43 protein-coding genes, 3 pseudogenes and 1 other annotated feature (2 of these 47 running past the window's edge) are annotated in these 57,671 nt (G+C 60.7%); of the genes and pseudogenes, 31 read left to right on the top strand and 15 right to left on the bottom strand.

Going from position 1 to position 57,671, the window contains the following annotated elements; translation table 11 throughout:
• The 3 genes from purU to BM235_RS14040 all read left to right on the top strand — a co-directional run.
• On the top strand, positions 1-711 hold the 3' portion of the coding sequence (gene purU, locus BM235_RS14050) for a formyltetrahydrofolate deformylase (RefSeq protein ID WP_090114165.1). It extends 192 nt beyond the left edge of the window; only the last 711 of its 903 coding nucleotides appear in the window; the start codon falls outside the window, past its left edge; its stop codon occupies positions 709-711.
• Positions 712-957: 246 nt separating this feature from the next.
• On the top strand, positions 958-2,970 hold the full coding sequence (gene tkt, locus BM235_RS14045) for a transketolase (protein WP_090114164.1): 2,013 nt from the start codon (positions 958-960) through the stop codon (positions 2,968-2,970).
• A 205-nt stretch (positions 2,971-3,175) separates the two neighbouring features.
• Entirely contained in the window at positions 3,176-3,493 is a 318-nt protein-coding gene (locus BM235_RS14040; RefSeq protein ID WP_090114161.1) for a pyrimidine/purine nucleoside phosphorylase, read from the top strand.
• 87 nt (positions 3,494-3,580) lie between these two features.
• Here BM235_RS14040 and BM235_RS32555 read toward each other — a convergent pair.
• A pseudogene (locus BM235_RS32555) lies at positions 3,581-3,901 on the bottom strand (PilZ domain-containing protein); the annotation flags it as partial.
• Positions 3,902-3,991: 90 nt separating this feature from the next.
• Positions 3,992-4,873, bottom strand: a pseudogene (locus BM235_RS14035) (NAD(P)-dependent oxidoreductase); the annotation flags it as partial.
• A 210-nt stretch (positions 4,874-5,083) separates the two neighbouring features.
• Here BM235_RS14035 and BM235_RS14030 point away from each other — a divergent pair.
• On the top strand, positions 5,084-7,273 hold the full coding sequence (locus tag BM235_RS14030; protein ID WP_090114156.1) for an alpha-galactosidase: 2,190 nt from the start codon (positions 5,084-5,086) through the stop codon (positions 7,271-7,273).
• Between the two features lie 81 nt (positions 7,274-7,354).
• Here the strand turns inward: BM235_RS14030 and BM235_RS14025 are convergent, their stop codons facing one another.
• Positions 7,355-9,130, bottom strand: coding sequence for a cache domain-containing sensor histidine kinase (locus BM235_RS14025; RefSeq protein WP_090114154.1), 1,776 nt, complete (start codon positions 9,128-9,130; stop codon positions 7,355-7,357).
• A gap of 12 nt (positions 9,131-9,142) precedes the next feature.
• Positions 9,143-10,702, bottom strand: a complete 1,560-nt coding sequence (locus BM235_RS14020) for a response regulator (protein ID WP_090114151.1) — start codon at positions 10,700-10,702, stop codon at positions 9,143-9,145.
• A 206-nt stretch (positions 10,703-10,908) separates the two neighbouring features.
• Here BM235_RS14020 and BM235_RS14015 point away from each other — a divergent pair, with 206 nt between their 5' ends.
• The 8 genes from BM235_RS14015 to BM235_RS13980 all read left to right on the top strand — a co-directional run bounded on the left by BM235_RS14015 (position 10,909) and on the right by BM235_RS13980 (position 24,736).
• Positions 10,909-15,516, top strand: coding sequence for an S-layer homology domain-containing protein (locus BM235_RS14015; protein ID WP_158543856.1), 4,608 nt, complete (start codon positions 10,909-10,911; stop codon positions 15,514-15,516).
• A gap of 557 nt (positions 15,517-16,073) precedes the next feature.
• On the top strand, positions 16,074-17,048 hold the full coding sequence (locus BM235_RS14010) for an ABC transporter permease (RefSeq protein ID WP_090114147.1): 975 nt from the start codon (positions 16,074-16,076) through the stop codon (positions 17,046-17,048).
• A 62-nt stretch (positions 17,049-17,110) separates the two neighbouring features.
• Entirely contained in the window at positions 17,111-17,968 is an 858-nt protein-coding gene (locus BM235_RS14005; protein WP_090114639.1) for a carbohydrate ABC transporter permease, read from the top strand.
• A 114-nt stretch (positions 17,969-18,082) separates the two neighbouring features.
• Positions 18,083-19,738, top strand: a complete 1,656-nt coding sequence (locus BM235_RS14000; RefSeq protein ID WP_090114145.1) for an ABC transporter substrate-binding protein — start codon at positions 18,083-18,085, stop codon at positions 19,736-19,738.
• Between the two features lie 65 nt (positions 19,739-19,803).
• Positions 19,804-21,888, top strand: a complete 2,085-nt coding sequence (locus tag BM235_RS13995) for an alpha-amylase family protein (RefSeq protein ID WP_090114143.1) — start codon at positions 19,804-19,806, stop codon at positions 21,886-21,888.
• 83 nt (positions 21,889-21,971) lie between these two features.
• Complete coding sequence (locus BM235_RS13990; protein ID WP_090114141.1) at positions 21,972-22,466, top strand: DinB family protein; 495 nt, start codon at positions 21,972-21,974, stop codon at positions 22,464-22,466.
• A 145-nt stretch (positions 22,467-22,611) separates the two neighbouring features.
• Complete coding sequence (locus BM235_RS13985) at positions 22,612-23,961, top strand: glucose-6-phosphate isomerase (protein ID WP_090114139.1); 1,350 nt, start codon at positions 22,612-22,614, stop codon at positions 23,959-23,961.
• 139 nt (positions 23,962-24,100) lie between these two features.
• Positions 24,101-24,736 (top strand): YigZ family protein, encoded by a 636-nt coding sequence (locus BM235_RS13980; RefSeq protein WP_090114129.1) that lies wholly within the window; start codon positions 24,101-24,103, stop codon positions 24,734-24,736.
• Positions 24,737-24,805: 69 nt separating this feature from the next.
• Here the strand turns inward: BM235_RS13980 and BM235_RS13975 are convergent, their stop codons facing one another.
• Positions 24,806-25,207 (bottom strand): secondary thiamine-phosphate synthase enzyme YjbQ, encoded by a 402-nt coding sequence (locus BM235_RS13975; RefSeq protein WP_090114116.1) that lies wholly within the window; start codon positions 25,205-25,207, stop codon positions 24,806-24,808.
• A 169-nt stretch (positions 25,208-25,376) separates the two neighbouring features.
• On the opposite strand from BM235_RS13975, the gene cysT reads away from it, so the two are divergent.
• From cysT to BM235_RS13950, 5 genes are all read left to right on the top strand, one after another.
• Positions 25,377-26,189, top strand: a complete 813-nt coding sequence (gene cysT / locus BM235_RS13970; RefSeq protein ID WP_090114114.1) for a sulfate ABC transporter permease subunit CysT — start codon at positions 25,377-25,379, stop codon at positions 26,187-26,189.
• 2 nt (positions 26,190-26,191) lie between these two features.
• A complete protein-coding gene (locus BM235_RS13965; RefSeq protein WP_090114637.1) occupies positions 26,192-26,989 on the top strand; it encodes a sulfate ABC transporter permease subunit in 798 nt (265 codons plus the stop codon).
• 2 nt (positions 26,990-26,991) lie between these two features.
• Positions 26,992-28,059: a sulfate/molybdate ABC transporter ATP-binding protein gene (locus BM235_RS13960; RefSeq protein ID WP_090114112.1), complete on the top strand. Its 1,068-nt coding sequence runs from the start codon at positions 26,992-26,994 to the stop codon at positions 28,057-28,059.
• 87 nt (positions 28,060-28,146) lie between these two features.
• The gene (locus tag BM235_RS13955; RefSeq protein ID WP_255374372.1) at positions 28,147-29,241 is read left to right on the top strand and encodes a sulfate ABC transporter substrate-binding protein; all 1,095 of its coding nucleotides are present in this window, start codon (positions 28,147-28,149) and stop codon (positions 29,239-29,241) included.
• Positions 29,242-29,618: 377 nt separating this feature from the next.
• Positions 29,619-29,978 carry a helix-turn-helix domain-containing protein gene (locus BM235_RS13950; protein WP_090114108.1) on the top strand — a complete coding sequence of 120 codons (360 nt, stop codon included), beginning with the start codon at positions 29,619-29,621 and terminating at the stop codon, positions 29,976-29,978.
• Between the two features lie 98 nt (positions 29,979-30,076).
• On the opposite strand, the gene BM235_RS13945 is transcribed toward BM235_RS13950, so the two are convergent.
• Positions 30,077-30,880 carry a Cof-type HAD-IIB family hydrolase gene (locus tag BM235_RS13945; protein WP_090114106.1) on the bottom strand — a complete coding sequence of 268 codons (804 nt, stop codon included), beginning with the start codon at positions 30,878-30,880 and terminating at the stop codon, positions 30,077-30,079.
• A gap of 213 nt (positions 30,881-31,093) precedes the next feature.
• On the opposite strand from BM235_RS13945, the gene BM235_RS13940 reads away from it, so the two are divergent.
• The 4 genes and pseudogenes from BM235_RS13940 to BM235_RS31670 all read left to right on the top strand — a co-directional run.
• Positions 31,094-32,191, top strand: a complete 1,098-nt coding sequence (locus BM235_RS13940) for a hypothetical protein (protein ID WP_090114104.1) — start codon at positions 31,094-31,096, stop codon at positions 32,189-32,191.
• 119 nt (positions 32,192-32,310) lie between these two features.
• Positions 32,311-33,657 carry a GH1 family beta-glucosidase gene (locus BM235_RS13935; RefSeq protein ID WP_090114102.1) on the top strand — a complete coding sequence of 449 codons (1,347 nt, stop codon included), beginning with the start codon at positions 32,311-32,313 and terminating at the stop codon, positions 33,655-33,657.
• 318 nt (positions 33,658-33,975) lie between these two features.
• On the top strand, positions 33,976-35,718 hold the full coding sequence (locus BM235_RS13930) for a B12-binding domain-containing radical SAM protein (RefSeq protein WP_090114100.1): 1,743 nt from the start codon (positions 33,976-33,978) through the stop codon (positions 35,716-35,718).
• Positions 35,714-35,815 (top strand): annotated as a pseudogene (locus tag BM235_RS31670) (L-glyceraldehyde 3-phosphate reductase); the annotation flags it as partial. The gene BM235_RS13930 and the pseudogene BM235_RS31670, both read left to right, overlap by 5 nt.
• Positions 35,816-35,968: 153 nt before the next feature.
• Here the strand turns inward: BM235_RS31670 and BM235_RS13925 are convergent.
• A complete protein-coding gene (locus tag BM235_RS13925; RefSeq protein WP_158543857.1) occupies positions 35,969-36,541 on the bottom strand; it encodes a TetR/AcrR family transcriptional regulator in 573 nt (190 codons plus the stop codon).
• 151 nt (positions 36,542-36,692) lie between these two features.
• Between BM235_RS13925 and BM235_RS13920 the strand changes: the two genes are divergently transcribed.
• Positions 36,693-38,165: an MDR family MFS transporter gene (locus tag BM235_RS13920; RefSeq protein ID WP_090114096.1), complete on the top strand. Its 1,473-nt coding sequence runs from the start codon at positions 36,693-36,695 to the stop codon at positions 38,163-38,165.
• Between the two features lie 106 nt (positions 38,166-38,271).
• On the opposite strand, the gene BM235_RS13915 is transcribed toward BM235_RS13920, so the two are convergent.
• From BM235_RS13915 to BM235_RS13890, 6 genes are all read right to left on the bottom strand, one after another.
• A complete protein-coding gene (locus tag BM235_RS13915; protein WP_090114094.1) occupies positions 38,272-38,802 on the bottom strand; it encodes a MogA/MoaB family molybdenum cofactor biosynthesis protein in 531 nt (176 codons plus the stop codon).
• A gap of 154 nt (positions 38,803-38,956) precedes the next feature.
• Positions 38,957-39,439 carry a hypothetical protein gene (locus BM235_RS13910; protein WP_090114092.1) on the bottom strand — a complete coding sequence of 161 codons (483 nt, stop codon included), beginning with the start codon at positions 39,437-39,439 and terminating at the stop codon, positions 38,957-38,959.
• Positions 39,440-39,550: 111 nt separating this feature from the next.
• Positions 39,551-40,528, bottom strand: a complete 978-nt coding sequence (locus BM235_RS13905) for a type I phosphomannose isomerase catalytic subunit (protein WP_090114090.1) — start codon at positions 40,526-40,528, stop codon at positions 39,551-39,553.
• Entirely contained in the window at positions 40,525-40,929 is a 405-nt protein-coding gene (locus tag BM235_RS13900) for a VOC family protein (RefSeq protein WP_090114088.1), read from the bottom strand. The genes BM235_RS13905 and BM235_RS13900 overlap by 4 nt, the downstream gene beginning before the upstream one ends.
• A 15-nt stretch (positions 40,930-40,944) precedes the next feature.
• Positions 40,945-41,562 carry a tRNA 5-(aminomethyl)-2-thiouridylate-methyltransferase MnmM gene (locus tag BM235_RS13895; protein WP_090114086.1) on the bottom strand — a complete coding sequence of 206 codons (618 nt, stop codon included), beginning with the start codon at positions 41,560-41,562 and terminating at the stop codon, positions 40,945-40,947.
• A gap of 4 nt (positions 41,563-41,566) precedes the next feature.
• Positions 41,567-42,535 carry a tRNA modification radical SAM protein MnmL/YtqA gene (locus BM235_RS13890; RefSeq protein WP_090114084.1) on the bottom strand — a complete coding sequence of 323 codons (969 nt, stop codon included), beginning with the start codon at positions 42,533-42,535 and terminating at the stop codon, positions 41,567-41,569.
• Positions 42,536-42,855: 320 nt separating this feature from the next.
• On the opposite strand from BM235_RS13890, the gene BM235_RS13885 reads away from it, so the two are divergent.
• From BM235_RS13885 to trmB, 3 genes are all read left to right on the top strand, one after another.
• Entirely contained in the window at positions 42,856-43,044 is a 189-nt protein-coding gene (locus tag BM235_RS13885; protein WP_090114083.1) for a hypothetical protein, read from the top strand.
• 155 nt (positions 43,045-43,199) lie between these two features.
• Positions 43,200-44,030: an MBL fold metallo-hydrolase gene (locus BM235_RS13880; protein WP_090114082.1), complete on the top strand. Its 831-nt coding sequence runs from the start codon at positions 43,200-43,202 to the stop codon at positions 44,028-44,030.
• An 87-nt stretch (positions 44,031-44,117) separates the two neighbouring features.
• Positions 44,118-44,918 carry a tRNA (guanosine(46)-N7)-methyltransferase TrmB gene (gene trmB, locus BM235_RS13875; protein ID WP_090114081.1) on the top strand — a complete coding sequence of 267 codons (801 nt, stop codon included), beginning with the start codon at positions 44,118-44,120 and terminating at the stop codon, positions 44,916-44,918.
• Between the two features lie 134 nt (positions 44,919-45,052).
• Here trmB and BM235_RS13870 read toward each other — a convergent pair whose 3' ends face one another.
• Entirely contained in the window at positions 45,053-46,804 is a 1,752-nt protein-coding gene (locus BM235_RS13870; protein ID WP_158543858.1) for a methyl-accepting chemotaxis protein, read from the bottom strand.
• 635 nt (positions 46,805-47,439) lie between these two features.
• Here BM235_RS13870 and BM235_RS13865 point away from each other — a divergent pair.
• The 6 genes from BM235_RS13865 (at position 47,440) to BM235_RS13840 (ending at position 54,109) form a co-directional block, all read left to right on the top strand.
• Positions 47,440-48,678, top strand: coding sequence for a glycosyltransferase family 2 protein (locus tag BM235_RS13865; protein WP_090114077.1), 1,239 nt, complete (start codon positions 47,440-47,442; stop codon positions 48,676-48,678).
• Positions 48,679-48,805: 127 nt separating this feature from the next.
• Positions 48,806-48,966, top strand: a sequence feature (ribosomal protein L20 leader region).
• Positions 48,967-49,048: 82 nt separating this feature from the next.
• Positions 49,049-49,552 (top strand): translation initiation factor IF-3, encoded by a 504-nt coding sequence (gene infC / locus BM235_RS13860; protein WP_110468919.1) that lies wholly within the window; start codon positions 49,049-49,051, stop codon positions 49,550-49,552.
• A gap of 18 nt (positions 49,553-49,570) precedes the next feature.
• Positions 49,571-49,771, top strand: coding sequence for a 50S ribosomal protein L35 (gene rpmI, locus BM235_RS13855; RefSeq protein WP_090114073.1), 201 nt, complete (start codon positions 49,571-49,573; stop codon positions 49,769-49,771).
• 59 nt (positions 49,772-49,830) lie between these two features.
• Entirely contained in the window at positions 49,831-50,190 is a 360-nt protein-coding gene (gene rplT, locus BM235_RS13850) for a 50S ribosomal protein L20 (RefSeq protein WP_090114071.1), read from the top strand.
• A gap of 178 nt (positions 50,191-50,368) precedes the next feature.
• Positions 50,369-50,641, top strand: coding sequence for a 50S ribosomal protein L33 (locus BM235_RS13845; RefSeq protein WP_090114069.1), 273 nt, complete (start codon positions 50,369-50,371; stop codon positions 50,639-50,641).
• Positions 50,642-50,866: 225 nt separating this feature from the next.
• The gene (locus BM235_RS13840; RefSeq protein WP_090114066.1) at positions 50,867-54,109 is read left to right on the top strand and encodes a polysaccharide lyase family 8 super-sandwich domain-containing protein; all 3,243 of its coding nucleotides are present in this window, start codon (positions 50,867-50,869) and stop codon (positions 54,107-54,109) included.
• A 552-nt stretch (positions 54,110-54,661) separates the two neighbouring features.
• Here BM235_RS13840 and BM235_RS13835 read toward each other — a convergent pair.
• A protein-coding gene (locus tag BM235_RS13835) for a glycoside hydrolase family 9 protein (RefSeq protein ID WP_158543859.1) crosses the window boundary here: on the bottom strand, positions 54,662-57,671 show its 3' portion. Its footprint extends 1,211 nt past the window's final position; only the last 3,010 of its 4,221 coding nucleotides appear in the window; the start codon falls outside the window, past its right edge; it ends in the stop codon at positions 54,662-54,664.

Below are 57,671 nucleotides of genomic sequence, written 5' to 3'. Positions count from 1 at the left end.
ATGCGGATCGCCTTCGATCTCGGCGGTCTAGAGCAGAACCTGCCCTCGCTGCAGGAGGACTTCGCGCGGATCGCCGACCGGTTCGAGATGCGTTGGAGCGTTTATCGCGCGGTCCGTCGCAAACGCCTCGCCATCTTCGTCTCGCGCGAGGACCATTGCCTGCTCGAGCTGCTCTGGCAATGGCAGGCCGGCGATCTTGACGCCGAGATCAGCATGGTCGTCAGCAACCATGACGACATGCGCGGGCTAGTCGAGTCGTTCGGTATTCCGTTCCATCATATTCCGGTCACGCCGGAGACCAAAGCCGAAGCCGAACGGCGCCAGCTGGAGCTGACTGCGGGCAAGGTCGATCTGGTTATTCTTGCCAGGTACATGCAAATTATTACGCCGAAGTTCATCGAGCACTTCACCAACCGGATCATCAATATCCACCACTCCTTCCTGCCGGCTTTCGTCGGCGGCAAACCGTATCACCAGGCTTACGACCGCGGGGTCAAACTGATCGGCGCGACGGCGCACTACGTGACCGCCGAGCTTGACGCGGGTCCGATCATCGAGCAGGACGTACAGCGCGTCAGCCACCGCAACAACGTAGACGAGCTGAAGCGCATGGGCCGCCACATCGAGCGGATCGTGCTGGCCAGAGCGGTGAAGTGGCACATCGAAGACCGCCTGGTCGTGTACCAGAACAAGACGGTCGCCTTCATCTAAAACGGCGGCGAGCAGCTTGGTCATGAAGCACGTACGGATAAAGCCGCGAGGCGAAGAAAACGATAATCGTAAGTCCGCGTCGCGCGAGATGCGGACTTCCTTATGAGGAAAATTTTCCACTTGTCCGTACAAGTGCTGTGGAAAACGGGCAACCCCCATGTTACAATAGGCAAGGCTGAACTGCGGCGATTTAACGAATTAACGCATAATAACTACGCAATGCAGATAGAGGAGGTCATTACCAAAATGACAGCAAACGCAAATACGATCGAACAACTCTCCGTTACGACGATCCGCACGCTCGCGATCGACGCGATCGAAAAGGCGAAGTCCGGACATCCCGGCATGCCGATGGGCGCTGCTCCGATGGGTTACCAGCTGTTCGCCAAATCGATGAAGCACAATCCATCCCGGCCGAGCTGGATCGACCGCGACCGCTTCGTGCTGTCCGCGGGCCACGGTTCGATGCTGCTGTACTCGCTTCTTCACCTTTCGGGCTACGATCTGCCGATCGAAGAGCTCAAGAACTTCCGCCAATGGGGATCCAAGACGCCAGGGCACCCCGAATTCGGCCACACGGCCGGCGTCGACGCGACGACCGGACCGCTGGGCCAAGGGATCGCGATGGCCGTCGGCATGGCGATGGCGGAAGCGCAATTGTCCGCTACATACAATCGCGACGGGTTCGATCTGATTAATCACTTCACGTATTCGATCTGCGGCGACGGCGACCTTTCCGAAGGCATCTCCTCCGAATCCGCATCGCTCGCCGGCCACTTGCAGCTCGGCAAGCTGGTCGTCCTGTACGATTCGAACGATATCTCGCTGGACGGCGAGCTTTCCCTGTCCTTCTCCGAGTCGGTAGCCAAGCGCTTCGACGGATACGGCTGGCAGGTGCTGCGCGTTGAGGACGGCAACGATCTGGCCGCGCTGGCCAAGGCGATCGCCGAAGCCCAAGCCGAGACGAGCAAGCCTACGCTGATCGAAGTGAAGACCGTGATCGGCTACGGCTCGCCGAACAAGGGCGGCAAGGGCGGCCACGCAGGTCCGCACGGCTCGCCGCTCGGCACCGAGGAAGCGAAGCTGACGAAAGCGTTCTACGAGTGGGATCACCCGGAATTTTTCGTTCCCGAAGAAGTTCGCGCGCATTTCGCCGAAGTCAAGAGCCGCGGCGAACAAGCTTATGCCGCTTGGGAAGAATTGTTCGGCAAGTACAAGTCCGCTCATCCGGAACTGGCTCAGCAGTTCGAGGACGCGCTCGCGCGCAAGCTGCCGCAGGGCTGGGACGCCGAGCTGCCGAAGTACTCGACCGAGGACAAGCCGCTCTCCACGCGCGTCGCTTCGGGCAACGCCCTGAACGGCTTGGCTAAGAACGTGCCGAACCTCGTAGGCGGCTCCGCCGACCTCGAGAGCTCCACGATGACGCATCTGAAGGGCTTGCCGGTCTACAGCGCGAAGGACTACAGCGGCCGCAACATTTACTTCGGCGTCCGCGAGTTCGGCATGGCGGCCGCGATGAACGGCATCTCGCTGCACGGCGGTCTTCGCGTATATGGCGGCACGTTCTTCGTCTTCACGGATTATCTGCGTCCGGCCGTTCGCTTGGCGTCGATTATGGGGCAGCCGGTCGTGTACGTCCTGACGCACGACTCCATCGCCGTCGGCGAAGACGGACCGACGCACGAGCCGATCGAGCAGCTTGCATCGATCCGCGTCATCCCGGGCCTGACTGTCCTCCGTCCCGGCGACGGCAACGAGACTTCCGCGGCTTGGGCTTACGCACTCGAGAACACCGGCAATCCGGTCGCGCTCGTCCTGACCCGCCAAAATCTGCCGATCCTCGAAGGCACGGCGGAGCTGGCCCGCGAAGGCATCAAGAAGGGCGGCTACGTGCTGTCCGAAGCGGCCGGCGAGGCACAGGGCATCCTCATCGCGACGGGCTCGGAAGTCCAGCTCGCCGTCGCTTCCCAAAAAGCGCTGGCCGAACAGGGTATTCACGTGCGCGTCGTCAGCCTGCCGAGCTGGGACCTGTTCGAAGCCCAGTCCGCCGAATACCGCGAAAGCGTGCTGCCGAAAGGCGTCAAGGCGCGTCTGGCGATCGAGATGGCTTCGCCGTTCGGCTGGGAGCGCTACGTCGGAGACGGCGGCGCCGTGCTCGGCATTTCCACCTTCGGCGCCTCCGCGCCGGGCGACCGCGTCATCAAGGAATACGGCTTTACGGTCGAGAACGTCGTCGAGCAGTTCCGCAAACTGATCTAACCGCAGGCAGGAGCGCTTTCGGCAGTCGGACGAATGAGTCCGCTAATCCGGAGCGCTCCGATGCGGAGCCGGCCCCCCCAAGCGGGCGGCCGGCTTTTTGCGGCGAAGGCGCGTTAGCGCGTCGCATAGGCAAAGAAGGTGCTCGCGCCGCGACCCTTATTGCAACCGCTATGAACCAAACCACTTTTAGGAGGCTATTATTTCCATGTCCCAATTCGATCAAGTCAGCGTCGTCAAGCAAGCCAATATTTACTTCGACGGCAAGGTAACGAGCCGTACGGTCAAATTCGCCGACGGCACGCGCAAGACGCTGGGCATCATGCTGCCGGGCGAATACGAGTTCGGCACGGACCAAAAGGAAGTCATGGAGATTCTGGCCGGCGAGCTGACCGTTCAACTGCCGGGCAGCGAAGAATGGATCTCGATCTCCGGTACCGGCGAATTTACCGTGCCGGCGAACGCTAAGTTCAAGCTGAAGGTAACGCAAGTCGCGGACTACGTCTGCTCGTACCTGGACGCTTGATTCCCGATATTATTCAAGCATGAGAATAAGCCTTCGGCGCCGCATAGCGCCGAAGGCTTATTCGTTCTAATGGCGAACCGCGCGGCGTCAGCCGTTCGATTCGATGTATTCCTTGAGCTGCAGGCGCTGGTACAGGGCCAGCCCCGACAGCAGGCAGCCGTAGTGGAACAGCCCTTCCTTGCGCTCGATGCGGATGATGCGGGCCGTCATGGGCGGCAGGCTGGTCTCCTGCTGGAAGTGAATGACGACGAACATGTCCTTCTCCAGCGGGATGGATGTCGCTACCTGCAGGCCGTCCTCGGAAACGTCGTTCAGCACGGCGTCGACGCTCTGGCCGGCGAACGATCCGGCTTGTTCCCATTGATAGATGGAGATCATGAGCGGGATGTTCAAGGCGACGCGCTTCTTTTTGCGGCGATCCGACTCGGATTCCGACTCCTCGTCCGTTTCCTCGACAGCTGCGGCAGCGGATACTTCGTCGTCGGCCTGCTTGTCCCGCCCGATCCGTCCGCCGATCCATTGCTCGTACAGCTTGGCCAGCGCGGCAAGATCCTCTTCGCCGTAGCCCGCCGCGGCGCCGGCCTGGAACAGGCTTTTGGACGCTTCGAGCATCGGCGTCGGCACGCCGAGACCGTCGGTCAGCGCGGAGGAAAGCTTAAGGTCCTTGAGCATTAGGGCCAGCGAGAATTGAACGCTAAAATCGTGGTCGATGATCTTCGCGCCCTTCAGATCGGCCTGCTTGCTCGCAGCGCCGCCGCCCTGCACGACCCGCAGGAAGGAGGAGGCATCGATGCCGGCTTTGGCCGCGATGGCCATGCCTTCGACGAGGCCTGCGGCATTGATGCCGACGATCGTATTGTGGGCGAGCTTGGCCGCGGCCCCGCTGCCGCTCGGTCCCATGTACAGCACTTCGCGTCCCATGGCCAGCAGCAGCGGCTTCTGCGCTTCAACGACCTGCGCGTCGCCGCCGGCCATGAACAGGAGCGTGCCGTCAATGGCCGCGGGCTTGCTCCCCGTCACCGGGGCGTCGAGGAAATCGCAAAACGCGTCCGCGGCGTCCCGGGCAAGCCGGCGCGCGAGATCGGGCGATACGGTGCTGCTGTCGATGAGCACGGTGTTAGGCTTGAGCCCGGCGAACACGCCCTCGGTCCCGTAGTACACTTCCTCCACCGCCGCGTCGTTGCTGATCATCGTCAGAACGACATCGGCGACGCGCGCCGCCGCCAGCGGCGTGGCGGCTTCCTCGGCTCCGAGCTCGAGCAGCTGCTGGGCCTTGCCGGGCGTACGGTTGTAAACGATGACTTGGTAGGACTTGCGAAGCAGGTTTGCGGCCATAGGCAGACCCATCGTGCCCAGTCCGATAAATGCGATCGTTGGCATATTGATTTCCCTCCCAGGGTTCAATCCGATTCTTTCATTATAGGAGAACTACGAGCCCGTGAAAAGCATCGTGCGTTCGCCAGGTTTACAATCATTCCCACCCGCTGCGCGCAAGTCACATAAAAACATATTAAAACGTCTTTATTCCATGTATCCGCACATTCGATTCCGGTATGCTATCTGGATAGACTAACACTTGAGGAGGCCGACATGGCGATTTCATTCGACCGGGAGCGTCAGACGTTTCATCTGCAGACGCCGAATACAAGCTACATAATTACTGTTGTCGAAGGCCTTTATCCTGCACATGTTTATTGGGGACCCAAGCTTCGCAACGCCTCATGGCCGGGCGGCCTGACTCTGCGCGAGCGCGCGAGCTTCAGCCCGACGCCGAATCCGGACAAGCCGTCGCTGTCGCTCGACGCGCTGCTGCAGGAATATCCGGGCTACGGCTCGGGCGATTTCCGCAGTCCTGCTTACCAATTCGGCCTGTCCGACGGCACGACGGTGGCGGAGCTCGTCTACCGCGATCACCGCATCTTCGCAGGCAAACCGAAGCTAGAGGGCCTTCCCGCCACTTATGCGGAGTCCGACGAAGAAGCGGAAACGCTGGAGCTGACGCTGCACGATTCGCATTCCGGCCTTATCGCGATCCTCAGCTACACGACGTTCCGCGATTCGGACGCGATCGCCCGCTCGGTCCGCTACGTCAACGAGAGTGCCGATTCCGTCCGCATTCGCCGCGCGCTGAGCGCCAGCGTCGACTTTAACAACGACGATTACGAGCTGGTGCACCTGAACGGCGGATGGGCGAACGAGCGCAATCTCTCGCGCAGAGCGCTCGTCCAAGGGCAGCAGGGCATCGAGAGCCGTCGCGGCTCCAGTTCCCATCAGCATAACCCGTTCGTCGCGCTGGTGTCGCCGAATGCGGGAGAAGAGCAGGGAGACGCCTACGGCTTCAGCCTCGTCTACAGCGGCAGCTTCGCCGCCTCCGCCGAGGTGGATCAATTCCGCACGACGCGCGTATCGATCGGCATCAATCCGTTCGACTTCGAATGGCTGCTCGAGCCGGGCCAATCGTTCCAGGCGCCCGAAGCCGTGCTCGTTTACTCGAACGAAGGTCTCGGCGGCATGAGCCGGACGTATCACCGGCTGTATCGAAGCCGTCTCTCCCGCGGCGAGTTCCGCGACCGCACGCGTCCCGTGCTCGTCAACAACTGGGAGGCGACTTACTTCGACTTCGACGCGGACAAGATCGCGGCGATCGCGGAGGAAGGCAGCCGGCTCGGCATCGAGCTGTTCGTGCTCGACGACGGCTGGTTCGGCTACCGCAACGACGACACGACGTCGCTCGGCGACTGGAAGGTCGATCTTAAGAAGCTGCCGCAAGGGCTGGACGATCTGGCGAAAAGGGTAAACGCGCACGGTCTTCAGTTCGGTCTCTGGTTCGAGCCCGAGATGATCTCGCCGGACAGCGACCTGTACCGCGCGCATCCGGACTGGTGTCTTCACGTCGAAGGCCGCAGACGCACGCAGGGTCGCCGCCAGCTGATCCTGGATCTGTCGCGCGAGGACGTATGCGACTATATCATCGACACGGTGGGCGGCGTGCTGGCTTCGGCGCCGATCGCTTACGTCAAGTGGGACATGAACCGCAACATGACGGAGATCGGCTCCGCGCTGCTGCCGCCCGAGCGCCAGCGCGAGACGGCGCACCGTTACATGCTCGGCTTGTACCGCGTGCTCGAGACGATCACTTCCAGGTTCCCGCACATTCTGTTCGAGAGCTGCTCCGGCGGCGGCGGGCGGTTCGATCCGGGGATGCTTCACTACATGCCGCAGACGTGGACGAGCGACAACTCGGACGCCGTATGCCGGCTCAAGATCCAGTACGGGACGAGTCTCGTCTATCCGATCAGCTCGATGGGCGCGCACATATCGGCCGTGCCGAACCATCAAGTGCACCGCGTCACTTCGCTCAAGATGCGCGGCGACGTGGCCATGTCCGGCAACTTCGGCTACGAGCTCGACCTGACCAAGTTCACGCCTAAGGAAAAGGAAGAGGTCAAAGCGCAGGTTGCGGCCTATAAGGAGCTGCGCGAGCTCGTGCAATTCGGCGACCTGTACCGCCTCAAGAGTCCGTTCGAAGGCAACGATACGGCATGGGCGGTCGTCTCCGCCGACAAGTCCGAGGCGTTCGTCGCGTTCTTCCGCGTGCTCGCCCAGCCGAACGCGCCGATCGACTGGCTGCGCCTGGCCGGACTCGACCCGAACGCGGACTACGAGATCGTCGGCACCGGCGAGCGGTTCGGCGGCGATCAGCTGATGTATGCCGGCCTGCCGGTACCGCACCTGGAGGGCGACTTCCAGAGCGCCATCTGGCGCATCAAGCGCGTTTAATATTTTCACGACAAAAAGGCCGCATCGGCAAGGTTATCCTTGCCGATGCGGCTTTTTTGATCGAACGCCCGATTGCCGCGCTTAGACATCGGCGACGCCGCCGGACGGCAGCCGAACGACGACCTGCGTGCCGATGCCGGGGCGGCTGAAAATGGAGACGCCGTATTCCGCGCCGAACGCGAGCTTGATCCGCTGGTCGACGTTGGAAATGCCGTAGCCGAGCTCCTGCAGCGAGGCGCCGCCTGCGGGCTTGTCGCAAGGCATGCCCATGCCGTCGTCGATGACCTCGAGGAAGATGTCGCCGTCTTTCCGGTACGCCTTGATCACGATGCCGATGCCGTAGTCGTCGTCCCACAGCCCGTGGCGGATGCTGTTTTCGATAAAAGGCTGCAGCGTCAGCTTCACGGTCGGATAGCTGCGGACGTCGTCCTCGATGCGGTAATGGATGTGAATCAGATCCTGATAGCGGATTTGCTGGATGGCGATATAGTTGTGCGTCAGCTTAAGCTCCTCGTTCAGCGAGACGATGCTTTTTCCTTTGTTCAAGGAGATGCGGTAGAACTTGGCCAGATGGGAGACCATGTCCTGCGTGCGGCGGTCGTCGTTTTTCATGGCGAGCGCGGAGATCGAAGCCAGCGTGTTGTACAGGAAATGCGGATTGATCTGCGCCTGCAGCATGCCGAGCTCCGCCTCTTGCTTGGAAATTTCCTTTTTGTAAACCTCGTTGATCAAGTTTTTGAAACGGGCGGCCATCTTGTTCAGCGCGAACGACATCTGTCCGATCTCGTCGTGCCCCATCTTCATGGAGACGAGCTCGAAGTCCTCCCGCTCCAGGCGCCGTATATTTTTAAGAAGCGTCTCGATGCGCTTGGTCGAGAGCCGGGCGACCGCATAGATCAGCACCATGCAAAGCAGCAGGCAGACGGAGGCGATGACGAGAAGACGGTGCGTCGACCGATTAGCAGCCTCCATGAAGCCGCTGTAAGGAATGATGGAGATCGTTTTCCAGCCGCTGCGGATCGCGTTGTAAACGACCAGCACTTTTTCCCCTTCGTAAATGGTCTCGAACCGGCCCGAGCCTTCCGTATCCCGAGGCAGCGCGAGCCACTCCCCGATATTCGCGTTCAGACGGGTTTTGTCTTTACCGGACACGATCGTTCCCTGCTCGTCGACGATGTAGATATCCTTGTCTTTGTCCTCCTTGTCGATCAGCGCGTAAAGCTCGGATTCCTGAATGTCGATCGCCAGAATGCCGTACGGAAAGTTCAGGCTGTTGTAATTCAAATAGCGGACGAGCGTGAACATCGGCGGCGTCGCTTTGCGCGGCGGATCGGCCGGCTGCGCTGGCGTGATCGTGAAGATGACGTTGCCGTAAGTGTTCTGCACCTTGTGGAACCAAGGCTTCTGCTCGATGACGTCGGTCAGCGGCTTGATGAACGTGTCGTCGAGGTGCATGGACGCATTGGTCGTGTAAATCGCGATCCCGAATACCTCCGGATTGGTCGTGAGCACGTTGTTCATGACGTTGTCGATGTAGCGGTAGGCGTCAAGGAAGTCCGCATTGTCCCGGTACGACTTGACCAAATAATCTTGCAGCGTCTCGTCCAGATAGAGGGACGCGGATATTTTGTTGTAATTGTCCAGCTTGTTCTCCAGGTTGCTGTTGATCTGGGACGTCATGAGCGCGGCGCTCGCGAACGTCTGCCGGATCAGCTGGCTCTTGACCGTATGGTAGGAATAAAAGACGAACGACAGCAGCGGTATGAAGGCGACGAGCAGGAACAGCGAAAACAGCTTGCCCCGCATGCTCAGATTCAGAAAAGGCGACGTCAGGTTACGGGTGAGGAATCTGCGCATGGCGGTCCTTTCTTAAAGCAGTTTTTTGCGATAATCGTTGGGCGTGACGCCCCGGTGCTTATGGAACAGCGCGCAAAAATACGATACGTTCTCATAACCGACCGCTTTGGAGATCTCGTGCACTCTGAGCGACCTGTCCTTGAGCAGCTCGGAAGCGCGCTTGATTCTTACCTTTGTCAAGTATTCCAGTATCGTTTCCCCGGATTTCTCCTTGAACAGCGTGCGGATATAGTTAGGGGAAAGGTAAACTTCGGCAGCGAGCTGCTCGACGGTAAGCGGCTGGCTGTAGCGTGCGTCGATCGCTTCGATGACGCGCTGCACGATCGGCATGTGCTTGTCTTGCTCGCGCGCTTCGATCATGCCTGCGAGCGTCCGGCACCAAGCGGACACCTGCTCGCGCAGCTCCGCCAGAGACTCAGGCTCCATCATTTTTTTCCAATTCGCTTCCTGTCGGCCGCGGGCGCCTTCGGTCGCTTCGAGCAGCGGCGCGTACTGCCGATCGAGCTCGGACAATAGATGCGCGGTATCGGAAACGATGATCTCGCGCGGCGTTCGGTTCGCCGCGTAAGGCGCCAGAAAGTCGGCGACATGCCGGTCGATCTCGTTCAGCCTAGCATGGGAGATCGCCGATCCGATCGCTGCCGCGGCAGCCGCCGGATCGACAGTCGGCCTCTTCGGAGATTCGAATGGCCCGTAGGCTAGCACCGCGGCGCGGCCGATGTCGTAGAAGCGCGAAGCATGGGCAAGCTTGGCTTCTTCGAAGCGGTCGTGCAGGTCGATCAGGTGACGCCCCTCTCCGGAGAGTCCGACGGCGAGACCTGCGCCGCGGGACGCGAACTCGGCGCTTAGCGCCTTCCAGAACGCCGCATCTTCTTCTTGCTCAGGCGTTTCGGCGGACGATTCCGCATAGTAAATCGCGCAAAATCGCTCCTCGTCCAGGTACCAAGCGTAGTGGTGTTCTCCCCGATGGCCGAGCGCATGCTGAACGTCCGCGAACAGGTCGGCTGGCCGTGCGCCAGGCGACTTGGCGTGAAGGCTCGCATAAGCGACAACGTAGCGTCCCGCGAGGGGCAGCGGGCGGGGCAATCTCTGGATTTTCTGAATCCACTCCCTGCGGACCTCCGCGTCCGTCTCGAAGGCAAGCGAGCGGACGAGCCGCTCCTTCAGCCCTTCGGCGGACCCGAGCAATTGCTTATCCTCTTCGCATTTGCGGATGACCCGCTGCATGACCGCGGCCAGCTCCTCGTGATCGATCGGCTTCAGCAGGTAGCCGACCGCCTCGACGGCGAGCGCGGCTTTGATATATTGAAATTCGTCGTGCCCGCTCAGGAACACGATCTTGACGTGTTTGTCCAACTGCTTGGCCTTGCGCGCGAACTCGAGCCCGTCCATGACGGGCATTCGCACGTCCGTCAGGATGATGTCGGGCTTGCACAGGCTCATTTTCTGAAGCGCCTCCCGGCCGTTCTTGGCCGTATCCGCCACGGCTATACCCATGTCCGCCCAGCGGACATATTGCGCAACCGCTTCCAGTTCCAGCTTTTCGTCGTCCACAAGCAAGATTCGATACATGTCCGGCGCCTCCGCATTCAGACTCCCGTTGCAGGTTTTATTTTAAAAGGTATGCTCCGATTCAACAATGCCCGGGACCGCAAATGCGTTAAATAGCGTTGCGTTTCCGTAAATCGAGTTATGGAATCGGGCTCGGCGGCGTTCCTATAATGAATGAAACGCAGACCGCGTTGACGCTTTCACTACGGAAAACGAGGGGGAAGATGATGTTGATTCGCTTGTGGAAGAAAGGTTTGCTACTGTTTCTGCTGGTCTGTCTTGCGGCGGGCGGAGGCGGGAGCTTCGCGCCTCGCGCGCTGGCCGCCGTGGCGAACGTTTACGAGGCCGAGTCGCCTGTGAATACGCTGGCGGGTAACGCGGCGGTTGCCGATAGCGAAGCGGCGTCCGGCGGCAAGAAGGTAGGCGGCTTGTACCAGGGCAGCTCCGTCCGGTTCAACGGCGTCGCCGTCGACGCCGACGGCACTTACAAGATCACCGTGTACTACGTTTCCGGCGATCAGCGGTCGTTTAACATCAGTGCGAACGGCGGGCAAAAACAGTACGAGGATCCGCCCAAGACGGCGGATTGGGATACCGTCGGCAGCTATGAGCTGACGCTTCCGCTGACGGCGGGCGTCAATGCGATTCTGATCGACGACAACAACTGGTATGCGCCGGATATCGACCGGATCGTCGTCGGCGATCGTGTGGAGGGTCAAGATCCGGGGGCCGAGGAGCCGGACGACGATTGGCAAAAGGAGCTGACCGGCACGAGCTTCGAAGCGGAAGCGCCGGAGAATGTGCTGACGGGACACGCATCCGTCTCGGATAGCCCGGTCAGCTCGGGCGGCAAGAAGGTAGGCGATCTGTACCAGGGCAGCTCGCTGACGTTCAAGGACGTAGACGTGCCTGCGGCTGGCATCTACCTCGTCCGGCTCTATTACATTTCAGGCGATCAGCGTCCTGTGTATATGAAGGTCAACGACGGCGGGGACGAAATGCTGGACCTGCCGAAAACGGCCGACTGGAATACCGTCGGAACTTACGACGCTTCGGCGGAGCTGCGCAAAGGCGCCAACGAGATTGTCTTTTCCGATCACGATTGGTATTCGCCCGACATCGACCGGATCGAGGTCATTCCCTTCACGGTCGGCTATGAAGCGGAGGACGATGCCAATGTCCTGAGCGGAAACGCGAGCGTCTCCGACAGCCCGGCGGCCTCGGGCGGCAAAAAAGTGGGCGGCTTGTACCAGGGCAGCTCGATCGTATTCACCGGGATCGCGGCGCCGATGACCGGCGATTACAAGGTCAGCGTCTCCTATATCTCGGGCGATCCGCGCGGCTTCCGCATTCGCGCGAACGACGGCGCCGACCAGTATATCGAGCCGCCGAAGACGCCCGATTGGGGTACGGTCGGCACCGTCGACGTGAAGCTGTCTCTTCAGGCCGGCGTCAACACGATCGCCGTCTCTGACGGCGATTGGTACGCGCCGGACATCGACCGGATCGTCGTCGAGCCTGCCAAGGCGTCGGAGACGGACACGCCGGACGAAGAGCTCGGCACGCTCGGCGATCCGGGCGCGACGGCCGATTACGGCGCGATATCCGTGACGCAATATACGTACGGGCTGATGGTCTCGAACGGCGCGTATGACATAAGTTTGAATGCCAAGAACGGTTATGCGGGCTACGACTGGAAGCTCGGCCAGCGGATGTCGGGCGTATACGGCGCCTTGAAGCTAGGCGACGAGCTGGTGGAGACGAAGGCATACGCGCATCACGAGCTCGCGGGCGCGCCGACGCCGATCGAGGACGTGTTCGGCAAGGGCGTCGAGATCGCTTTCGTTCATACGTCACCGGGGAAGCCGACGCTCACGCAAATTTACAAAATCTATGAAAATAAAGCCTACTTCCTCGTCCGCCTGGACGCCGCGGGCGACACGGCGCTGACGTCGAATTACATGGCGCCGATCGCCCTGAAGCGCAAGAGCGGCGTCGACATCGGGGTCAGCGCAGACAACCGGGTTCTGAACGTACCCTTTGACAACGATGCTTGGGTTCGCTACAAAGCGCAGCCGATGAACCGGTCCGACACGAGCTACGAGGCGACGGCGATCTACAACGCTTCGACGCGCGCCGGACTCGTGCTCGGCTCCGTGACGCACGACGTCTGGAAGACGGGCATCGACTGGACGGGCGCGGCCGACCGGCTGAACGCGCTGACGGTATACGGCGGCGCGTCCACGCCGGCGACCCGCGACTCGCAGCCGCACGGCAGCATCGCTGGCAGCGAGCTCTCGTCGCCGACCGTAATGGTCGGCGCGTTCGCGGACTACCGGGACGGGCTGACGGCTTACGGCGACGCGAACGCGGTCGTCGCGCCGAAGCTCGAGCTCGGCCCGGACCTGCCGGATGGCGTGCCCGTCGGCTGGAACAGCTGGGGCGCCTACGGCAGCTCGCTTTCTTTGCAAAACGTGCTGGACGTCTCGGACTACTTTAAAAACACGCTGACCGCATTTAACAACGACGGCGACGTTTATATCAACATGGATTCTTATTGGGATAATCTGAACGACGAGCAGCTCGCCCAAGCGGTGGCAAAGATCAAGTCGAACGGCCAGCATGCGGGCATCTACTGGGCGCCTTTCGTCTACTGGGGCAACAATATGAGCCAGCCGGTCGAGGGCACGGACGGGGCATACACTTACGGCGATATCGTGCTGAAGGATGCCTCCGGGCAGCCGCTTCCGACGCTCGACGGCGCGTATCCGCTCGACGTGACGCATCCCGGCGCCAAGCTGCGCATGGACTACTACCTGAACAAGTTCAAGTCGTTCGGTTTCACGTACATCAAGCTCGATTTCCTCACGCACGGATCGCTCGAGGGACAGCATTACGATCCCGCCGTCACGACCGGCATCCAGGCATACAACCAAGGCATGGCATACGTGAATCGGGTGCTGGACGGTAAAATGTTCATCAGCGAATCGATCGCCCCGATCTTCCCGAGCCAGTACGCGCACGCCAGACGCATCTCATGCGACACGTACGGGAAGATCAACGAGACCGAGTACGAGCTGAATTCGCTCACGTACGGCTTCTGGCAAAACGGCACGATCTATGGTTACACGGACCCGGATCATCTGGCGCTGTCGCGCGCGGACAGCTTGGAGGAGGCCCGGAGCCGCGTCAATTCGGGCGTCATCTCGGGCACCGTGCTGCTGGACTCGGACGACGTGAACGATCCGAAGGCCAGGAGCTATATGGAGGCGCTCTACGGCAACTATGAAGTGATAGCCCTTGCGCTGAAAGGGAAGGCGTTCCGGCCGCTCGAGGGCAACACGGGCGCGAATGCGGCCGATGCCTTCGTCCTGAAGGACGGCGCAGATTATTATCTGGCCGTGTTCAACTTCAGCGCGAGCGCTACGGCGGACAAGACGATCGATCTCGGCCGCGCAGGCCTCGACGCTTCGCTGACGTATGCGGCGAAGGATTTGTGGACGGGCGAAGCGTCGGCGGCGACCGGCACGCTGCAGCTGTCGCTGGCGCCTGCTGCGTCCAAGCTGCTGCGATTGACGGCGCCGGCGGTGCCGGGCGAACAACCGGGCGAACAGCCAGGTCAGCAGCCCGGCAACCAGCCTGGCAACGGACCTGCCAATTCCGGCGTGCCCGGGACGGCGGCGGACGGGAAGGTCACACTGACCGAAGCCATGCTGGATAAGAGCGGGGCGCAGGGCGCCCCGTCCGTAGAACTAAAGGACGACGTGCGCGAGTTCGTGCTGCCCGGCAAGCTTGCCGCTTCGCTCGCCGAGCGGGGACTGACCGTCCATGCGGGCGCGATCTCGCTGGGGCTGCCGGCCGCTGCGTTGAAGGCGCTGCTTGACCGATTGCCGGCCGCGCAGCGGGACGGCGGCGAGATCGCCGTCGGCATGGGGCCGGTCGAGCGCACGCAGGCTGCCGGAATGGTCGGGCAGGCGGGCGCGGCCGCTAACGCACAGGCTGTCTTGAAGGGCGGGATGTACGCCTTGAAGCTGACCGTCATGCCGGCGGGCGGCAATGCCGAGACGGTGTCCGAATTTGGCGCGCCGCTGGCGCTGACGCTCCAGACGGCAGCGGGCTTCGACTTTGCGGGAGGCGGCATTTATCGCCTGAACGACGCGGGCAAGCCGGCCTATGTTCCCGGCAAGTTCGCAAGCGGCGGCGTGACGGCAGGCATCGCCGGTCCAGGCGTCTACGCCGTGCTGGAGCTGGACCGCGCGTTCGGCGACGTGCCGGCCGATCATTGGGCGGCCGGCGTCATTCGGGAGATGGCGGCGAAGCTGTACGTTGAAGGCGCGGGCAACGGCGCTTTCCGCCCCGGCGCATCGGTCACGCGTGCCGAATTCGCCGCGCTGCTGGTCCGCGGATTGGGCCTTGCGCCGCAGCAAGCGGCCGGTTCATTCGCGGACGTCGATCCGGCATCCTGGTACGCGCGTTACGTGACTGCCGCCGCGGAGCAGGGGCTTGTGACGGGCAGGGGGGCCGACGGGTTCGCCCCGAATGCGCCGATCTCGCGGGAGGAGCTCGCCGTGATGCTCATTCGCGCCTACGACTTGAAGGCCGCCCGGCAAGTACAAGATGGCGACTCCTCCGGCGCAACCGTTGAGGCTCATGCTGTTGCAACGGCCGGGACATTCGCGGATGCCGGCGACATCTCGCCCTGGGCGGCAGAAGCCGTGAGCGAGGCCGCGGGCCTCGGTCTGCTGCAGGGCAGAGAGGGCAGCCGCTTTGCGCCGCAGGCGCCTGCCACGCGCGCAGAGGCGACGCAGCTGCTGTACGCTTTGATTCGTCCATAGTTGCGCAGTCCGATCGAAGCGCGAATCTACGCGTCGGTTGTCGGCGCGGTTCACAAAGAGGCTCTATTTGGAGCCTCTTTGTGTTGATTGGTCCGGTTTTGCTAATCGTCTTGGGACGCCTCGGGAGCAGCAAATGGACTCAGAAGCCGCTATTTTTGAGGATTGAGCGCGGAAGGCGGATATTGCGGACCGAGGAGCCGTTATTTGTGATAAAGAGAGGCGTTGGCGTACTGTAAGCGGCGAATAGCGGCTCCTGAGTCCGCGGAGACGGGAAAACGTGCGGATTTAGAGAAATAGCGGTTCCTATGTCCGCAGCTTGCCTCAGCGACACCACCGTACGCAGCCCCTCCCAGTGACACCAACACCTCCAGCAACTCCGACTTTGACATCGCGAGCTAATGTCGACGTTTACGCGCATGCCCCAAAACAACGATCCGAAGCCCGCGAAAACTGTGTTATTTAGCGTTGCGTTTCCGAGGAACGAGTTATAGATACCGCTTCTTGCACGAAACTATAATAAACCTATCGACATGCCGCATCGCCAGAGGGAGGGACTTATGGAAGCCTACTTGGAGAAACCGCAACCGCCGGCGATCGCAACAAGCCGCAAGACGGGGAAATGGAAAAAAATCAAGCAGCAAAAGATTTTGTATCTCATGATTTTGCCGGCCTTCCTGTGCACGCTCATTTTCGCCTACGGGCCGATGTTCGGCCTTTATATGGCCTTCACGAATTATTCGCCGGGCGGGGGCTCGTTTTTCGGATCGTTTTTCCGCAGCGAGTTCGTCGGCATGCAATGGTTCCGCTACTTTTTCGAAAACGGCGATTTCTACAAGATCATGCGCAACACGCTTGCTCAAAGCCTGCTGTCGTTGCTCATCGGATTTCCGGCGCCGATCCTGCTCGCGCTTCTCATCAACGAGGTAGGCGGCGGACTGTTCAAGCGCTTCGTGCAGACGGTCAGCTACCTGCCGCACTTCATCTCCTGGGTCATCGCGGCCAATATTATCGTGACGCTGCTGTCTTCCCAGGGCACGATCAACGAGCTGCTGATGGCGCTTCATCTCATCGACAAGCCGGTTCAGTTCCTGCAAAACGGCCACGCCTTCTGGGGGATCATCGCGGTCTCCAATACGTGGAAGGACATGGGCTTCAACGCCATCATCTATCTGGCGGCGATCGCGGGCATCAATCCGGAGCTGTACGAGGCGGCGCGCGTCGACGGCGCGAGCCGCTGGCGCCAGATGTGGAATGTCACGCTCCCGTCGCTCAAGCCGACCATCGTCATCCTGTCGATCCTCGCCGTCGGCAACGTGCTGAACGCGGGCTTCGACCAGCAGTACCTGCTGCAGAACACGACCGTGCTCGAGTATTCGGACGTCATCGATACGTACACGTACCGGTATGGCCTGCAAAACGGCATGTTCTCCTACGGCGCCGCGGTCGGATTGTTCAAATCGGTCATCGCGTTCATCCTCGTCGTCGCCGTGAACGCCTGGTCTCGCAAGGTGAACCAGCAGTCGCTCTATTGATTCGTTCCGGAAAGGAGGCGCGCGCCGTGTCGCTCGTCAGAAGGTCGGAAGACCGCCTATTCATGGCTTTTGTGTATGCGTTCCTCATTCTCGTGTTCCTCGTCACGTTCTACCCGTTCTGGAATATTCTCGTGCTCTCGCTGAACAGCGCCGACGACGCGGTGAGAGGCGGGCTGTACCTGTGGCCGAGATCGTTCAGCCTCCAGAGCTATCAGGAGATTCTGAAGGATCAGGAGATATTGAGCGGCATCAAGGTGACGCTCCTGCGCACCGCGATCGGCGCGCCGCTGACCGTGTTCGTCATCAGCCTGCTGGCCTTCGCGCTGAGCAAAAAGGATCTGGTCGGCAACAAGCTGATCTCGCTGTTCTTCATCTTTACGATGTACTTCGGCGGCGGCCTGATTCCTTACTACATGATTCTGAAAAGCGTGCACCTGATCGACACGTTCGCCGTCTACATTTTCCCGAACCTGATGAACGTCTTCTTCGTCATCATCGTCCGTTCGTTCATGCAAGAGCTGCCCGCCGAGGTGGAGGAGTCGGCCAAGATCGACGGCGCCAACGATTTTCAGATCTACGCCCGCGTCGTGCTGCCGATCTGCGTCCCGGTGCTCGTAACGATCGGCCTGTTCTCCGCCATCAATCAATGGAACGCCTGGTTCGACTCATACGTGTTCACCTACAAGTCCGAGCTGAAGACGCTGCAGGCGGTGCTGGTCAAAATCCTGAACCAGTACCAGACGCAGGAATTCACCTCTTCGTCCGGACAGCTCGCGGATTCCTCTAAGCGGATGGCGGTCTCCTCGGAGACGATCCGCATGGCGGCGACGATGGTCGCGACGCTGCCGATCGTCCTGGTCTATCCGTTTCTTCAGCGTTACTTCGTCAAAGGCATGACGCTCGGCGCGGTCAAAAGCTGATCGGCCATCCGGCCATGAGGGGAGGTGGGGCGGCCGCGAGGAGAAGGCCGGCGTGCCATTCGATTCAAACGGTGTTATGCTTGATCATCCAACTATCATTCGGGGGGAAATACCATGACCAGCCTGAAAAAATCGGTCGTATACGCTGCGGGGGTCACTATGCTCGCGACCTTGCTGGGCGCCTGCGGCAATAACAATAACAACGGCGATTCGTCTGCCAGTCCGGCCGCAAGCGGAAGCGCTTCGGCGTCGGCCGGCGCTTCCCAGAGCCCGTCCGCCAGCGTGGACGAAAAGCCGATCACGCTCACTTTTTTCGACAAGAACACGGGCGACGCCTTTAACAATGAAGTAGCGCAGGAGATCACGAAGCGGACCGGCGTCACCGTCGAGATCCAGCAGCCGACGGGCAACCCGGCGGAGAAGCTGAACCTGATGCTGGCGAGCAGCGATCTGCCGGACATCGTGCTGATGGACCGCGGCGGCGACATCGTGAACAAATACATCGCGGCAGGCGCGCTGATCCCGCTGGACGATCTGATCGAAAAGTACGGCCCGGACGTCAAAAGCATGTACGGCGACATGCTCAACAAAACCCGCTACAAGGACGGCAAAAACTATTATTTGTCCAACTGGTACGGATTCGAAAAAGACGAGCCGAACGGCGGCTTCAACATTCGCATGGATCTGCTGAAGGAGCTCGCCCCGGACAAGGCGGAGGGCGGCAAGCCGTTCACGGCCGACGAATTCGAAGCGCTGCTGCGGAGCTTTAAAGAGAAATATCCGAACGTGAACGGCAAGCCTTCGGTACCGCTGACGATGGACGGCTCCAATATGGGCGCCACGCTCGGCACGTTCAAGGGCATGTTCGGCCTGAAATCTTACTACGAGCAGGACGGGAAGCTGCAGTTCGACGTGACGGATCCCAAGTACCGCGAGATGCTGCTCTATATGAACAAGCTGTACCGCGACGGCTTGATCGACGTGGACTGGGCCATCAACAAGAAGGAGTCCTGGCTGCAAAAGCTCTCGTCCGGCGCCGTGCTCGCTTCGACGGGCGCATACTGGGATCTGGGCGACGCCAACGCCGCGCTCAAGAAGGACGGCGGCGTCGAGAAAGAGTTTTATGCGTATAAGGTCGTCGCGAACGGCGTCGATCCTTCCAAGACGACGTATAGCCCGAAGAGCTCGCTCGGATGGGACGCGATCGGCATCACGAAGGCGAACAAGGATCCCGAGCGCACGATGAAGTTCATCAACTTCCTGGCCAGCGAGGAAGGCCAATATCTGTTGATGTGGGGGATCGAGGGCAAGGATTGGGACATGAAGGACGGCAAGCACGTGCCTCGTCCCGAGACGCTGCAAGGGTTCAAGGACGATTGGAGCGGCTTCGTGAAGCAGACCGGCATCCGCAAGTGGACCTGGTTCATCAAGAACGGAAAAGGCACGGACGGCACGCCTTACGATCTGGCCGGACGCTACGACCGCAACGAGATCGACAAGATGGCGATCAAAAATCTGGCGGATTCCGTATACGACAACGACGCCTACGAGAATCTGGGTCCGCAGGGCGGCACGCCGGAGGCGCTCACGATGCAGAAGGTGCAGGATCTCATGACGCAGTCCGTCACCAAGGTCATCATCGCCAAGAGCGAAGCCGACGCGAACGCCACGTACGACAAGATGCTTGCGGACATGAAGTCCGCCGGCAGCGATAAGGTCGAGAAGGTCATCAACGATAATTACCAGGAGCGCCTGTCGCTCTGGAAATAAAACGGAACGGGAAAAGGGGCAGCAGCGATGCCGCTCCTTTTCCGCGTCCGGACGGAGGTTAAAGGATGAAAAGCTGGATCATCGAAAACGACGGCGCGCGCTTCGTCGCCGACAACGGCGTCATGCGGGTCGAGAACGATCTGAAGGACGGCACGACCGCTTATCGGTGGTCGGACGGCGCGGCCGTCCTAGATACGCACGGAGAGGTCCTATTCAGCGGCCGAACGTGGAGGACGACGCATGGCACTAGCCATGCGCTGCTGCCGGGGTCCGTCCTTGCGGACGCGGCCGCTGCAGGCGGGGGCGCGCTGGCCTGGACAATCGAGCATCGCGGCGCGGATGCCGACATGCCCGTGTTGCGCCAGCGCTTCATTCTGACGGAGGGACGTCCTTACGCGCTGACGGAGCTGTCCGCTACGCGCGACGCGTCCTGGTCGACGCGCGAGATCAGCCCGCTCTGCGCCCTGCGCAACGACGGCTCCGTGCTGTCGTTCGGCGAGGAGGCCGAAGCCCGGGCCGAAGACAAGGAGCTGCGGGTGCTGTTCGTGCCGTTCGACAACGACAAATGGGTCCGGTACGCGGCGTATCCGATCCCTTGCGACGTGGAGAGCTACGAGGTTACCTCGGTCTATCATCCCGCGAGCCGCCGCGGCTTCGTCTTCGGATCCGTCACCCACGACAAGTGGAAATCCGGCATCCAGGCCGCGGGGACCTTCGCCGGCGAGCTGGCCCGGTTGCGGGTATACGGCGGCGCGACCGGACTGCATACCCGCGATTCGCTGAGCCATGGCGCCGTGTCGGGACGCGAGATTCGCTCGCCGCTCGTCTTCGTCGGCAAGTACGACGATTACCGGGAGGGGCTGGAGGCTTACGGACGGGCGAACGCGGAGATCGTGCCTGCGCTGCCATGGAAGGGCGGCGTTCCGTTCGGATGGAACAGCTGGTCCGCCGTCATGGACAAGCTGGACGCCGACGTGTACATGCGCGTTTCGGATTTCATCGGCGAGACGCTCCAAAGCGGCGGCGCGCTGCGCGAGGACGACGCCGTGTTCGTGAACTTCGACGCCTTCTGGAACCATCTAACGGAGGAGGAGTTGCAAGCGTGCGTCGCGCGCGTCCGCGCGAACGGCCAGCTGCCAGGCATATACGCGACGCCGTTCGCGTATTGGGGACGCGATCCGGAGAAGCCCGTCGAGGGCTTCGAGGGCGTCGTCTACCGGGAGCTGCTGTTGAAGGACGAGGCGGGCGCGCTCCTCCCCACGCTGGACGGCGCCTATGCGATGGACCCGACCCATCCGATCGTGGTCGAATCGATCCGCAGGCAGATGGCGCGGTTCGTGGACGCGGGCTTCAGCTACGTCAAGCTGGACTTCCTGACGCACGGCGCGATGGAGGGCAAGCATTATTTGGCCGAGATCGAGACCGGCATTCAGGCCTACAATTACGGCATGTCCGTCGTACGGGACGCGCTCGACCCGGCGCGCATCGGCCGCCCGTTCTTCATCAATCTGTCGATCGCGCCGCTGTTCCCGCATGGCTACGCGCATAGCCGGCGGATCTCGTGCGACGCGTTCGGCTTGATCGGAGACACGGAATACATGCTGAACGCGCTCACGTCGGCCTGGTGGGTCAACGATACCCTGTACAGGTTCAACGACCCCGACCATACCGTGCTTTATAAGAGCCACAATCAGCGTGCCACCGCGGAAGACGAGGGGCGGAGCCGTCTGCATGCGTCGATCATCGCGGGGACCTCGCTGCTGCTCGGAGACGATTACCGTATGCCCGAAGCCGCCGCAAGGGCGCGGGATTGGCTTGCGAGCGGGGAGGCGGTCGCGCTGGCGCGCAAGGGCAAGACGTTCCTGCCCGTGGACGGGGTTGCCGGCGCTGGCGCTGCGGACATTTTCGCGCTGCGGACCGACGAGGGGCTCTGGCTCGCCTGCTTCAACTATGACGGAGAGCGCGCCGTCAAGCGGACGATCGGCTGGAACCGGCTGCCTTTGGAGCGCGCCGATATCTCCCATGCGGTATCCCTGTACGGCGTACCGGCCTCGGACGTCAGGCTCGGTGATGATGCGATCGAGCTCGCGCTTGGCGCCGCCGCATCCGCAGTGTTCTTGCTTGCGACGGACCCCGCTTCGGTTACGTGATCCCGCTCTTGGGGTAGATGGTAACCAGCGTGGTATTATGGGTTTGGTTACCATTAACGGCCCGACGGCAAAGGAGAATGAAGATGAGCAAACGCGAGCTGCTGCTTGACAGCTACGACCATGGTTACGACAAAGAGGACTGGTACCCGCCGATCAAGGATGCGCTCGATGGCTTGACCGAAGTGCAAGCGGATTGGAAGCCGGAAGGCGTCGCCGTCAACTCGATCCGGCAGACCGTGCATCATCTGCTCTTTTACAAGCTCAGGCTGCTTCGGGCGCTGCGCGGCGAGCCGCAGCCGGCGGCCGAAGAGCGCGTGACCAACGACGACACGTTCGAAGCCGCCGCGCTGGGCGACCCGTCCTGGGACGAGGCGGTCGGGCGTCTAGAGGAGGCGCATAGGGCGGTTCGGGAGCAGCTGGCGAGCCGCGGCGACGAGGCGCTGGAGCAGCCGATTCCGGAGACGAAGGCATGGTCCTATGCCAACAGCATCGTCCGGCACGACGCTTACCATCTGGGCCAGATCATTCAGCTGCGCAAGTTGCAGGGTTCTTGGCCGGGACATCGTTCGTTCGATTAGCCGCTATGGCTCTCTGCCTCGATGCACGCGTATCGCCCCTTAAGGGCAGCGGTTCGGTTGCTTGTACCGAAGGCGAAATTTGGTTATTCTAAAGCTACGTGCCTACCGGACGCGAACCATGGAACCTGAAAGGGGCAATTACGCAATGGCCAAAAGCATTTCTCTCGATTATTCCAAGGCGCTGCAGTTCATCGGGCAGCACGAGATCGACTATCTGGCTCCTGCGGTGAAGCTGGCGCATGAGCAGCTCCACAACGGCACGGGCACAGGCTCGGACTACCTGGGCTGGATCAATCTCCCCTTCGACTACGACAAAGAAGAGTTCGCGCGCATCCAAACCGCGGCGAAACAAATTCAATCCGACTCCGAGGCGCTCGTCGTCATCGGCATCGGCGGCTCGTATCTCGGCGCCCGCGCGGCCATCGAGATGCTGTCGCATTCTTTTTACAACACGCTCACGAAGGAACAGCGCAAGACGCCGCAGATCTTCTTCGCCGGCAACAACATCAGCTCGACGTACGTGACGCACCTGCTGCAGGCGCTCGAAGGCAAGGACTGGTCGATCAACGTCATCTCCAAGTCGGGCACGACGACCGAACCGGCGATCGCCTTCCGCATCTTCCGCGACGCGCTCGAGCGCAAGTACGGCAAGGAAGCGGCCAAGAAGCGCATTTACGCCACGACGGACAAGGCGCGCGGCGCGCTGAAGACGCTGGCGAACGCCGAAGGCTACGAATCGTTCGTCATTCCGGACGACGTCGGCGGACGCTACTCGGTCCTGACGGCCGTCGGCTTGCTGCCGATCGCGGCCGCGGGCATCGACATCGAAGCGATCATGAAGGGCGCGCAGGACGCGGCCACGGCGCTGAACAATCCGAATCTCGCGGAGAACCCGGCGTACCAGTACGCCGCTATCCGCAACGCGCTGTACCGCAAGGGCAAGACGGTCGAGATTCTCGTCAACTACGAGCCTAGCCTGCACTTCGTTTCCGAATGGTGGAAGCAGCTGTACGGCGAAAGCGAAGGCAAGGACTATAAGGGCATCTATCCGGCTTCCGTCGACTTTTCCACGGACCTCCACTCGATGGGACAATTCATTCAAGAGGGCAACCGCATCATTTTCGAGACGGTGCTCCAGGTCGGCGAAGTATCGGAGCAGATCGAGATCCAGAGCGACGCGGACAATCTCGACGGCCTGAACTTCCTGACGGGCAAGACGCTTGATTTCGTGAACAAAAAGGCGTTCGAAGGCACGATCCTCGCGCATACGGACGGCAACGTGCCGAACCTGGTCGTTCAGCTGCCGGACTTGACGCCGCACAGCTTCGGCCAGCTCGTCTACTTCTTCGAGATCGCCTGCGGCGTCAGCGGCTACCTGCTGGGCGTCAATCCGTTCGACCAGCCGGGCGTCGAAGCCTACAAGGTCAACATGTTCGCGCTGCTCGGCAAGCCCGGCTTCGAGGAGAAGAAAAAAGAACTGGAAGCCCGCCTGTAACGCCTGGACCGCACATCTCAAACGGATGATGCGACAACCGCCTTCGGACCTTCGTCCGGGGCGGTTTTTCCTTATCTGGGATCATGGTAAACTGGGAGGACAAGCATCTGAGCAAGGCCATGGGAAAGGAAGTCGGAGCATGCTGGCGCGATACGCCACCGTAGCGGGATACGGGGAACAAGATATCGTCATTAAAAAGTCGCGCTTCATCGGGCACGCCAAGCCGGCGGAGAGCGAGGAAGAAGCGGTCGCCTTTATCGAGGAGATCAAGAAACGCCATTGGAACGCGACGCACAATTGTTCTGCCTACACGATCGGAGAGCGCGCTCAGTGGCAGAAAGCGCTGGACGACGGGGAACCGAGCGGGACCGCGGGTCGTCCGATCTTGGAGGTGCTTAAAAACCGCGGACTCAAAAATACGGTCGTCGTGGTCACGCGTTATTTTGGCGGCGTCATGCTGGGAGCGGGCGGGCTCGTCCGCGCCTACACCGACGGCGCCGTGGCCGGGACCGATGCGGCGGGGCCGATCGTCCGAGTGCTGCATCGGGAAATCGCGGTCGACGTCGACTATACATGGTACGGCAAAATCGAAAACGAACTGCGCGGCCGAGGCGTGAAGGTCGGGGACGTCGCGTTTACCGATCGGGTGCGCGTGCTGTGCCTGCCGGAGGAAGCGGAAGCAGAACGCTTCGAAGCGTGGATGACCGACCTGACGCAAGGACAGGGCATCGTAACCAGGGGAGAGGCGCGTTATTTTACGGAGGAGCTCTCGTAATTAACGCTTGCCGGAGCTCGGACTTGAAGGCGAAGCCCGACGCGATCCGCAGCGCCGGGCCAGGCCTCGTCAGCCTTCGACGACCTTGACGAAGTATTCGCGGTCCCGCGGCCCGTCGAATTCGCAGAAGTAAACGCCTTGCCACCGTCCGAGCAGCAGCTTGCCGCCGCTGACGATGACCATCTGCGAATTGCCCGTCGTGATCGCCTTCAGGTGGGAGGCCGTGTTGCCTTCCGCATGGCGGTACTTCGGATGCGTCCAAGGATACACTTCGTCGAGCCGCATCAGCACGTCCCGCTTGACGTCGGGATCCGCGTTCTCGTTGATCGCGATGCCCGCGGTCGTATGCGGGCAATAGACGACGGCCAAGCCTTCTTGAACGCCCGAACGCGCGACGAGCGCGGCGGTCTGCCTGGTGATATCGACGATCTCGTCCCGGGAAGACGTGCGGAGCTTTTCTTTAAACAGCATCGTTATTTCAGCCTCCTATATGAGCGTCCCTCGAGGGGCGCCCCTTCTATCTGACAAAATACCGAAATGTCGTTGACGAATCAAGGGCCGATCTGCTAAAGTAGCAATACCAACTAATTTAATAGGAATTATGGAGTGGCAACAAAGCCCATCCTGGAGGTTCGCATACGTGACCAACATGCTGCAGAGCCGATGGTGGAGCTGGGGATTCCGCAGCACCGTCATGCTTTATTTTATTATTCTTATCGTTTGTCCGATCGCAGGCATTTACGTGCAATCGCTGTCAGGCGGTTTTCAGGCTTTTGCCGACAACGTCACGGAAGCGCTGGCCTGGAAGTCCGTGATCCTCACGGTCAAGCTTGCGGTGATTTCTACGATCATCAACGCGGCGGTCGGCACTTTGGCGGCTTGGGTGCTCGTCCGTTACCGGTTCCCGGGACGGAGCTTGCTTAACAGCCTGGTCGATCTGCCGTTCGCGTTGCCGACCGCCGTCATCGGGTTGATGATTCTGCTGCTGCTCGGACCTCGGAGCTGGATCGGCAGCGGGGCGGAGGCGCTCGGCACGACGATTCTGTTCCATGAGCCGGCGATCGTCGTGGCCATGATCTTCGTTACGTTTCCGTTCGTCATCCGCGCGGTTCAGCCGATGCTCGAGGAGCTTGACGCTTCGGAAGAGGAAGCGGCGTACACGATGGGCGCTTCGAAGTCGCGCACGTTTTTTCGGGTCATCCTGCCCTGCATGATGCCTGGCATCGTGAGCGGCGCCATGCTCGCCTTCTCGCGCGCGCTCGCCGAATTCGGCGCGGTCGTGCTGGTGGCGGGCAACATTCCCGGACGCACGCTGGTCGCCTCCGTCTACATCTTCGGCGAGATCGAGAGCGACAATCCAGCGGGCGCCGCAGCGGTCTCGGTTCTGCTGCTCACCTTGTCCCTCCTTATTTTATGGACGGTTAATTTCGTTCGAAGGAGGCGGGCGCGTTGACCATCAGAAGATTCTGGATCGGTTTGACGACGCTGATCTTCGCCGTCCTTCTGATCGTTCCGCTGCTGCGGATCGTGCAGGGTGCGTTCGACGACGGCTGGAGCGGCTTCTCGGCGGGCATTTCGCGTCCGGAGGCGCAGCATGCGCTTCTGATGACGGGCATCATCGCCGTGTGCGTGACCGTAGTCAACACGGTTTTCGGCGTCATGCTTTCCCTCTACCTGGTCCGCGCGAACTGGCTCGGGAAGCGGCTCAAAGCCGTCATGAACGCCATCGTCGATCTGCCCTTCGCCGTATCGCCCGTGATCGGCGGCCTGATGATCGTCCTGCTGCTCGGACCCGACAGCGCCGTCGGCGCCATGCTAGGCCGCGCCGGCGTCGACATCGTGTACGCGCTCCCGGGCATGATCCTCGCGACGCTGTTCGTTACGTTTCCGATCGTGATCCGCGAAGTGATGCCGGTGCTGCAGGAGGTCGGCAGCCAGCAGGAGGAGGCCGCCCATATGATGGGAGCTTACGCCTGGACGACGTTCTGGCGCGTCACATGGCCGCTTATCCGCTGGAGCGTCGTATACGGCGTGATCTTGACGGTCGCGCGCTGTCTGGGCGAATTCGGCGCCGTGCTGGTCGTCTCGGGCAACATTATCAACAAGACGCAGACGGCGACGACGCTCGTTTATCAGGACGTCGAGAATTTCGATTTGACCGCGGCCAACTCGGTCGCATTGGTGCTCGCGGCCGCTTCGGTCCTTTTATTGCTCGTGATGGAATGGTCTAAATCCCGAAAGGAAGTGCATTGAGCATGCATGTCGAAGTACGGGGATTAAATAAATCGTTCGGCAGCTTTCAAGCGGTCAAGGACGTCGACTTCAGCGTCGAAAAAGGCCAGCTTATCGGGCTGCTCGGCCCGAGCGGCGGCGGCAAAACATCGATCCTGCGCATGCTCGCCGGGCTCGAAACGCCCGATTCGGGCGATATCGTCTTCCACGGCCAACGGGTCAACGACCTGCCGCCGCAGGAGCGCGGCATCGGCTTCGTTTTCCAGAACTACGCGCTGTTCAAGCACATGACGGTCAGCGAGAATATCGCCTTCGGCCTCGAGGTCAAAAAGTGGAACAAAGCCAAGATCAAGGAGCGCGTCGCCAACCTGACCGAGCTAACCGGGCTCAAGGGCTTCGAGTCCCGCTACCCGCACCAGCTGTCCGGCGGTCAGCGCCAGCGCGTGGCGTTCGCGCGGGCGCTCGCGCCGGAGCCGCAGCTGCTGCTGCTCGACGAGCCGTTCGCGGCGATCGACGCCAAGATCCGGCACGAGCTGCGCTCTTGGCTCCGCGAGATGATCGATCGGCTGGGCATCACCTCGATCTTCGTCACGCACGATCAGGACGAGGCGATCGAGGTCGCGGACGAGATTATGATCATCAACAAAGGCAACCTGGAGCAGAAGGGTTCTCCGTGGGAGATTTACAAGGATCCGAAGACGCCGTTCGTCGCCGGCTTCATCGGGGAATCCCGGATCGTCGATAATATCGGAGCGCTTCGAGGCTTCGGCGATGCGGCCGTATCGTCCGGGACCAGGGGCTTGATCCGGCCGGAGTATATCGAGATCGGTCGTAAGGATGAGTTCACGCAGCTGCTATCGGCGACGGAGGCCGGTCGGGTCAGCCACATCCATTTCCGCGGCAGCGAATGGCTCGTCGAGGTGGAGGTAGGCGGAATCAAGCTCGTCACCTACCGTTCGCTCGAGAAAGAAGTGCTTCATCCGGGCGAAGAGGTGCAGGTGCTCGTTCACCGCGCTTACTTGTTCAACGACAGCGAGAGCTGGGTCATGGAGAACAAGCTGAAGGCTGACCCGATGTTCGTATACATTTGATCCAGTCGCCGGCAGTCCGCGAGGGCTGCCGTTCGCTTGGCTGCATATGCGGGAGCCTGCGGAGGCACCGCCGGGAGGTTGGCGATCTTGAATAGCAACAGATGGACTAAGCGGCGCGTCGCGGGCCGCCGGCTGAGTGGATGGCTGCTGGCCGCCGCGCTCGGGGTGTCGCTGGCCGGCTGCGGAGGCGCGTCGTCGAACGGCTCTTCAGCCAAAGGAGAAGGCGCGGCCGCGCAGGATGCGGGGACGGCGACGCTCGTCATCGGCGCTTACTCGGTCGCGAAGGACGCGCTGCAGGAGATTCTGCCCGCCTTCGGCCGGGCGTGGGAAGCGAAGACGGGGCAGAAGCTGAAGTTCCAGGAGTCCTACGAGGCTTCGGGCACCCAGGCCAGATCGATCGTAGGCGGCTTCAAGGCCGACGTCGCCGTGCTCTCGCTCGAGGGCGACATGGACAAGATCGTCAAGGCCGGCCTCATGAGCAAGGATTGGAAAAAGACGGAGACGGGCGGCATGATCACGCGCTCGATCGTCGTATTGGGGACGCGGGAAGGCAATCCGCTTGGCATCACCGGGTTCGCCGATCTGGCCAAGCCTGGCGTCAAAGTGCTGTTCCCCAATCCGAAGGTATCGGGCGGCGCGCAGTGGGACATCAACGCGATCTACGGCGCAGGACTGAAGCAGGCGGAGCGCGAATCGGGGAAGAAGGATCCGGACGCGGCAAAAGCCTTTTTGAAAGCCGTCTACCGGAATGTCGAATCGATGGACAAAAGCGGCCGCGCATCGATGGCGGCCTTCGAATACGGGGTCGGCGACGTGATCGTCACCTATGAAAACGAGCTGCTTGCCCGCGTGGCGCAGGGCGTGCATTACGACATCGTGACGCCGGAAGATACGATCCTGATCGAAAATCCGGCCGGCGTCGTCGACGTCAATGCGGACGCGCACGGCGTGCGCGCCGCCGCCGATGCGCTGGTGGCCTATATGAGCGGCGCGGAAGCGCAAGCGGTGTTCGCCGAGCATGGCTTCAGGCCGGTGAACGAAGAGGCGGCGAGCCGCTATGCGGACCGGTACGTCACGCCATCGGGCTTGTTCGATATCGGCTATCTCGGCGGATGGGGCCAGGTTCGCGGCGAGCTGTACGCGAAACGCGGCGTATGGTACCAAGTGCTGGCCGGCAAGTGACCTAACGATAAAGGACGAAGGCGCGTTTGCCGCCTTCGTCCTTTTTGCATGGAGCCGTCCGGGCATCCGCTCGGACGGCACCTTTTTTTATTGGGCTTCTTCGTCTTCTCGTTCCAATCTCCGCTTGCGAAGCTCGCCGCGCACGAGGCATCCCACCAATATGAGTATGACGGAAAGACTAATGATCCAATAATACAAAGGGTAAGGCTGATCGTGAATAAAAATGAACGTTCCCTCCATTGAAGTAACTTCATGTATTGATTTTATATTATATAAAAATTGTCAAAAATTCAAGTTAAAACTTGATTTATATGCAAGTGTGTCCGGAGCCGAATTCATATCTTTTATACTGAAGCAAAAAGCGCGAGGTGTAACCGTTGACATTCGGCAAACGCTTGAAGCTGGCCAGGCAAGAAAAGCATATGACGCAAAACGAAGTCGCGGGCGCGCTGGGCGTGGACTTCACGACGATATCCAAATACGAGAACAACCGGTCGCAGCCGGATAATGAGATATTAAGGGAGCTTGCGAGCATTTACGAGGTATCGCTCGATTGGCTGCTCACGGGCATCGACAAGGAGCAAGCGTCAGCCGAACCGAACCGTTTCGTCATTCAAGGCGTCGAGCAGCCGCTGACGGAGGAAGAGGCGGGACATTTGCAGGAGCAGCTCGAGATGTACCGGCTTCTTCGGGAGAAGCGGAAAAAAGAAAAGGACGCCGATCGGCGCAATACGTAAAAGGCTTCCGGCCTGCTCTGAAAAACGAGCTTGCGGAAGCCTTTTTTGACGGTCGAAATCGGATTGCGGCGAAAAGGCCCGAACGAGCGGGCTTTAGCTCATGCGTTTAAAATAAACTTGTCGACGACTTGCTTCACGCCATCCTCGTTGTTGCTGGCCGTGATGTAGTCCGCGATCTCGCGAAGCGCGGGCACCGCGTTCGCCATCGCGACGCCGAGACCCGCGGCCTCGATCATCTCGCGGTCGTTCCAAGAGTCGCCGATCGCGATCGTTTGATCCATCGTCAAGCCGTAATGCCCGGCCAAAAATCTTAGCGCATGTCCTTTCGTGCCCTCGCCGTGCGTGAATTCCAAATAATGAGGCTTGGACTTCGTGATATGGACGTCCGGACCGAGAAGCGCGTGAAGCTCGGGCGCGATCTCGTCCAGTAGGGCCGGCTCGTCGATGATAATCAGCTTCGTATGATGTCCGGCCGGCAATGCGTCCAGGTCGGGCTCGACGATGTAGGGGATATTCGATTGCTTCGCGTAGGCTGCAAGCCTGTCTCCGTCATCGAAGGAATAAAGCTTGTCGTCGATATACGTCTGCAGGTGCAGCTTGCGCTCGCGCGTATAGCCGTAGAGCCTGCGGACCGCTTCGAGATCGACGGAGCGCTCGTACAGCGTGCGCTCGTCAAGCAGATTGCGGACCAGCGAGCCTTGGTAAGTAATGAGCGGCACGTTCAGGCCGACTTGGGCGGCCGTCTGCTTGGCGGAAGCGAACATGCGGCCCGTAGCCAAGGTCACGTGAACGCCTTGCGACATCGCTTGAGCAAGCGCCTCGCGCGTCGCTTCGGTCACTTCGAGTTTGTCGTTCAGCAGCGTATCGTCGAGGTCGATCGCGATGAGGCGGTAAGAAGACATAGCAGGTTTCTCTCCTTTTTATGTAGGCGGACAGGTTTCCTCGATTGTAACGCATTTGGACGAATCCCTTCAATAAGCGTCCTGTTCGATGCCAATGTATAAAACTTCCTCTTCGTGGAACCATTTTTGTGCCCGGAGCGTCTAAAAATTCGAAGGGCGAAGGCGCATGGGTAATTAGCAATCATGAGACATGGTGGAAAGGATGCGGTACAAATGGGCGTTACGACGAAACACGCGAAGCGAAGAACGGTCTTGCGGCTGCCTGCATACGGGCTCGTAATGCTGTTGGCGGCCGGCCTTGCTGCTTGCACGGGAGGATCGAAAAACGACGCTTCGGACGCCACGGCGTCCGCCTCGTCGCCGCAGACGTCTTCGGCGAGCCCGAGCGCGTCGCCGACCCCGTCGCCAAGCGCGTCCGCAACGGCTGCCGCGAGTCCGACATCGGGACAGGATGCGGACGCCTCGTTGCTCGAAGCGTTCAAGGAGCAGGCCCAATCCGACCTGTCGGCCGCGGAGCTGAACAAGGCGCTCGACGACAAGCTGGCGCAGGCTTCGCCGGAGACGGGAGATGCGCTCTTGCGAGAGATGCTCGCCTATTATGATCGGCAGTTGCCGAATATGCAGGGGAAGTTCGAGCCGGAAAAGGTCCAGCAGGCGCTGCAAAAGCTCGAATGGCCGCCTAGTGCGCAGCAGATCGGTCAAATCAAGGATGAACAGGCGCGCGCGCTCGTTCAGGGCGCCATAGACGGCGGATACAAGCTGGAGACGACCGAGGGCTTTTATTTCCCCGTCGTAGACTATGGCAAGCTGAAACGCGCAGACACGCAGGTGACCGCCGCCATGAAGGATTATCTCGCGCTGCTGGCCGTCGAGTCGGATCAAAAGTCGGCCTCCGACGGCGGGCTTGTCATCGAACGTTCGGAGGTCGTCGCACGCGCCGCGCAAGCGGAAGCATACGTGACGGCGCATCCGGATGCGCCCGAGCGGGACCAGGCCGAGACCTTGTTTGCGACGCGTTATATCCCGTTTTTGTTGATGGGATTGGATAACACGCCTGTTTTCGACTTCGATACGTTCAAGCTCGATTCGCAGGTCAAGACTGCGCTGGAGAAGGCCATAGCCGATAATCCGGGTACGGTCACGGCGAAGCTCGCCCAGGAATTTCTGGCCATCGTGGAGAAAACGGGAGGCGCGGTCTACAAAAAGGGCAAAAACGGGGAGCAGGTGGCCATTCCCGAAGTGAAGGCATTCTATGACGGGCTCGAGGCGCATGCCCGACAGCTGTTAGACGAAGCCAATTCGAATAAGTAAGCGCCAATATCGCACAGGATATCGTATGGGCGCGCGCGGTCATTTTGTATAAAATAAAGAAGGAAAACGTTTTACATGACGCGTGCGCGGTACGATTATTCAGTGCGGAGGGGTTAGGTATGGCTTCGATTCAATTTCCGAAGGATTTCGTCTGGGGAACGGCGACCGCTTCCTACCAGATCGAAGGGGCATATAACGAAGACGGGCGGGGGATGTCGATCTGGGATACGTTCTCCCGCACGCCGGGCAAGGTCGTTAACGGCGATACGGGCGACGTCGCTTGCGACAGCTATCACCGTTATGAAGAAGATATCGCGCTGCTCAAAAACCTGGGGGTCAAGGCGTACCGCTTTTCGATCGCTTGGCCGCGCATTTATCCGGACGGAGACGGCGAACTGAATCAGAAAGGCCTCGATTACTATGCCAAGGTCATCGACGGCCTGCTGGCCGCCGGCATCGAGCCGTGCGTGACGCTGTACCACTGGGATTTGCCGCAGGCGCTCCAGGACAAGGGCGGCTGGGACAACCGCGATACGATCGGCGCGTTCGTCCGCTACGCGGAGACCGCGTTCAAGGCGTTCGGCGGCAAGGTCAAGCAGTGGATTACGTTTAACGAGACCTGGTGCGTGTCGTTCTTGTCCAACTATATCGGAGCGCACGCGCCGGGCAATACCGACCTGCAGCTCGCCGTCAACGTCGCGCACAACTGCATGGTCGCGCACGGCGAAGCGGTGAAGGCGTTCCGCACGCTCGGCATATCGGGCGAGATCGGCACGACGCACAATCTGTACTGGTTCGAGCCGTATACGACCAAGCCGGAGGATGTCGCGGCCGCTCACCGCAATCGCGCTTACAACAACGAGTGGTTCATGGACCCGACGTTCAAGGGACAATATCCGCAGTTCATGGTCGACTGGTTCAAGGGCAAAGGCGTCGAAGTGCCGATCCAGCCCGGCGATATGGAGAAGATCGCGCAGCCGATCGACTTCATCGGCGTGAACTTCTACAGCGGCGGCTTCGGTCGTTACAAGGAAGGCGAAGGGCTGTTCGACTGCGAGGAAGTGCAGGTCGGCTTCGACAAGACGTTCATGGACTGGAACGTTTACGCCGACGGGCTGTACAAGGTGCTGTCGTGGGTGCACGAGGAATACGGCGACGTTCCGATTTACATTACGGAGAACGGCGCGTGCTACGAGGACGAGCTCACGCCGGATGGCCGCGTTCACGACGCGAAGCGCGCCGACTATTTCAAAAAGCACTTCATCCAGTGTCATCGCCTGATCGAGTCGGGCGTGCCGCTGAAGGGCTACTTCGCCTGGTCGCTGCTCGACAACTTCGAGTGGGCGGAAGGCTACGTCAAGCGCTTCGGCATCGTTTACACCGATTACAAGACGCTCAAGCGGTATCCGAAGGACAGTTATCGGTTTATTCAAAGCGTGATCGAGCACGACGGGTTCGAGGCTTGATTCAAAAATGCATACAAAAACGGCAGGCCGGGTTTTCCGGCCTGCCGTTTTATTTATTTGGTGCCGGAACTCGCGCGGGCCATGTCTTCGGGCAGCAAGCCGAGAAGAACCGCGATTTACGAGTCGGAAAACTCCCTTGACTGCATGCGCCATCCCCGCTCATAACCCCACCGTTCCCATGCCGGCATCAGCTCCATAATCGTTTCCTCCTCTTCAACAACCATCCGCGACCAGTCGGAACGCATCCGCTTTTACACGGCAATCGTAATCCCTTACAATGAAAGAGCAGAAGTCTGTTTTCTAAAGAGAGGGACAAGCATGAAAGTCGTCCTCGCGACGCTGAACGCAAAATACATTCATACTTCGCTCGCACTGCGCTGCCTGAAGGCTTACAGCCAGGACGAGTTTCCTATGGACATCGCGGAATACACGATCAAGGACCCGCCGATGACCATCGCATCCGACCTGTTCGCCAAGAAGCCCGACGTCATCGGATTCTCCTGCTATATCTGGAATATCGAAGAGACGATCACCGTCATCGACATGCTGCGCAAGATTTTGCCGAGCGCGACGATCGTGCTTGGCGGTCCGGAGGTATCCTACGACACGGAGCAGTGGATGCGGCGCCTCCCGGCCGTCGACCATATCATCATGGGCGAAGGCGAGGAGACGCTGCGCGACCTGCTTCGAGAACTGTCCGGCAGCCGCAAGTTCCACTTCGTCTTCGGTCTTGCCTATCGCAAAGGAGACGAGATCGTCGTTACTCCCGGCCGCCCGAAGCTGGACTTGGCCACGTTGCCCTCGCCGTACCGGTTCGAGGAGGACGTGCCGAGCCTCGCCAATCGCGTCGTCTACTTCGAGACGAGCCGCGGCTGCCCGTTCAGCTGCCAGTTCTGTCTGTCTAGCATCGAGGTCGGCGTCCGCTACTTCGACATGGACCGGGTCAAGGCCGACATTTTGTACCTGATCGACAGCGGGGCGAAGCTGATCAAGTTCGTGGACCGCACGTTCAACATTAAGCGGGATTATGCGCTCGAGATGTTCCGTTTCCTGATCGGGAACCACCGGGGTTGCGTGTTCCAGTTCGAGATTACGGCGGACATCATGCGGCCGGAGGTGCTCGATTATTTGGCGGAGCACGCGCCGCCCGGCGTGTTCCGCTTCGAGATCGGCGTTCAATCTACCAACGACGTCACCAACCTGGCTGTGCAGCGCAGGCAGAACTGGAGCAAGCTCGTCCGCACCGTGACGAAGGTCAAGGAGAGCGGGAAGATCGACCAGCATCTCGACTTGATCGCGGGTTTGCCGCACGAGGACTACGATACGTTCCGCAAAACGTTTAACGACGTGTTCGCGCTTCGTCCCGAGGAACTCCAACTCGGTTTTCTGAAGATGCTCCGGGGAACGGGACTTCGGCGGGACGCGGACCAATTCGGCTATATCTACATGAACAGGGCGCCCTACGAGATGCTCGGGAACGACCTCATGCCATTCGCGGACATCGTCCGCATCAAGCGCGTGGAGGACGTGCTGGAGAAATACTGGAACGCGCACCGCATGAACCGGACGATCGAGTATTTAGTCCACCGGGCGTATCCGTCGCCATTCGACTTTTTCCAGCGGTTCGGCGATTATTGGGAGGCGCGCGGCTGGCAGCGGATCGGCCATCAGCTCGAGGACTTGTTCGTCCGGCTGTGGTCCTTCCTCGAGGAGGACCGGCATCCCGCGCTTGATTTGGACGTGACCCTTGCGCTGCTCAAGATCGATTTCTATCTTCAGCACAAGTACAAGCCGCGCAAAATGTGGTGGGAGGACCGGCTCGGGAAGGAAGATTGGACCTCCCGGTTCAAGCGGGCGGCCGCCGAGCTAGGCATGGAGGAGCGGGATCTGGTTAAAAAAGCGTCGATCGACCGCGTGCCGTTCGATTTTACGCGCTGGGAGCGGGAAGGAGTCGTCGACCGTACGCGGGAGACGACGCTCGTCTTCGTCCATGGCGGCGAGGAAGCGCCCGCGCGCATGGTCGTCTTGAACGGGCAGGAACGGATCGCTTCCGGCAATTAAATCTGACTTCAAGCCGTACCGCGACGAGCTGATCATCTCATCCAAAGCCGGCTACAACATGCGGCCGGGACCGTACGGCGATTGGGGATCGCGCAAATGTTCGACCGCAGGGTCGAGGACGGGCTGCGACAACCTCGAATTCTCGCAGGAGGAGCTGGACCGGATCGAAGCCATTTTGAAGGCTTGATCGGTCGGCCGACACTCACGAATGAAAAGGACGGACTCGCATACTGCGCGAGACCGTCCTTTTTTATGGCGCTTGCCGGTTGAAGATCGCCGGGTTAAGCAGCTCTCCGATATAGCGGTCCATCGTCTCCGCGGAGACGTCCCCGCCATGCTGCACCCACCAGGCGGCGATTCCGTTGATCGCGCCGGCATAAAATTCGGCGATGATCTCGGCCGGGACGGGGAAGGGCCCGTCCTTTCGCTCGAGCGCGAGCAGATCGTTTTTCATAAAACCCGACCCAATGCGCTGCATGAGGCTTTTGATCGACGTGGATTCCTGTTCGGACTTCATGATCGTGCGGAACTGCCGCTGATGCCCGAATTGCTCGAGCAGCTGAATCGGACGACGCATTCTTTCCTCGAAGTCCATGGCCGCCAGCTCCTTGTTCAATTCCTCGAAGCCCGCGCAAAGCAGATGGTACTTATCCTCGAAATGCTTGTAAAACGTCGTCCGGTGCACCATCGCCCGCTCGCAAATCTCGGCGACGGTGAGCGATTCGAACGTCCGGCCGGATTCGCCCAGCAACGCCATCAGCGCGTCCCACAGGAGCTTGCGGGTGCGCCGCACTCTTAGATCGGTTGACCCGTCGCTTTTCATATACATTAATGCCTCCAATGTAGATTAGACTACATTTATTGCGATTTGGTTCTTGACCTCAGACGGCGAACGCATTGTATAGTTAAGACTAACACTTGTACAAATACACATACAAGTGTAGACAAAGAGGATCGGATAGGAGGCTTTATCCATGAACGGGGCAACACCGTCGTCCGGAGGGGCGGCAATCGATTTAAGCAAGATACGCAGGGGACCGATCGTCTTTTCGCTCATCATCGGCGCATTCGTGGCCATACTGAACGAGACGCTGCTCGGGAACGCGCTGCCGGACTTGATGAAGGAATTCAACGTCGGCGCGACGACGATCCAGTGGCTCAGCACGGCCTACATGCTCGTCATCGGCGTCTTGGTGCCGATCACGGCGCTGCTGCAGCAATGGTTTACGACGCGGCAAATGTTTTTGTCCGCGATGACCTTATTCCTCATAGGCACGGCCATCTCGGCATTCGCGCCCGAATTCGGCGTGCTGCTCACGGGCCGCGTCGTGCAGGCGATGGGGACGGGGCTCATGCTGCCCGTGCTCATGAATACGATCCTCGTCATCTTCCCGGTCGAAAAGCGGGGAGCGGCGATGGGCCTGATCGGCCTCGTCATCATGTTCGCGCCGGCGATCGGACCGACGCTGTCGGGGCTCATCATCGACGCGCTCGACTGGCGCTGGCTGTTTTACCTGGTGCTTCCGCTGGCGGCCTTTTCCATTATTTTCGCCGCGGCGTTCCTGCGCAACGTCACCGATCTGACCAAGCCTAAGGTCGATATCGTCTCGATCCTGATGTCGACGATCGGCTTCGGCGGCATCGTTTACGGCTTCAGCAAGGCGGGCGAGAGCGGCTGGGGCGATAACGAGGTCGTATGGTCGCTCGCAGTTGGCGGCGTTTCCCTACTGCTGTTCATCTGGCGCCAGCTGGTCGTGAAGGAGCCGATCCTCGATCTGCGCGCCTTCAAGTATCCGATGTTCAGCCTGGTGACCGTGCTGCTGTTCGTCGTCATGATGACGATGTTCTCCACGATGACGATCCTGCCGATGTTCCTGCAGAGCGCGCTGCTGCTGACCGCCTTCAAATCGGGTCTGCTCATGCTGCCGGGCAGCATCATCAACGGGATCATGGCGCCCGTATCGGGCAAGCTGTTCGACAAGTTCGGACCGCGCGTGCTCGTGATTCCGGGCCTAGCGCTCACGGCGTTGTCGGTCTGGATGTTCACCGGCATCGACACGGACGTCTCCAAGGGTTATGTCATCTTCATCCACATCGTCTTGCTCATCGGCATCTCGATGGTGATGATGCCTGCGCAAACGACGGGCCTGAACCAGCTGCCGCGGCATCTGTACCCGCACGGCACCGCCATTCTCAACACGCTTCAGCAGGTGTCGGGGGCGATCGGCACGGCGCTGTTCATCAGCATCATGTCGACGGGCTCCAAAAACTACCTGGCCGGTTCCGAGGATCCGACCGCGCCGGCCGAACAGGTTGCCGGTCTGATGTCGGGCCTTCACGATGCGTTCTGGATCGGCTTTATCGTTGCGCTTGTCGCATTGGCCGTCGGCTTGTTCATCCGCCGTACGAAGGCGCCCGAGGAGCAGGAGGCCAAGCAGGTCGCTTAAGTCCTCTCATCTTAGGAAAAGCATTGCCGTCCGCTGCTATTCGGCGGGCAGCAATGCTTTTTTTGTTGTGGAACGAATTATGCTCATCGTGTTCGAGAAAGGGCAATTACTTCGGATCGTCCTTGTAGATCTCGCGCATGACGTGGCCGAGCTCGGGCACGATGAGGCGGGTCATCGCAAGGCGTACGGCGCCGGTCGAGCCGGGCATGGAGAATACGGCCGTGCGGCCGATCGTGCCGGCGATCGCGCGGGACAAAATGGCGGCCGTCCCGATGTCCTCCGTGAAGCTGAGCATCCGGAAAATCTCGCCGAAGCCCGGCATTTCCTTGCTGAGCATGCCGGCTACGGCTTCATAGGTCGTATCGCGCGCCGCGATGCCGGTGCCGCCGTTCAGCAGCACCGCTTCGATCGCGGGATCGGATTCGGCCTCGCGAAGCAGCTCGCGGATGCGCTCGTATTCATCCGGCACGATGAGCGCGGACCGGACCGCATGACCGTTCGCTTCGAGAAGCTCCCGGATGAGCAGCCCGCTCTTGTCGGTATCGGGCGTGCGGGTGTCGGATACGGTGATGATCATGCAGGCGACGGAGGACGGAGCCTCGCGGCGGTGCTGTTCGGCTGAAGTTATCGATTCCATGGAGAGCAGCCTCCTTCTTTGCGCGAGATGCGATAAATAAAAACGGCGAACCCCGATTTGCGGACCATGGAAGGATCCGAAAATGCAGGATTCGCTATTTCTTGTCGGATAGGCGACAAGATCGAGCAATCGCCTGAAGCTGAAGCCGATCGCCTTATTCCGGTCGGTATGTTGCCGGATCGTCCTGCGCATGCAGCACGTCGCTTGCGTCTCGATCATGCGCGTCCTCGACAGGCCTGGTGCGAATCAGCCGGTCCGCGATCGCCGGCAGCAGAAGAAAAAGGGCGTAGGCGAGCGTCATCCACACCGTAAACGTGTGGTACTGCCCTTGATCGAGATCGTACAGAACCTTGTCTCTGTAGAGAAGGACGAATGTATTGAGCAAAAGGCCGATCAATGCGCCAATAAAGCCGAACCGGGTGGCGGAACCCGGCATCCTGAACAGACGGAGCCGCACGACGAGCGCGACCCCCAGGATGACGAGCGCCGTGAGCGCCTCCAGCAGGAACAGCGAGGCGCCGAACTGACGGTCCTCGGCGGCGACGAGCACCCAATCGCCGAACAGCATAAAAAACAGCGTCCCAAGGGCCCACATCGCGATGCCCAATCCGGACAAAATCAGCATTTGCCTTAGCATGCCATGGATCTTTCCTTTCGCATCCGCCTGCGGACGCGGGAGTGGTCGGACGATTGCCCCGGACGCGGCTGCAGCCTTAATTGCCCGAAGCTGCAGCGCGTCATGCGGGATTTAAGGCAGCTGGCTCCGCAGCACGGTCATGTCGCCGCCAAGGCGATAAGCGCCCAGGTTGGCGGGGAGGAGGAGGCAGTCGCCTGCTTTGATGTCCAGGCTGCCGCCGTCCCAGCCGATCGAGCCTTGGCCTTGCACCGCGATCAAAATGACGAAGCTGTCCGACGGCGTCGCCAGCTCCCAGTCGCCTTGAACGACGCCCTTGTCGGTCTCGAAGTACGGCGAGGAAGCGAGGCGCAGCCACTCTCCGGCCTGCGTGCCGGCCGTGGACATGCGGCTCGCGCCGGCGCCCTCGTAGTCGGTCACGTTCAGCGAATCCTCGATATGGAGCTCGCGCGGCTTGCCGTCGAGGCCCGGACGGTCGTAGTCGTAGAGGCGATAGGTCGTGTCCGAGTTTTGCTGGATCTCGGCCACCAGGACGCCCGCGCAGAGCGCGTGGACCGTGCCGGCCGGGATATAGAACGTATCGCCGGCTTTGACGGACACTTCCTGCAGCGAATCCATGATCTTGCCTTCCTCGATTGCAGCCGCGAGCTTTTCGCGCGTCGTGCCCGGCTTCAGGCCGTAGATGATCTTGGCGTCCGGCGCGGCGTCGATGACGTACCACATCTCGGTCTTGCCGAGCTCGCCCTTGGGCAGGCCGGCATAGTGATCGTTAGGATGCACCTGGACGGACAGGTCGTCGTTGCAATCGAGCAGCTTGATGAGCAGCGGGAAGCGGCCGAGGCCGGCGACCGCGCCTTTTGCGCCGAACCACTGCGCGCCGAAGCGCTCGCGGATCTCGTCGAGGCCGAGACCGGCCAGCTCGCCGTTCTGCACGTGCGAGACGCCGTTCGGATGATCGGCGATCATCCAGCCTTCGCCGATATGGCCGGGGGGCACGTCGAAGCCGAACTGCTCGAGGGCGCGGCCGCCCCATACGCGTTCTTTGAACTCGGGCTTGAAGTGAAGGGGATAAGGTTTGGTCGATGCGGTCATGCTTGGTTGCCTCCTCTGGTCGATTGGAAAAATTCTAGCGATTCGCCGTCCGGTCCGCTGAAAAAGAAGTAGCGGCTTCCGTTCGGCAGCGTCGTGATCTCGGCGTCGAGTCCTTTGACGTCCAGCATCGAGATGCGCGAATACTCGGCCTCGATGTCATCGACGTTGAAGGCGACGTGGTGCACGCGCCCCTCGGGGGCGAGCGTTCCGTCGTAGCCTTCGATGAGCTCGAGCTCCGTCTCGTTCGCGCCGGGGAACGAAAGGAAAGCGAGCCGTATAACGCCGTTCGTGTGCGGCAGCGTGTCCGTATGTACGAGTCCGACGGTTTGCGCGTAAAAGGCGATGGAACGCTCGAGATTACTCGCCATGATGCCGACATGCTCGATTTTTCTGACAGCCATGCGTGCATCCTCCTTTTATTTTTTCTCCAATGCATACAAATACGGCGATCCCGTCCGCTTGGGAAAGCGGTACAGCAGCGCCTGGACGGCCTCGTCGGGCAGACCGGCGATCCAGTCGCCGACGGCCGACGCCTCGTCCTGCCCGCCTTCGTGGCCAGGATAGACGGCGATCGTCGCGATGCCGCCCGGCGCGAGCAGGCGAAGGGCGGCATCCAAGGCGGCCAGCGTCGTGTCAGGCTTCGTGATGACAGGGCCCGCGCCGTCCGCGCTGTCCGGTCCGCCCGGCAAGTAGCCGAGATTGAACATGATCGCGCGGACGCGCCCATGCGCTTCGGCTGGCACCCGCTCGGCCATCTTTTCATGCCCGGCATGCAGCAGCACCACTTCGCCGAGCGCTACGGCCGCCATGGCGCCGACCGGCGAAGCGGCTGCGTCGACCAGCCGCCTCCTCGTTCGCGCCAGCGCCTCTTCCTGCACGTCGAAGGCGTACACCAGCCCGCCCTGGCCGACGGTCCTGGCCAGGAACAACGTGTCCACGCCGCCGCCGGCCGTGGCGTCGACGACCGTCGCGCCGGGCGCGATGCGCTCGGCCACCAGCCGCTGCGCCATCGTCAGCACGGATAGGAAGCCCATGCGGTCAGCGTCCCTTCCAGTGCTTACCCTGCCAGCTGCCGCGCCGCATCAGCTCCGCGTCGATGGCGTTCAGCACTTCCCATTTGTTCAGGCTCCACATCGGCCCGATCAAGAGATCGCGCGGCGCGTCTCCGGTCAGGCGGTGGACGATCATCTCCGGCGGGAGCAGCTCCAGCGAGTCGACGATCAGCTTCACGTACTCATCCATTTCAAGGAAGCGAAGCAGGCCGTCGCGCCACTGCCGCACCATCGGCGTCTTGCGCATGAGATGAAGGAGGTGGATCTTGATGCCCTGCACGTCCATCGCCGCCGTCTGCCGCAGCGTCTCCATCATCATCGCCTCGTCCTCGCCGGGAAGGCCGTAGATGATATGCGTGCATACCCGGATGCCGCGCGCCCGGAGACGCTCGACGGCGTCGAGATAGCAGGCCGTATCGTGCGCGCGATTGATGAGCGTCGACGTGCTCTCGTGCACCGTCTGCAAGCCCATCTCGACCCAAAGGTACGTCCGCTCGTTCAGCTCCGCCAGATAGTCGACGACGTCGTCGGGCAGACAGTCCGGGCGCGTGGCGATGGAGAGGCCGACGAGTCCGGGCTGCTCTAGAATGACCTCGTAGTATTCCTTCAGCGTAGCAAGCGGGGCGTACGTATTCGTATAGGCCTGGAAGTAGCCGATGTACTTGGCCTCCGGCCATTTGAGATGCTGCCGGTCCCGGATCGTATTGAATTGGGTGACGAGATCCTGCCGGCGGCTGCCCGCGAAGTCGCCCGAGCCCCGCGCGCTGCAGAACGTGCAGCCGCCTGCCGCGATCGAGCCGTCTCGGTTCGGGCAGGTGAAGCCCGCGTCCAGCATGACCTTGAATACCTTCGTGCCAAACTGGCGCCTCATCTCGTGATTCCACGTATGGAACCGTTTGCCGCTCCATTCCGTTGGCGGGATGGCTGCGCCTGCTGTATTTTCGATGATCGGCATGTTCGTTCGCCGCTCCTTGTGCGCTAATCTTTAGTCGGATTGCTTAGGCTTCTTCTATTGTAGCTGAAAATGCCCCGGCATACCATTTTCATCGATTCATTTTACAGCGTTGCCGATTTTCGATAAAGAAGTTTTCTCGAAAAAAGGTGGCTTTAAGGCGCTCGCCTTCTTGTCAAACCTAACATGAACGTGTTATATTAAAAGTGCGTCAGATCAACAAACAAATCTGACATCAACACAAATTAGACGTCTGTCGGATACAGTCGCAAATGTGCGGATAAGCTAGACCCATCTTATTTTTCAGAAAGCGAGTGAAGTCCATGAACACGTCCGTACGTATTCCGCAAGGCGACGATACGATGAAGGTAGAGCTCACGGTCAAAGAAATGATGGCGCTGGCAGGCGTCAAGTTCAACAACAACCACAATGTCGGCGCCTCCGCGAAGAAGAAGCTGCAGGAAGCGATCGAAGTCCATTACCATATCGAAGAGAACCGTCCGCTGAACTAATCCGACGCAGACTTTTATAGACCGCCTGTCCCCGACTTGGGGAAGGCGGTCTTATTTCCGTTACGGGCTTCGGCTAATGCGACGGCAAGGCTTGTTCTTCCTCGGCAACCGCGCTTGACTTATACTGAAGCTGGAAGGTTTAAGGAGGACGAGGGATGCTGAGGATAGATGACGGAGCGGTAAAAGTATTCGAGAGCGACCTGTACCGGACAACCTCGACCGTCGTCGTGACGGATACGCATGTCGTGGTGGCGGATCCTTGCTGGCTGCCCCGGGAGGTCGAAGAGATCCGCGCGTACGTGGAGCGCGTGCGGGGAGATCGTAAGGTCGTGCTGCTATTCACGCATTCGGACTTCGACCATATTATCGGCTGGCGGGCGTTCCCCGAGGCCGTCGTCGTCGCGAGCGGCAGCTTCGCCCGAAGCCCCGCCGCCGAGCGCGAGCGGAATTTGGACCAGATCCGGGACTTCGACGACAAATATTATTTGAAAAGAAATTACGAGATCGCCTATCCGAAGGCGGACCATCCGATGGACGGCGACGGCTCGGTTCTGCAGCTCGGAGACGCGAGGCTCGTCTGTTACCAGGCGCCCGGCCACAACGCGGACGGCATGATGACGGTCGTGGAGCCGTACGGCGTGTTGATATTAGGCGATTATTTGTCGGACGCCGAGTTCCCGTTCATCTTCCACGACAGCGCAAGTTACGAGGAGACGCTCCTCAAATTCGACGCGATCGAGAGCCGCCACGACATCAAGCTCTTCGTGCCGGGGCACGGCTCGCCGTCGAGCGACCCGGCGCTTATGCGGGCGCGAAGGGACGCGGATCTGCGCTACGTTCGCGAGCTTCGCCGACTGGTCGAAGCCGGAGACGAGGAGGGGACGGCTCGCCTGATCGCCGATGCGCCTTTTCCGCGGAATCAACGCAAGTATCATGAAGAGAACACGAATAAAATCAGGCAGGAAATCGCGGACGCCGCCCGATAGCGGCGCGCAAACGGCTTTACAAAGCAGGCCGGAGCCTGCACAATGGATGCGGCACGGTTTTATTATCGGCGATACGGGAGGATCTACATGCGATTGCGCGGCAGGAAATTTAAGCAAGGACTCGAGGCGCAGGCCGATCTGGTGGTGCTGGAGCCTGAGAAGCTGAAGGGGCGCTGGCACGAATTTTTCGGCAACGACCGTCCGATCATGATCGAGATCGGCATGGGCAAAGGCCGGTTCATCACCCAGATGAGCGCGAGGAATCCGGAAATCAACTATATCGGCATGGATATGTTCGACGAGCTGCTGCAGCGCGGCAGCGAGAAGGCGCGCGCGGTATGGCGGGAAAAGGGCGAGGAGCGCGTGCCCAATCTGGCGCTTGTCCGCGGCAACGCGGAGTTTCTCGAAGATATGTTCGAGCCGGGCGAGCTGACGCGGATCTATCTGAATTTCAGCGACCCGTGGCCCAAAAGCAAGCACGGCAAGCGCCGGCTCACGCACCCGCTGTTCCTGATGAGGTACAAGCGGTTGCTGTCGGACATCGGCGAGATTCATTTTAAGACCGACTCGCTCAGCTTGTTCGAATTTTCGCTGAACAGCTTCGCGGATTCGGGGCTCCAGCTCCGCAACGTCTCGCTTCACCTGCATCGGGACGAGCTGCGCGAGGACCTCGTCATGACGGAGTACGAGACGAAGTTCGTGGGCCTGGGCCAACCGATCTACAGGCTCGAGGCCGTCATCGGCGCGCGCGCGCTTGCCGAACACCGCGAGCGGCTGGACGCCGAGCACGCGGACCAGGAGCGCCGCGCCGAAGAGGCGCTGGCGCGACGCAAGTCCGGGCTGGCCGTCGCCGGAGACGCGGACGAGGAGCAGGAGTCGGACGAATAGCAGGCGGATTAAACAACCGACGACGCAAAAGGGATGTCTCCGAGGTCCATGCGGACCAGAAGGACATCCCTTTTTGCTGAGGCGACTCGGGCCTGGAGGTCGATCTCGTCTCCCAAGGCTCGGTCTCAACTCATTTACAGCTTAAACTTGTGCGCCATCAGTTGCAGGTCCGACGCCAAGGCGCGCAGCGATTCGGCGGACGCGCTCAGCGCCTCCATCTCCGCGAGCTGCTCTTCGGTGGCGGCGGATATCGTCTGCGCCAGCTCGTTGGCGTGTCCGGCGACGCGATCCATCTCCTGCATCGACGCGGCCATCTCCTCGGAGCTCGCCGCCATCTGCTGGGCGGCGGAAGACGACTCTTGGATCTGCTTCGCCACGCTCTGCGTGGCCTTGACGATGGCGGCGAACGATTCGCCGGTGAGCGCGAGCGCCTGAACGCCCGCTTCGACCGCCCGCTGGTTCAGCTCCATCGTCGCCCCCGCCGCGGACACGTCCGTTCGCACGGTCCGAATGAGTTCGGCGACCTCGGCAGCGGAGTCGCTGGAGCGCTGCGCCAGCTTTTTGACTTCGGCGGCGACGACGGCGAAGCCTTTGCCTTCTTCGCCTGCGCGGGCGGCCTCGATCGAAGCGTTGAGCGCGAGCAGATTCGTCTGGCCGGCCAGCTCCGCGATGGCTTCGGCGACGCCGCCGATCTGCGAGGAGCGCTCCGTCAGCCGGTCCAAAATGCCGGATAGTTGTCCGGTCGTGTCGCTGATCGCGCCCATCTTGGCGTCGGTCGTCTGCAGGAGCCGGTTGCCTTCGACCGCTTCGAGCAGGGTCGTCTCCGACGACCCGAACGCTTCGGACGACGTGTCCGCGATGCGCTGGATACCCTGCGTCATTTCCTCCATCGACTGCGAACTTTCCGCGGCCGCGCGCGCCTGCGTTTCGTTGCCGGAGGCGATCTCCTGCGCCGCCAGAGCCATCTGCCTGCCGGCCAGGGTCGTCTCCGAGACGGCGAGGTTCATGTTGTTCGACGCGGCGTTCAGCCGGTCGGCGTTCGCGAGCAGCGTGCCGACGATGTCCCTAAGATTGTCGTGCATCTGTCTGAAGGAGCTTGCCAGCTCGCCGATCTCGTCCCGGTTGCGAACGACGAGATCCAGTCGGCTCAAATCGCCCGACGCCATACGGGCGGCTTCGCTCGTGATTCGCTTGATAGGCGTGACGATCGAGCGGATCAGCAGGAAGAGGAATGGCGCGAAGACGAGCCAGCAGACCGCGACGGTGATCCAGATGGCGTTCAGAATATGGCCTTCGCCCGAATTGTAATCTTTCATATAGGAGCCGGCCGCGACGATCCAGCCCCATTCGCCGGGCACCTGCATGGCATACGTGATCTTCTGGGCTTCCTTTTCCGAATTCGGGAGCGGCCAGTCGTAAAGCGTGAAGCCGCCTCCCTGCATGCTTTTGGCGATCATGTCTTTTATGTAATAGAAGCCGGAGCTCGTTTTCTTATCGATGATGTTCTGGCCTTCGAGCAGCGGATGGCCGAGCAGGTCGCCTTGCTCGTTCAATATAAAAAAGTAGCCGTTCTCGCCCAGATCGAAAGCCTTGGTGATGGCGCGCGTATCTCCCGTCTTGACGCCGATCAGCTGTTCCTTGACGTATTCCTGGGCTTCGGCGGCTCCCATGCGGCCGCTTGCGGCCTCTGTCTCGAAGCCTTCCGTGATGCTTGCGGCCATGTTGACGAGATTTTTCAGGTTCTTCTCGATGAGCCGGCCCGATTCGTCGTCGTAGATCTTATAACTGACGAGGCCGAGCGCGGATACGGGAATAATCAGCGTCAGCAGAAACAAAGGAATGAGCTTAAGACGGATCGACCTCCGCCACGAATGAACAAAACGCAAGTTTATTCTCCTCCTTATGACAAAGAAACTAGGACTTCGGACATCTTCTATCGACATTATATTCGAATTTGGACATCATTTCCAACCGACGCGGTTACAAAAATAGTACCGATTAACCGGAAACCCGCGCGCCTCGGTTTCCGTCTTATAAAAGGGACGACTATCCATGGTCTTAAGAAAATCCGTCTTTGGACCGCCGTATCGGCGAAATACAGATCGGGAGGAGGGATGCCGAGACCGCGGAAGCACCGCTTCGTCTTTGGCGAGATCGGGCCGTTTAACATGACCGGACGTATGGGTACACTTCTATGGAGATATTTGCGCGCAACGGGAAATCGCATCCAAGCCCGCCTGCCGCGGTTGCCGTCGAAAACGGGGACCGGATGAGACTGCAGTCGCTGAAACGGAGCAACCGGGCGCAAGGAGAGGATATGAGGAAGCATTCGGGAACATGGGAAGATTGATTGCGGTTTAATCCGCCTATCCGGTCCGATAGCGCCGGATACGGCAGTCTGTCGGTTTTGACAAAGCGAACCGAAGGTAAGACAATCAAGCGTATGCTTTCGGACTCTCCGAGCTTGATTGCACAAACAGAGAAATCATGAAAAATAGGGGTCCAGGGGGTAATACCGCATATGTTCAACAACCTGCTGCTCGGCGTTCAGGTGTTCTTTTTCCTGATCGGAGCCTACCAAGTGATCTTGTCCTTCTTCGGCTGGTACCGCAAGAAGGAGACCATCACGCACAAGCCGACCAAGTCGTTCGCCCTTCTTGTGGCCGCTCACAACGAAGAAGCCGTCGTCGGCGCCCTAATCGAGAATTTGCTGAAAATGAAATACCCGCGAGAACTGTTCGACATTTTCGTCATCTGCGACAACTGCACGGACGGCACGGCCAAGATCGTACGCGGCTATGAAGGCGTCTACGCCTGCGAACGCAACAATCCCGCGCAGCGGGGCAAGGGCTTCGCGATCGAATGGATGCTGAAGGAGCTGTGGAAGCGGCCACGCCAATACGACGCCATCGTCATGTTCGACGCCGACAACTTGGTCGCCACCGATTTCCTGCAGTACATGAACGAGGATCTGTGCAACGGGCACCGCGTCATCCAGGGCTACCTGGACACGAAAAACCCGCATGACAGCTGGGTTAGCGCCGCCAACGGCATCAACTATTGGTTCTGCAACCGTCTCTGGCAGCTGCCGCGTTACAATCTCGGCCTGTCGAACTTCCTCGGCGGCACGGGCATGACGTTCGAGACCAAGCTGCTCAAGGAAATGGGCTGGGGCGCGACGAGTCTCGTCGAGGATCTCGAGTTCACGGTGCGCTGCATCCAGCGCGGCATCAAGCCGAAGTTCAACTTCGACGCCCGCGTCTACGACGAGAAGCCGATCACGTTCCGCGCGTCCTCGCGCCAGCGCCTGCGCTGGATGCAGGGACACTTCGACATCACGCGCCGCTATATGCTGCCCACGCTGTGGCAGGGCATCCGCGAGCGGAGCTGGGTGAAGATCGACGCCGCCATTTATATTTTTAACGCGTACAACTTTTTGATGGGCTTCTTGCTGACGTTCACGCTCTGGTTCGATTTGCTGCTGCCGGGTTCGCCGCATTTCGATTCGATCTACTCGGTCGCGCCGGCCTGGATCGCGGTACCGATCTCGCTGTACATCTACGCGCAGCTGCCGCTGTCGATGCTGCTCGAGAAGGTCAGCTGGAAGCTGTACTTCAGGCTGATCACGTTCCCGATTTTCTTCTTCTCCTGGTGGCCGGTGACGTTCTGGGCGTTCTTCACCCAGAACAACAAGCAGTGGAGCCACACGGAGCACACGCGCGTGCTTCGCCTGGAGGAAGTGCAAGGCAAGCAAATGTAGTTTGCAGGCGCGGGGCCCAAAAACGCCCTCGTGACGCGAAGGCGCCGTCCGTCCTGCCGGGACGAGATTCGTTTGACATGCCCGGCAGGGCGTGCTATAGTAGTTCGGTAACTGTTTAAATAACAGTGCTATCAAGAAGAAGCACCCGCTTCTCACCTGTTCGGCTGACGCCGGCTGGTCAGCGTAGCCTACGTATCCGGTCCGACCGTGCGAGCTTTCTCGCAGCCGGCGGCCATCCAACGTTAGCGAGCGGAATGCGGGCGAAAAGGCCCGCATTTTTTATGTTCTTCTTGACCTATTGGTTGCCCAGGTTGCAACGACGACCTTTTTCCATTAATGGAGGTGGAACGTTATTAGCAAGGATCATCAAATCAATGAGGAAATCCGGGCGAAGGAAGTCCGTCTGGTAGGCGCTGAAGGCGAACAGATCGGCATCAAGCCGTTCAGGGAAGCGATGCAGATGGCGATCGACGCCAATCTCGATCTGGTCAATGTAGCTCCGCAAGCGAAGCCGCCCGTATGTCGCATCATGGACTACGGCAAATTCCGCTACGAGCAGCAGAAGAAAGAGAAGGAAGCCCGGAAGAATCAGAAGATCGTCGATCTGAAGGAAGTCTGGTTCCGTGCGAATATCGACGAGCATGACTATCAGACCAAGATGCGCAACGTGATCAAGTTTCTTAAAGAAGGCGACAAGGTCAAGTGCTCCGTGCGGTTCCGCGGTCGTGAGATTGCGCACTCCAACATCGGCCAGAAGATCCTCGAGCGCGTCGCTGCCGAAGCCACGGGCGAAGACCTGTGCGTCATCGAACGCGTGCCGAAGCTCGAAGGCCGCAGCATGATTATGATTCTGGCCCCCAAGGCCACCCACTGACGACAGGAGGAAATACAGATGCCTAAGATGAAAACCCACAGCAGCCTGAAGGACCGTTTCAAGATCACCGGTACCGGCAAGGTCAAGCGTTTCAAGGCTTATAAGAACCACTTGCTGTCCCACAAGTCCGGCCGCCAAAAGCGCGTTCTGGGCACGCAGCCGCTGCTCGCGGACGGCGACGTTCGCCGCATGAAGCAGCAACTGGCTAACCTGAAGTAATCGATCCGATTCGCTGCGCCGCGCAGCGGACTTACACATTCACCGGGAGGTAATCTCAAATGGCAAGAGTCAAAGGCGGGTTCGTAACGCGCCGCCGTCGCAATAGAGTCCTGAAGCTGGCTAAAGGTTACTGGGGCGCCAAGCACCGCCTCTTCAAGAAAGCCAACGAACAAGTTCTGAAGTCCCTGACGTACGCGTACCGCGACCGTCGCCAAACCAAGCGCAACTTCCGCAAGCTGTGGATCGTGCGTATCAACGCTGCCGCTCGCCAGAACGGCCTGTCCTACAGCAAGCTGATGTACGGCCTGAAGCTGGCCGGCATCGAAGTGAACCGCAAGATCCTCGCCGACCTGGCCGTGAACGACATCACCGCGTTCAACTCGCTGGCAGGCACCGCCAAAGAAAAAATCAACGCGTAATCATTCGCGTTCGAGACGCCGCTCCTTTCGCCGGAGCGGCGTCTTTTTTGCGTTCGTCGCGTTCCTCGCCTCGACAAGCTCGCCGCGCAACTCCGCGATTCGCCGCGTACAAGCGTACATCCCTAACCAAGGCCGCCGTCATATACTGAACGGACAAACGGTGAAGGGAGGAGTTCGCATGGCACGCGTGACTAAATCGCAAGCTCAAAAGCTCGTCGGACGCCATATCTATGCCGTTCGCAAGGACCGCTCGGTCGTTTACGGCAAGCTGGTCGCGATCAAAGGCAATTCGCTTATTCTTGAGCGGGGAAAAGGCAAACAGGTTCAAACCAAAGCTATCATCCCGCTCGTTTTATTCGATCTGCTCGCCATAGGCACGTCACCTTTCGGTTATGGCGGTTGGGGAGGCTGGGGCGGCGGCTTCGGCGGCGGCTTCGGCGGTTGGTGGTAAGGCGGTCATTCGCCGATGCGGAACGAGGCAGCAGGTTAGCGTTCGGTCGCGTATGAAGTTTCTATAGCGAAGCATAACGGGAGGAAGCGGCGTGCACCCGCTTCTTCCCGTTTTTCATGGAGAGATTGATCCTTTTCTGGATTTTCCGGAATATTGCGCGACGTACATATTCGATATGATGATTATTGAAAGCGCTTTTAAACTAATGCGGAGAGAGGGAATTTAGTGAAAAGAGATTGGAGAAACACGCTGACGGTACGGCTATCGGTCACGCTGGTCGCGGCGATGCTGATGACGATGTGGGGAGGCTGGCCGCCGGCCAAGGTGCACGCATCGGACGAATTCGACGCGCTGAGGGTCAAATGGGCGACGCTGCTGACCGGGGGACAGTCGTTGGACGCGTCGGACCCGGATATCGCTGCCCGAACCGACAAATTGGCCGATGATGCCCAGGATTATTGGGATGGCATGGACCTGTCCCCGACGCGCACGTACATCTGGTACGAGCTTCGCGGCAACGGAACGTCGGACAACGTCAACGCAGTCTACGAGCGGCTGCGGACGATGGCGTTGGCGGCAACGACCGTAGGATCCGATCTTTACGGCAACGCCGACCTTAAGGAAGACATTCTGGATGCGCTCGACTGGCTGTACGTCAATAGCTACAATAGCTCGCGAAGCCGCTCCGCGTACAACTGGTGGCATTGGCAACTGGGCATCCCGATGAGCCTGAACGACATCGCGGTGCTGCTCTACGACGATATCAGCGCGGCTCGGATGGCGACGTACATGGATACCGTCGATTACTTCACGCCCTCGATCGGCCTCACGGGCGCGAACCGGGCATGGCAAGCGATCGTCGTCGGCGTGCGCGCGGTCGTCGTCAAAGACGCGGTCAAGCTGGCCGCCGCACGAGACGGTTTGTCGGGAGCGGGCATATTCCCGTATGTGACGGGCGGCGACGGTTTCTATGCCGACGGCTCCTTCATTCAGCATACGACATTCGCTTATACTGGCGGCTACGGCAGCTCCGTCCTGGAGACGACGGCCAATTTGATGTACTTGCTGTCGGGCTCGACATGGTCGGTCGCCGATCCGAACCAAGGCAACGTGTGGCAGTGGATCTACGACGCCTACCGGCCGCTATTGTACAAGGGCGCGATGATAGACATGGTGCGAGGGCGGGAGATCTCGCGCAATTACGCCCAGGATCATGCGGTCGGTCACGGTATCGTCGCGAGCATCGTGCGGCTTGCCCAGTTTGCGCCGACCGCGCATGCGGCCGCCTTTAAGCAGCTGGCGAAGCGCCTGATCCAGGAAGATACGTTCAGCAGCTTCTACGGGGACGTATCGATCGATACGATCCGACTTGCCAAGGCGATCGTCGCGGACCCGTCCGTCCCGCCGGCGGCGCCGCTCGATCAGTACAAGCAGTTCGCGGCGATGGACCGGGCGGTGGTGCAGCGGCCCGGCTTCGCCTTGGGGCTCGCCATGTATTCGACGCGAATCAGCAGCTACGAATCGATCAACGGCGAAAACGGGCGGGGATGGTATACGGGCGCCGGCGCGACTTATTTGTACAATCGGGATCTCGCGCAATACAGCGAAGACTATTGGCCGACCGTGGACGCCTACCGGATCCCGGGGACGACGGTCGCCTCCCAGACGCCGATCGCGAGCGGGGTCGGCACGACGAGCTGGACCGGCGGCGTGTCGCTGGCGGGGCAGTACGGCGCGAGCGGCATGGACCTTTCCTACGGCGCGTACAATCTCGCCGCGCGCAAATCCTGGTTCATGTTCGACGACGAGATCGTCGCGCTCGGATCGGGCATTTCCAGCACGGCAGGCATCCCGATCGAGACGATCGTCGACAATCGCAAGCTGAACGCGGCGGGCGATAATGCCTGGACGGCCGACGGGACGACGCTGCCGACCGGACTTGGCACCTCGCAAGCGTTGACCGGCGTGAGCTGGGTGCATCTGGCCGGCAATGCCGCCGGCGGCTCGGACATCGGCTACTACTTCCCGGGAGGCGCGACGCTGCAGACAAAGCGGGAAGCGCGCACCGGCACCTGGAAGCAGATCAACAGCCGTCCGGCTACGCCTTCGACCTCCATTACGCGCAACTACGGGACGATGTGGATCGATCACGGCTCGAATCCGTCCGGCGCGTCGTATGCGTACGTGCTCCTGCCGAACAAGACGAGCGCGCAGGTCGGCGCCTATGCCGCCGATCCCTCGGTCGAGATCGTCGCCAACACGGGCGGCGTCCAGGCAGCGAGGGAGAAGACGCTCGGACTCGTCGGCGCGAACTTCTGGACGGATGCGACGCTGACTGCCGATCTCATCACGTCGAACAAGAAGGCGTCGGTCATGACCCGCGAGATCGCGGACGAGAGCCTTGAGGTATCAGTGTCCGATCCGACGCAGGCGAACAACGGCACGATTGCGATCGAGCTGGCGCGATCCGCGGACAGCTACAGCGCGGACCCTGGCATTACCGTCACGCAGCTGAGCCCGACGATCAAATTCACCGTGAACGTGAACGGCGCGAAGGGCAAGTCGTTTCACGCGTCGTTCCAACTGGGCGAAGGAACCGGAGGCCCTGTCGACCCGGGCGATCCGGAGCTGCCTTCCGTCATCGTGGACAACGCCGATTCGACCGGCGTGACCAAGACGGGCACGTGGAAAAGCGTCAGCACGCAGACCGACCGCTACGGCGCGAACTATTTGCACGACGACAATACGGGCAAGGGGACGAAAACGGTAACGTTCACGCCCGATCTGCCGCAAGCGGGCTACTACCGGGTGTCGCTCATGTGGCCGGCGCATGCCAATCGTGAGGATGCGGTCCAGGTGGACGTCGCCCATGACGGCGCGACGACGCGCACGGCGGTCGACCAGCGCGCGAACGGCGGCGTATGGAATCCGATCGGCGGCTACTATTTCCAAGCGGGAACCGGCGGCAGCGTGACGATCCGCAATGACGCGCTGGCGTCGCCCGACGGTTACGTTGTCGCGGACGCGGTCAAGTTCGAGCGGCTGCCCGATCCGGTCATCGTGGACAACGCGGATGCGGTGGGCGTGACCAAGACCGGGACGTGGAAGATGGCCGGCACGCAGACGGATCGCTACGGCGCGAATTACCTGCACGACGACAATACGGGCAAGGGGACGAAAAGCGTGACGTTTACGCCGAATCTGCCTATCGCCGGCAGCTATGAGGTATATCTAATGTGGCCGGCGCATGCGAACCGGGAGGACGCGGTTCAGGTGGATATCGGGCATGCGGCAGGCATGACGCGTACGGCGGTCGACCAGCGCTCGGGCGGCGGCGTCTGGCATTCGATCGGGACCTACGGCTTCCTCGCCGGCTCCGGCGGCAGCGTGACGATCCGCAACGATGCGCTGGCTTCGCCCGACGGCTATGTCGTCGCGGACGCGGTCAAGTTCGTGCCGGTCGGCTGAGGCAGCGTTTAGCGCGTAGGGAATCCCCGTCGCTTGCGGCGGGGATTTTCAGCGCGGGCGAAAGCGCCGGGGGCGTTGAAGAGGGAAGCGCAGCGCTGAAGAGAGGGGGGCAGAGGGCGGGCCGGATGTGAAGTTGAGGGTAGGGAGGCGTGAGGATCGAGCATCGAGAACTGGCGTATTGATGCGATGCGAGGCTGCAAAGGAGGAGAAGCCTTCGGCGGCTTGACGCGCGAAACGGACCACGGATTCGTTATCGAACTTGCTCAAGCCGAATAGCGGCGTTTGCGGACTCAGGAGCCCTTATTTATGCGAAATGCGGGCAATTCGAGGGAAGTGTGGAGCGATAGCGGATTCTGTGTCCGGTATCATGCCGAAAGAGCTGGGTACGGGTCGAATAACGGATCGTCAGTCCGTTGGGACTCGCGAGTGCGAGCAATTGAGCGCTTCGGCCGGTATCGGAAGCGTTGGCGCAAGGCCGTGACGAATGAGCGGCGTGGAAGCGGTCCCGCGAGCAATAGAAAGGGAGCCGGCCAGCAGCCGGCTCCCTATCCGTTATCGCGCGACGGTCACGTTGTCGAAGTAGGCTTTCGTATTCGCATACACGCGCGCCCCGATTCGGCCGGAGGCAAGCGCACTGTCCGTGACCGCGAACTGAAGGACGCCATTCTGGTAAACTGCAATTGCCGAACCGTTCGCCACGATTTTGTACGTGTAGTACGTATCCGCGGCGACGCTCGGATTCGCATACCCGAGCGTCGTTTTCACGCCGCCGACCGACTTGACGAGCTCCAGCTTCCGCCCGGTACGGTCGTTGTTCTTCAGGTACAGCACGTAGTAATTGTCGCTATCGACGTAGCGGAACAGAAGTCCGGCGTCTTTGTTGCCGCCCGAATTGTTCGTGACGCTGACGTCGGCCTGAAGGGTATAGTCGGTCCATGCGGCATCGCCGGCGACGGAGAAGCTGTTGCCGCTGCCCGCCTGGCCGGCGTACCGGCCGGATTGCACCGACCAGGTGCCGCTCGTCGGCGTCCAGCCGTCCGCGTTGCCGTCTTCGAAATCGTCGGCCAGCAGCGTCCCGCTCACGGCGGGACCCGACTGAACCGCGCTGCTCACCGCGTCTCTCGTCGTATCCGTCGTATGAAAATAGTACGAATGAACGCCGAGCGGCAGCTTGGTCGCATACGCATATACTTTGCCGTCCGTATAAGTCGTATCGCCGGCATCGGCCGCCGTCATCGCGTGGACGACGCCGTCCAGGACGAGCTCCATCGCGAACGGCTTTTCGTTGTCCGCATCCGTATACGTGACGTTAAACGTATAGTTCGTATCCGCGTCTCCCGATGCGTGGTCTACGCCGCCCGCGGTCAGCGTCGGCGCGGAGCCGCTCGCGACGTTGGTCGCCTTGATCTCGTCGACGAGCAGCTCGCCGTAGCCGACGGCCGTCTGGTTCAGCCAGATCGCCATCGTCGTCTTTTTCTTGTTCACGGCGGGAGACAGCGCGTCGAGATTGATCTGCAGGTCGGTCCAGGACGTCGGCACCGCCGCCCACCCGCCCGTCAGGTTATAAGTGCGCGTGCCGTCGTTCAGCTCGATTTTCATGCGCAGGTTCGCGTAGCCCGGATTTTTTACCGTGAAATTCAAGTACCGATAGCCCGAAAGGTCGAGATAGTCGTGCCACGGCTGGAACTTGGCGTACGAGTTGGTCGCGGTCGGCGTCTGCGTGAACAGGCCGACCGAGCGGCCTTCCGCGGTCGTCTTGGCGAAGGTAGCCGTTCCCCCGTTTTGCGTATACCAGTTCACCCACTCGTTGTTGCCGCCGGTCGAGCCCCACAGCCCTCCGCCGCCGAAATCGTCGTACAGGAGCGGGTGCGACGGATCGGGCAGCGGCGCCGCGACCGTGTAGTGCGTCGAGCTGTACGTGTAGTTGCCTGCGCCGTCCATGCCTCGAACGTCGACCCGCTTGTTCGCGTACGGCGCCGATGCGCTCTCGTCGATCGACGCGGCGTAGACGGCGCCCGATACGGACATCGGGACGTAAGGGCCGCTTTGGCCTGAGGTCGAGTAGGACACGCCGGTCAATCCCGTTGCCGGACCCGCGAACACGGTGACGTTGCCGCGGACGTAATCGCCGATGACGGGCGAGAGCGTCGGCAGCCGCGGCGGCGCCACGGCGCCAGCGGAGCTTGCCGTCGGATTCGAGCCGAGGCTCATGATCGTATACAGCAGCCCTGCCTGGATGCTGATGCTGAACTCGTTGTAGCGCCATTGGTTCGTATCGTCCGCGTAGAGCGAACGGTCCTCGTACCACGGGCTGACGCTGGTCTTGTCTTTCGTATCCTTCATGTTCGGGCCGCTTACCATGGCGCCGGGGAAGACGATGCCGGGATTGTTCGCGTTGCCGTTTGCCCCTTCGTCGTACCGCGTGTGCGGGTAGGTGACATAGTCGGCGCCGATGCCCGACACCCAGCTGATGTTCCACGGGTTTTCGCCGATGATCCAATAGAGGCCCTTCTCGGCGGCGCGCAGCGCGGCCGGGTCGCCGAACAGCTCGTAGTAGCGCATCATGTCGCCCAGATACGAGGCATGGGGCTCATTGACGCCGAAGTTTTTGAACTGGTTGAGCACGCCGTAAGGCGTATCGTCGGCGGAGGACAGGAAGAAGTCGACCTGCTGCTTCAGCAGCTGCTGGATATGGGTCTTCGTGGCGGCATCGGCGACTGGATAAAACTCAGCCAGCGACATCGGCCGCATATCCCAGTAGTTGGTGGACGACAGGTCGGCGAACGTCAGCGTGCCGATGTTGGCCGTCGCGGCGTCCTTGTAGCCGGCATCGCCGGTCAACAGATACAGCTCCACGTCCGCGAGCAGCTTCGAATTCGGAATGCCGCCGCGCGTCGAATAGGATCCGACGACGCCGTCCGGGTGCGCGACGACATAGTCGTAAAATACGATCGCGGCTGCGAGGCAATCGTCGGCGAAGTCCTCGAGCGCCGCGATCTTCGCGGCGTCGACGTCGCCCTGCGCGATCGCCGCTTGGATCGCGCGAGCCGTCGCCGCCAGCGCGCCGGCCGCCTTGGCCGAGCCGCCGACGCCGAGCCCGCTGATCCGGCGATCGTCGGCGTTGCCGCTGACGTTGTCCGTCGACTTTTCCGGATGAACGAAGGAGGCGTTGTTCTTGATGTCGTACAGCGCGCCGCCGAATTGGTCGGCCCACTTGATCAAATATTCGCTGCCGAATACCGCTTCGTCGACGAGATCGGGAATCCCGTTGGCGTCGTTGTCGTACTTGACGGCGGCGGCGTCCGCATGGCGGAGGTAGGCGAGCGCGATCTCGGCCGCGACCCATTGGTTGCCCGCGTATTTGCCGTAATCGCCCGCGTCGTACCAGCCGCCCGTCAGATCGTAGTGCGTCGTGCCGTCGATCGACGCCGCGTCGTCCAAATGGCCGGCTTCATGATACAGCTTGGCGGAAGGCGCGACGGTGCTGTAGCCTGCCGGATACGCGTCCTCCGTCGCCACGCTGGCCCGCAGCAGCCGATAGAAGGCCGTCATCTCATCCTTG

The sequence above is a fragment of the Cohnella sp. OV330 genome (assembly GCF_900112065.1).
Taxonomy (GTDB): domain Bacteria; phylum Bacillota; class Bacilli; order Paenibacillales; family Paenibacillaceae; genus Cohnella.
Note: the sequence above shows the minus strand (reverse complement) of the source record. Positions and strands in the feature narration are given on the sequence as shown.

Bases quoted from the DNA above. Each gene is read 5' to 3' on its own strand.
- BM235_RS13915 (WP_090114094.1), bottom strand. From the start codon at position 38,802: ATGGAATCGATAACTTCAGCCGAACAGCACCGCCGCGAGGCTCCGTCC.
- BM235_RS13975 (WP_090114116.1), bottom strand. From the start codon at position 25,207: ATGCTGTTTAAAGAAAAGCTCCGCACGTCTTCCCGGGACGAGATCGTC.
- BM235_RS13935 (WP_090114102.1), top strand. From the start codon at position 32,311: ATGGCTTCGATTCAATTTCCGAAGGATTTCGTCTGGGGAACGGCGACC.
- BM235_RS13980 (WP_090114129.1), top strand. From the start codon at position 24,101: ATGCTGGCGCGATACGCCACCGTAGCGGGATACGGGGAACAAGATATC.
- BM235_RS13940 (WP_090114104.1), top strand. From the start codon at position 31,094: ATGGGCGTTACGACGAAACACGCGAAGCGAAGAACGGTCTTGCGGCTG.
- BM235_RS13890 (WP_090114084.1), bottom strand. From the start codon at position 42,535: ATGCCGATCATCGAAAATACAGCAGGCGCAGCCATCCCGCCAACGGAA.
- BM235_RS14025 (WP_090114154.1), bottom strand. From the start codon at position 9,130: ATGCGCAGATTCCTCACCCGTAACCTGACGTCGCCTTTTCTGAATCTG.
- BM235_RS13945 (WP_090114106.1), bottom strand. From the start codon at position 30,880: ATGTCTTCTTACCGCCTCATCGCGATCGACCTCGACGATACGCTGCTG.
- rplT (WP_090114071.1), top strand. From the start codon at position 49,831: ATGGCAAGAGTCAAAGGCGGGTTCGTAACGCGCCGCCGTCGCAATAGA.
- BM235_RS14020 (WP_090114151.1), bottom strand. From the start codon at position 10,702: ATGTATCGAATCTTGCTTGTGGACGACGAAAAGCTGGAACTGGAAGCG.
- BM235_RS13865 (WP_090114077.1), top strand. From the start codon at position 47,440: ATGTTCAACAACCTGCTGCTCGGCGTTCAGGTGTTCTTTTTCCTGATC.
- BM235_RS13900 (WP_090114088.1), bottom strand. From the start codon at position 40,929: ATGGCTGTCAGAAAAATCGAGCATGTCGGCATCATGGCGAGTAATCTC.
- BM235_RS14010 (WP_090114147.1), top strand. From the start codon at position 16,074: ATGGAAGCCTACTTGGAGAAACCGCAACCGCCGGCGATCGCAACAAGC.
- BM235_RS13905 (WP_090114090.1), bottom strand. From the start codon at position 40,528: ATGACCGCATCGACCAAACCTTATCCCCTTCACTTCAAGCCCGAGTTC.
- BM235_RS13960 (WP_090114112.1), top strand. From the start codon at position 26,992: ATGCATGTCGAAGTACGGGGATTAAATAAATCGTTCGGCAGCTTTCAA.
- BM235_RS13910 (WP_090114092.1), bottom strand. From the start codon at position 39,439: ATGCTAAGGCAAATGCTGATTTTGTCCGGATTGGGCATCGCGATGTGG.
- BM235_RS14005 (WP_090114639.1), top strand. From the start codon at position 17,111: ATGGCTTTTGTGTATGCGTTCCTCATTCTCGTGTTCCTCGTCACGTTC.
- BM235_RS13995 (WP_090114143.1), top strand. From the start codon at position 19,804: ATGAAAAGCTGGATCATCGAAAACGACGGCGCGCGCTTCGTCGCCGAC.
- BM235_RS13885 (WP_090114083.1), top strand. From the start codon at position 42,856: ATGAACACGTCCGTACGTATTCCGCAAGGCGACGATACGATGAAGGTA.
- tkt (WP_090114164.1), top strand. From the start codon at position 958: ATGACAGCAAACGCAAATACGATCGAACAACTCTCCGTTACGACGATC.
- BM235_RS13920 (WP_090114096.1), top strand. From the start codon at position 36,693: ATGAACGGGGCAACACCGTCGTCCGGAGGGGCGGCAATCGATTTAAGC.
- rpmI (WP_090114073.1), top strand. From the start codon at position 49,571: ATGCCTAAGATGAAAACCCACAGCAGCCTGAAGGACCGTTTCAAGATC.
- BM235_RS13845 (WP_090114069.1), top strand. From the start codon at position 50,369: ATGGCACGCGTGACTAAATCGCAAGCTCAAAAGCTCGTCGGACGCCAT.
- trmB (WP_090114081.1), top strand. From the start codon at position 44,118: ATGCGATTGCGCGGCAGGAAATTTAAGCAAGGACTCGAGGCGCAGGCC.
- BM235_RS13895 (WP_090114086.1), bottom strand. From the start codon at position 41,562: ATGGGCTTCCTATCCGTGCTGACGATGGCGCAGCGGCTGGTGGCCGAG.
- BM235_RS14030 (WP_090114156.1), top strand. From the start codon at position 5,084: ATGGCGATTTCATTCGACCGGGAGCGTCAGACGTTTCATCTGCAGACG.
- BM235_RS14000 (WP_090114145.1), top strand. From the start codon at position 18,083: ATGACCAGCCTGAAAAAATCGGTCGTATACGCTGCGGGGGTCACTATG.
- BM235_RS14040 (WP_090114161.1), top strand. From the start codon at position 3,176: ATGTCCCAATTCGATCAAGTCAGCGTCGTCAAGCAAGCCAATATTTAC.
- BM235_RS13985 (WP_090114139.1), top strand. From the start codon at position 22,612: ATGGCCAAAAGCATTTCTCTCGATTATTCCAAGGCGCTGCAGTTCATC.
- BM235_RS13880 (WP_090114082.1), top strand. From the start codon at position 43,200: ATGCTGAGGATAGATGACGGAGCGGTAAAAGTATTCGAGAGCGACCTG.
- BM235_RS13925 (WP_158543857.1), bottom strand. From the start codon at position 36,541: ATGAAAAGCGACGGGTCAACCGATCTAAGAGTGCGGCGCACCCGCAAG.
- BM235_RS13930 (WP_090114100.1), top strand. From the start codon at position 33,976: ATGAAAGTCGTCCTCGCGACGCTGAACGCAAAATACATTCATACTTCG.
- BM235_RS14015 (WP_158543856.1), top strand. From the start codon at position 10,909: ATGTTGATTCGCTTGTGGAAGAAAGGTTTGCTACTGTTTCTGCTGGTC.
- BM235_RS13990 (WP_090114141.1), top strand. From the start codon at position 21,972: ATGAGCAAACGCGAGCTGCTGCTTGACAGCTACGACCATGGTTACGAC.